58 protein-coding genes and 2 tRNA genes (1 of these 60 running past the window's edge) are annotated in these 57,671 nt (G+C 31.0%); 24 read left to right on the forward strand and 36 right to left on the reverse strand.

Going from position 1 to position 57,671, the window contains the following annotated elements; all coding sequences use genetic code 11:
• Positions 1 to 2,535 (reverse strand): choice-of-anchor L domain-containing protein (locus ABD771_RS05330; protein WP_345091700.1); only part of this gene is annotated, 2,535 nt, incomplete at its 3' end.
• A gap of 125 nt (positions 2,536 to 2,660) precedes the next feature.
• Here ABD771_RS05330 and ABD771_RS05335 point away from each other — a divergent pair.
• Both ABD771_RS05335 and ABD771_RS05340 read left to right on the forward strand, forming a co-directional pair.
• Positions 2,661 to 3,557: a NifU family protein gene (locus ABD771_RS05335; protein ID WP_345091703.1), complete on the forward strand. Its 897-nt coding sequence runs from the start codon at positions 2,661 to 2,663 to the stop codon at positions 3,555 to 3,557.
• Between the two features lie 164 nt (positions 3,558 to 3,721).
• Positions 3,722 to 5,488 carry a DUF885 domain-containing protein gene (locus tag ABD771_RS05340; protein WP_345091706.1) on the forward strand — a complete coding sequence of 589 codons (1,767 nt, stop codon included), beginning with the start codon at positions 3,722 to 3,724 and terminating at the stop codon, positions 5,486 to 5,488.
• A 32-nt stretch (positions 5,489 to 5,520) separates the two neighbouring features.
• On the opposite strand, the gene ABD771_RS05345 is transcribed toward ABD771_RS05340, so the two are convergent.
• Entirely contained in the window at positions 5,521 to 6,288 is a 768-nt protein-coding gene (locus tag ABD771_RS05345) for a hypothetical protein (protein ID WP_345091709.1), read from the reverse strand.
• 248 nt (positions 6,289 to 6,536) lie between these two features.
• Positions 6,537 to 6,618: transfer RNA gene (locus tag ABD771_RS05350), tRNA-Leu, on the reverse strand.
• 110 nt (positions 6,619 to 6,728) lie between these two features.
• Here ABD771_RS05350 and ABD771_RS05355 point away from each other — a divergent pair.
• The 4 genes from ABD771_RS05355 (at position 6,729) to ABD771_RS05370 (ending at position 11,789) form a co-directional block, all read left to right on the forward strand.
• Positions 6,729 to 8,117 (forward strand): dipeptidase, encoded by a 1,389-nt coding sequence (locus ABD771_RS05355; protein WP_345091712.1) that lies wholly within the window; start codon positions 6,729 to 6,731, stop codon positions 8,115 to 8,117.
• A gap of 148 nt (positions 8,118 to 8,265) precedes the next feature.
• A complete protein-coding gene (locus ABD771_RS05360) occupies positions 8,266 to 8,637 on the forward strand; it encodes a BlaI/MecI/CopY family transcriptional regulator (protein ID WP_345091714.1) in 372 nt (123 codons plus the stop codon).
• Positions 8,634 to 10,538, forward strand: a complete 1,905-nt coding sequence (locus ABD771_RS05365; protein WP_345091717.1) for a M56 family metallopeptidase — start codon at positions 8,634 to 8,636, stop codon at positions 10,536 to 10,538. Before ABD771_RS05360 ends, ABD771_RS05365 begins: the two co-directional genes overlap by 4 nt.
• A 150-nt stretch (positions 10,539 to 10,688) precedes the next feature.
• Entirely contained in the window at positions 10,689 to 11,789 is a 1,101-nt protein-coding gene (locus ABD771_RS05370) for a DUF4407 domain-containing protein (protein ID WP_345091719.1), read from the forward strand.
• Between the two features lie 180 nt (positions 11,790 to 11,969).
• On the opposite strand, the gene ABD771_RS05375 is transcribed toward ABD771_RS05370, so the two are convergent.
• The 13 genes from ABD771_RS05375 to ruvC form a co-directional block, all read right to left on the reverse strand.
• The gene (locus ABD771_RS05375) at positions 11,970 to 12,326 is read right to left on the reverse strand and encodes a hypothetical protein (RefSeq protein WP_345091723.1); all 357 of its coding nucleotides are present in this window, start codon (positions 12,324 to 12,326) and stop codon (positions 11,970 to 11,972) included.
• Positions 12,327 to 12,743: 417 nt separating this feature from the next.
• Positions 12,744 to 13,451, reverse strand: a complete 708-nt coding sequence (locus ABD771_RS05380; RefSeq protein WP_345091726.1) for a LytR/AlgR family response regulator transcription factor — start codon at positions 13,449 to 13,451, stop codon at positions 12,744 to 12,746.
• Between the two features lie 2 nt (positions 13,452 to 13,453).
• The gene (locus tag ABD771_RS05385) at positions 13,454 to 13,780 is read right to left on the reverse strand and encodes an Hpt domain-containing protein (RefSeq protein WP_345091729.1); all 327 of its coding nucleotides are present in this window, start codon (positions 13,778 to 13,780) and stop codon (positions 13,454 to 13,456) included.
• Positions 13,781 to 13,784: 4 nt separating this feature from the next.
• On the reverse strand, positions 13,785 to 16,103 hold the full coding sequence (locus tag ABD771_RS05390; RefSeq protein ID WP_345091732.1) for a PAS domain S-box protein: 2,319 nt from the start codon (positions 16,101 to 16,103) through the stop codon (positions 13,785 to 13,787).
• Positions 16,100 to 16,651 carry a heme NO-binding domain-containing protein gene (locus ABD771_RS05395; RefSeq protein ID WP_345091735.1) on the reverse strand — a complete coding sequence of 184 codons (552 nt, stop codon included), beginning with the start codon at positions 16,649 to 16,651 and terminating at the stop codon, positions 16,100 to 16,102. Before ABD771_RS05395 ends, ABD771_RS05390 begins: the two co-directional genes overlap by 4 nt.
• Positions 16,652 to 16,657: 6 nt before the next feature.
• Entirely contained in the window at positions 16,658 to 17,062 is a 405-nt protein-coding gene (locus ABD771_RS05400) for a response regulator (RefSeq protein ID WP_345091738.1), read from the reverse strand.
• 204 nt (positions 17,063 to 17,266) lie between these two features.
• Positions 17,267 to 17,974, reverse strand: a complete 708-nt coding sequence (locus ABD771_RS05405) for a PH domain-containing protein (protein ID WP_345091741.1) — start codon at positions 17,972 to 17,974, stop codon at positions 17,267 to 17,269.
• A 46-nt stretch (positions 17,975 to 18,020) separates the two neighbouring features.
• Positions 18,021 to 18,392: an MmcQ/YjbR family DNA-binding protein gene (locus tag ABD771_RS05410; protein ID WP_345091744.1), complete on the reverse strand. Its 372-nt coding sequence runs from the start codon at positions 18,390 to 18,392 to the stop codon at positions 18,021 to 18,023.
• Positions 18,393 to 18,412: 20 nt separating this feature from the next.
• The gene (locus ABD771_RS05415) at positions 18,413 to 18,820 is read right to left on the reverse strand and encodes a GNAT family N-acetyltransferase (protein WP_345091747.1); all 408 of its coding nucleotides are present in this window, start codon (positions 18,818 to 18,820) and stop codon (positions 18,413 to 18,415) included.
• The gene (locus tag ABD771_RS05420; RefSeq protein ID WP_345091750.1) at positions 18,817 to 19,566 is read right to left on the reverse strand and encodes a cyclase family protein; all 750 of its coding nucleotides are present in this window, start codon (positions 19,564 to 19,566) and stop codon (positions 18,817 to 18,819) included. Before ABD771_RS05420 ends, ABD771_RS05415 begins: the two co-directional genes overlap by 4 nt.
• Before the next feature lie 62 nt (positions 19,567 to 19,628).
• Positions 19,629 to 19,913 carry a GIY-YIG nuclease family protein gene (locus ABD771_RS05425; protein WP_345091753.1) on the reverse strand — a complete coding sequence of 95 codons (285 nt, stop codon included), beginning with the start codon at positions 19,911 to 19,913 and terminating at the stop codon, positions 19,629 to 19,631.
• Between the two features lie 33 nt (positions 19,914 to 19,946).
• Positions 19,947 to 21,074, reverse strand: a complete 1,128-nt coding sequence (hemW, locus tag ABD771_RS05430; protein WP_345091756.1) for a radical SAM family heme chaperone HemW — start codon at positions 21,072 to 21,074, stop codon at positions 19,947 to 19,949.
• A 1-nt stretch (position 21,075) separates the two neighbouring features.
• Positions 21,076 to 21,630 (reverse strand): crossover junction endodeoxyribonuclease RuvC, encoded by a 555-nt coding sequence (gene ruvC, locus ABD771_RS05435; protein ID WP_345091759.1) that lies wholly within the window; start codon positions 21,628 to 21,630, stop codon positions 21,076 to 21,078.
• Positions 21,631 to 21,712: 82 nt separating this feature from the next.
• On the opposite strand from ruvC, the gene ABD771_RS05440 reads away from it, so the two are divergent.
• Positions 21,713 to 22,642, forward strand: a complete 930-nt coding sequence (locus tag ABD771_RS05440) for a hypothetical protein (RefSeq protein ID WP_345092097.1) — start codon at positions 21,713 to 21,715, stop codon at positions 22,640 to 22,642.
• A 160-nt stretch (positions 22,643 to 22,802) separates the two neighbouring features.
• Complete coding sequence (locus tag ABD771_RS05445; protein WP_345091762.1) at positions 22,803 to 23,930, forward strand: glycosyltransferase family 2 protein; 1,128 nt, start codon at positions 22,803 to 22,805, stop codon at positions 23,928 to 23,930.
• Here ABD771_RS05445 and ABD771_RS05450 read toward each other — a convergent pair whose 3' ends face one another.
• Both ABD771_RS05450 and ABD771_RS05455 read right to left on the reverse strand, forming a co-directional pair.
• Positions 23,931 to 24,410, reverse strand: coding sequence for a hypothetical protein (locus tag ABD771_RS05450; RefSeq protein WP_425556450.1), 480 nt, complete (start codon positions 24,408 to 24,410; stop codon positions 23,931 to 23,933).
• A gap of 4 nt (positions 24,411 to 24,414) precedes the next feature.
• Positions 24,415 to 24,786: a hypothetical protein gene (locus ABD771_RS05455; protein ID WP_345091765.1), complete on the reverse strand. Its 372-nt coding sequence runs from the start codon at positions 24,784 to 24,786 to the stop codon at positions 24,415 to 24,417.
• Between the two features lie 33 nt (positions 24,787 to 24,819).
• Between ABD771_RS05455 and ABD771_RS05460 the strand changes: the two genes are divergently transcribed.
• Positions 24,820 to 25,314 (forward strand): DUF456 domain-containing protein, encoded by a 495-nt coding sequence (locus tag ABD771_RS05460; protein WP_345091768.1) that lies wholly within the window; start codon positions 24,820 to 24,822, stop codon positions 25,312 to 25,314.
• Between the two features lie 266 nt (positions 25,315 to 25,580).
• Here the strand turns inward: ABD771_RS05460 and ABD771_RS05465 are convergent.
• The 6 genes from ABD771_RS05465 to ABD771_RS05490 all read right to left on the reverse strand — a co-directional run bounded on the left by ABD771_RS05465 (position 25,581) and on the right by ABD771_RS05490 (position 33,193).
• Positions 25,581 to 25,654: transfer RNA gene (locus tag ABD771_RS05465), tRNA-Asp, on the reverse strand.
• A gap of 86 nt (positions 25,655 to 25,740) precedes the next feature.
• The gene (locus tag ABD771_RS05470; protein ID WP_345091772.1) at positions 25,741 to 26,667 is read right to left on the reverse strand and encodes a DUF58 domain-containing protein; all 927 of its coding nucleotides are present in this window, start codon (positions 26,665 to 26,667) and stop codon (positions 25,741 to 25,743) included.
• A gap of 105 nt (positions 26,668 to 26,772) precedes the next feature.
• A complete protein-coding gene (trxA, locus tag ABD771_RS05475; RefSeq protein ID WP_026717477.1) occupies positions 26,773 to 27,090 on the reverse strand; it encodes a thioredoxin in 318 nt (105 codons plus the stop codon).
• Between the two features lie 109 nt (positions 27,091 to 27,199).
• Positions 27,200 to 31,759, reverse strand: coding sequence for a DNA polymerase III subunit alpha (gene dnaE, locus ABD771_RS05480; protein ID WP_345091780.1), 4,560 nt, complete (start codon positions 31,757 to 31,759; stop codon positions 27,200 to 27,202).
• A gap of 177 nt (positions 31,760 to 31,936) precedes the next feature.
• Positions 31,937 to 32,311, reverse strand: coding sequence for an RNA-binding regulator (locus ABD771_RS05485; RefSeq protein ID WP_345091783.1), 375 nt, complete (start codon positions 32,309 to 32,311; stop codon positions 31,937 to 31,939).
• 132 nt (positions 32,312 to 32,443) lie between these two features.
• Positions 32,444 to 33,193 carry a DUF6252 domain-containing protein gene (locus ABD771_RS05490; protein ID WP_345091786.1) on the reverse strand — a complete coding sequence of 250 codons (750 nt, stop codon included), beginning with the start codon at positions 33,191 to 33,193 and terminating at the stop codon, positions 32,444 to 32,446.
• A 178-nt stretch (positions 33,194 to 33,371) separates the two neighbouring features.
• Here ABD771_RS05490 and ABD771_RS05495 point away from each other — a divergent pair, with 178 nt between their 5' ends.
• From ABD771_RS05495 to ABD771_RS05525, 7 genes are all read left to right on the forward strand, one after another.
• Positions 33,372 to 33,968, forward strand: coding sequence for a 30S ribosomal protein S16 (locus ABD771_RS05495; protein ID WP_345091788.1), 597 nt, complete (start codon positions 33,372 to 33,374; stop codon positions 33,966 to 33,968).
• Positions 33,969 to 33,980: 12 nt separating this feature from the next.
• Entirely contained in the window at positions 33,981 to 34,505 is a 525-nt protein-coding gene (gene rimM / locus ABD771_RS05500; protein WP_345091791.1) for a ribosome maturation factor RimM, read from the forward strand.
• Between the two features lie 57 nt (positions 34,506 to 34,562).
• Positions 34,563 to 35,276, forward strand: coding sequence for a tRNA1(Val) (adenine(37)-N6)-methyltransferase (locus ABD771_RS05505; RefSeq protein ID WP_345091794.1), 714 nt, complete (start codon positions 34,563 to 34,565; stop codon positions 35,274 to 35,276).
• Positions 35,277 to 35,404: 128 nt separating this feature from the next.
• Positions 35,405 to 36,583 (forward strand): acyl-CoA dehydrogenase family protein, encoded by a 1,179-nt coding sequence (locus ABD771_RS05510; RefSeq protein WP_345091797.1) that lies wholly within the window; start codon positions 35,405 to 35,407, stop codon positions 36,581 to 36,583.
• A gap of 126 nt (positions 36,584 to 36,709) precedes the next feature.
• On the forward strand, positions 36,710 to 37,492 hold the full coding sequence (locus tag ABD771_RS05515) for a DUF3050 domain-containing protein (protein WP_345091800.1): 783 nt from the start codon (positions 36,710 to 36,712) through the stop codon (positions 37,490 to 37,492).
• A gap of 31 nt (positions 37,493 to 37,523) precedes the next feature.
• Positions 37,524 to 38,426 carry a metallophosphoesterase gene (locus tag ABD771_RS05520; RefSeq protein ID WP_345091803.1) on the forward strand — a complete coding sequence of 301 codons (903 nt, stop codon included), beginning with the start codon at positions 37,524 to 37,526 and terminating at the stop codon, positions 38,424 to 38,426.
• Entirely contained in the window at positions 38,423 to 39,121 is a 699-nt protein-coding gene (locus ABD771_RS05525; RefSeq protein ID WP_345091806.1) for an SGNH/GDSL hydrolase family protein, read from the forward strand. Before ABD771_RS05520 ends, ABD771_RS05525 begins: the two co-directional genes overlap by 4 nt.
• 31 nt (positions 39,122 to 39,152) lie before the next feature.
• On the opposite strand, the gene ABD771_RS05530 is transcribed toward ABD771_RS05525, so the two are convergent.
• From ABD771_RS05530 to trmB, 8 genes are all read right to left on the reverse strand, one after another.
• Positions 39,153 to 39,485, reverse strand: coding sequence for a 2Fe-2S iron-sulfur cluster-binding family protein (locus ABD771_RS05530; RefSeq protein WP_345091809.1), 333 nt, complete (start codon positions 39,483 to 39,485; stop codon positions 39,153 to 39,155).
• Positions 39,485 to 40,537: an NAD(P)/FAD-dependent oxidoreductase gene (locus tag ABD771_RS05535; RefSeq protein ID WP_345091812.1), complete on the reverse strand. Its 1,053-nt coding sequence runs from the start codon at positions 40,535 to 40,537 to the stop codon at positions 39,485 to 39,487. Before ABD771_RS05535 ends, ABD771_RS05530 begins: the two co-directional genes overlap by 1 nt.
• A gap of 70 nt (positions 40,538 to 40,607) precedes the next feature.
• Positions 40,608 to 40,847, reverse strand: coding sequence for a NifU family protein (locus tag ABD771_RS05540; protein WP_345091815.1), 240 nt, complete (start codon positions 40,845 to 40,847; stop codon positions 40,608 to 40,610).
• 92 nt (positions 40,848 to 40,939) lie between these two features.
• Positions 40,940 to 42,070: an Mrp/NBP35 family ATP-binding protein gene (locus ABD771_RS05545; RefSeq protein ID WP_345091818.1), complete on the reverse strand. Its 1,131-nt coding sequence runs from the start codon at positions 42,068 to 42,070 to the stop codon at positions 40,940 to 40,942.
• Between the two features lie 136 nt (positions 42,071 to 42,206).
• The gene (locus tag ABD771_RS05550; protein ID WP_345091821.1) at positions 42,207 to 43,052 is read right to left on the reverse strand and encodes a hypothetical protein; all 846 of its coding nucleotides are present in this window, start codon (positions 43,050 to 43,052) and stop codon (positions 42,207 to 42,209) included.
• Between the two features lie 10 nt (positions 43,053 to 43,062).
• Complete coding sequence (locus tag ABD771_RS05555) at positions 43,063 to 43,389, reverse strand: MGMT family protein (protein WP_345091824.1); 327 nt, start codon at positions 43,387 to 43,389, stop codon at positions 43,063 to 43,065.
• Positions 43,389 to 44,024: a LysE family transporter gene (locus tag ABD771_RS05560; protein WP_345091828.1), complete on the reverse strand. Its 636-nt coding sequence runs from the start codon at positions 44,022 to 44,024 to the stop codon at positions 43,389 to 43,391. The genes ABD771_RS05555 and ABD771_RS05560 overlap by 1 nt, the downstream gene beginning before the upstream one ends.
• An 88-nt stretch (positions 44,025 to 44,112) precedes the next feature.
• Complete coding sequence (trmB, locus tag ABD771_RS05565; protein WP_345091831.1) at positions 44,113 to 44,787, reverse strand: tRNA (guanosine(46)-N7)-methyltransferase TrmB; 675 nt, start codon at positions 44,785 to 44,787, stop codon at positions 44,113 to 44,115.
• A 124-nt stretch (positions 44,788 to 44,911) separates the two neighbouring features.
• Here trmB and ABD771_RS05570 point away from each other — a divergent pair, with 124 nt between their 5' ends.
• Positions 44,912 to 45,730 carry a UDP-2,3-diacylglucosamine diphosphatase gene (locus ABD771_RS05570; protein ID WP_345091834.1) on the forward strand — a complete coding sequence of 273 codons (819 nt, stop codon included), beginning with the start codon at positions 44,912 to 44,914 and terminating at the stop codon, positions 45,728 to 45,730.
• Positions 45,731 to 45,732: 2 nt separating this feature from the next.
• The gene (locus ABD771_RS05575) at positions 45,733 to 46,797 is read left to right on the forward strand and encodes a glycosyltransferase (RefSeq protein ID WP_345091837.1); all 1,065 of its coding nucleotides are present in this window, start codon (positions 45,733 to 45,735) and stop codon (positions 46,795 to 46,797) included.
• Here the strand turns inward: ABD771_RS05575 and ABD771_RS05580 are convergent.
• Both ABD771_RS05580 and ABD771_RS05585 read right to left on the reverse strand, forming a co-directional pair.
• Complete coding sequence (locus ABD771_RS05580) at positions 46,762 to 47,805, reverse strand: sensor histidine kinase (RefSeq protein WP_345091840.1); 1,044 nt, start codon at positions 47,803 to 47,805, stop codon at positions 46,762 to 46,764. The genes ABD771_RS05575 and ABD771_RS05580 overlap by 36 nt on opposite strands.
• 65 nt (positions 47,806 to 47,870) lie before the next feature.
• Entirely contained in the window at positions 47,871 to 48,554 is a 684-nt protein-coding gene (locus ABD771_RS05585) for a response regulator transcription factor (protein ID WP_298304844.1), read from the reverse strand.
• Positions 48,555 to 48,750: 196 nt separating this feature from the next.
• On the opposite strand from ABD771_RS05585, the gene ABD771_RS05590 reads away from it, so the two are divergent.
• Positions 48,751 to 51,528, forward strand: coding sequence for a TonB-dependent receptor (locus ABD771_RS05590; RefSeq protein ID WP_345091844.1), 2,778 nt, complete (start codon positions 48,751 to 48,753; stop codon positions 51,526 to 51,528).
• Positions 51,529 to 51,656: 128 nt separating this feature from the next.
• Positions 51,657 to 52,859, forward strand: a complete 1,203-nt coding sequence (locus tag ABD771_RS05595; RefSeq protein ID WP_345091847.1) for a hypothetical protein — start codon at positions 51,657 to 51,659, stop codon at positions 52,857 to 52,859.
• A gap of 70 nt (positions 52,860 to 52,929) precedes the next feature.
• Here the strand turns inward: ABD771_RS05595 and ABD771_RS05600 are convergent, their stop codons facing one another.
• A complete protein-coding gene (locus tag ABD771_RS05600; protein ID WP_345091850.1) occupies positions 52,930 to 53,280 on the reverse strand; it encodes a toxin-antitoxin system YwqK family antitoxin in 351 nt (116 codons plus the stop codon).
• Between the two features lie 238 nt (positions 53,281 to 53,518).
• On the opposite strand from ABD771_RS05600, the gene ABD771_RS05605 reads away from it, so the two are divergent.
• The 4 genes from ABD771_RS05605 to ABD771_RS05620 all read left to right on the forward strand — a co-directional run bounded on the left by ABD771_RS05605 (position 53,519) and on the right by ABD771_RS05620 (position 56,801).
• A complete protein-coding gene (locus ABD771_RS05605) occupies positions 53,519 to 53,854 on the forward strand; it encodes a T9SS type A sorting domain-containing protein (protein ID WP_298304857.1) in 336 nt (111 codons plus the stop codon).
• Between the two features lie 95 nt (positions 53,855 to 53,949).
• A complete protein-coding gene (locus ABD771_RS05610) occupies positions 53,950 to 54,939 on the forward strand; it encodes a T9SS type A sorting domain-containing protein (RefSeq protein ID WP_345091853.1) in 990 nt (329 codons plus the stop codon).
• Between the two features lie 113 nt (positions 54,940 to 55,052).
• Positions 55,053 to 56,033 (forward strand): LuxE/PaaK family acyltransferase, encoded by a 981-nt coding sequence (locus ABD771_RS05615; RefSeq protein WP_345091857.1) that lies wholly within the window; start codon positions 55,053 to 55,055, stop codon positions 56,031 to 56,033.
• A 45-nt stretch (positions 56,034 to 56,078) separates the two neighbouring features.
• Positions 56,079 to 56,801, forward strand: coding sequence for a hypothetical protein (locus tag ABD771_RS05620; protein WP_345091860.1), 723 nt, complete (start codon positions 56,079 to 56,081; stop codon positions 56,799 to 56,801).
• Between the two features lie 29 nt (positions 56,802 to 56,830).
• Here the strand turns inward: ABD771_RS05620 and tyrS are convergent, their stop codons facing one another.
• Positions 56,831 to 57,671: the 3' portion of a tyrosine--tRNA ligase gene (gene tyrS / locus ABD771_RS05625; protein WP_345091863.1), read on the reverse strand. The gene runs 455 nt beyond the window's last position; the window shows 841 of its 1,296 coding nt (coding positions 456-1,296); its start codon lies beyond the right edge, outside the window; its stop codon occupies positions 56,831 to 56,833.

Here is a 57,671-nt window from a genome sequence, read left to right on the forward strand (position 1 = left end):
ACCTGATTGCTCTGCTGTAATTAATGTTGCTAAATTAATAGCAGTAGCTAATGTTTCACAAACTGTGGTAGCTCCATCTAATCCTGCAACTGGCTGTGCGTTGATAGTTACTGTAGCCACACTTGTATCATTAATACATGGTGCTGTGCCTAATAAAGTATATTCGAAAGTACTTGTTGTTGCTCCTAGAGCTGGAGTAAATGTTCCCGCTGCTGCATTAAAAGATCCTCCTGTTCCACCTGTTCTTGTCCAAGTTCCACCTATTTGCTCTCCTGTAATTAATGTAGCTAAAGTAATTGCTGTTGTTGATGTCTCACAAATCGTAATACCGCCATCTACTCCTGCAACTGGTTGTGCATTAATAGTAATTGTAGCTACACTTGAATCACTAATACATGGTGCGGTTCCTGATAATGTATAAAGGAAAGTACTTGTTGTTGATCCAACAGATGGTGTAAAAGTCCCATTTACGGAATCAAACGTTCCGCCTGTTCCACCTGTTCTTGTCCATGATCCACCAGATTGTTCGCTTGTAATAACACTATATAAATCTATAATACCTGATGTCTCACAAACAGTTAAAGNAGCGGTTAATGGCGCATTAATTATTACTTGAATTTCCTGAAATGGTCTACACGTTGGATCTGAAGGTAGTGGATTTGCAATTGCATAAACATAATAAGTACCTACAGCGTTAGGAAGAGAACCTATACTTCCTAATACTGGAGCATCATATACTGCTGTACTTGTTGCTGGAGTAGCATTTCCTAAAATTGTACCTCCAGTATACATATTGTCTCCTGTTTGTTGTGCATTGAAATATACATAACTTATAGCATCAGTCCCTGTAAAGGTTGTATTTACAGAGAATGGTGTTGGATCACCATTCAAACACAATACTTGATTTGAAGAAGGATTTGTAATTGAAGGACAAGACGTTAATACGGTACAAGTCAATGATGCAGAAACAAAACATGATCCTGACGCACCAATTGGAGTCAAAGTGAAATTTACATTATCTCCTGATGACAAACCACTTAAGCTGTAAGTTGATGTATTTCCAATTGAGCCTATAGTAATTGGTGTATTTGAATTTACTTGATACAAAACTGTATAATCTGTTGCTCCAGAAAGTGGTGTCCAATCAAAAGAGACTGAAGTAGGTGTGCTAGTACCACATGTTATAGCTGGAGCTATAGTTGTATTTAATTGATACAAGAAAAAAGATTTTATAGCGACACAATTAGAACCTGAAGCTAAATCTTGTATAGATACCCATATTTGCTCTCCATTTACTCCAGGATAAGTTGTTGTATTAGTTATTGGAGATGCTATATTTTGAGCATCTGTTAGTGAATTATGGTAATTAATTTCATAATCCGCTGCACTTTGTCCATTTAATATTATAGGATTATTGATTGATAAATTGAAAGTTGAACCAGCACAAACTGTTAAATCAATGGGTTCGTCAATTGGCATTGGTGATAAATATTCTACAATTACACAATCTGATATCGGACAACCTGGTCCATAAGGATAAGCGGTCGCGCAATAAGTCCCGGCTTGATTGACTGTAATTGTTGGACCTGTCTCACCAGGAATTGGGTTTCCGTTCCAAGTCCAAGTATGAGGAATAGTTGATGCTAATCCCGTATTCAGAGTAGTAGGAGTACCAGGACATGGTGCAAAACCATTTGAAACTAAATAATCTTGAGGAAAATTTAGCTGAGTTGTATTAAAACTTTGTGCTTGTAAAAAAACTGCTGAATCCAAAGAGTTATCACCAACGTTGGCAATAGCTAACTTAATGTGATATGGTTGACCACATTGCACTGTGGCTGTTGCAGCTATAACAGTTGTAAAACCATCATATTGAATAGTAGCATTAACTACAGGTGTTGTTCCTGTTCCATTATTTACATAAAAAGCAGAATTTGAAACGTTATTTACATTATCAATTGAAATTGGAGTAGTAGTAGCTGGCACTAATGCAATATTTGTTGCACCTCCAATATAAGGTCCAATAATACCAGGACCACTCAAAAAGAAACCAAAAACATCATTAAAACCTCCGTTTACAAACTCTAAATACTCTTCTGAACCAAAAACAAAATTGAAACTCAAATTTTGACCTATTGGAACAAAATCAAACTCTAAAACTGCTTTATTTCTGATAGTTGCAGATGCCAAAGCTGCTAAATCTGCATCGCCCTGTACTGGATTTGCTGTTGCATTAGTTGCTCCTGATTGATTATTTGGCCCAACTGCTATTTGAGCGTCACCTGTCGCTAATATAATCCCATTGTTAATACCAATATTCGTTGTATTACCCCCAGTAAAACTACCAACCTGATCACGAACTAGATTAGCATTTAAAGCAGATCCATTGAAAGTAACATTCGAGACAGTAATACCCGCACCAAGTAAAACGTTTTGAACTAATTGATTTGGAGTTTGAGTTGTATTATTTACTACAAGCTGAGCAAAAGATGTATTAAAAAAAACAAAAAAAAGTATGAGTAGAATTTTTTTCATATATTGAATAAACTAAAACGTTAATAAAAAACGCTATAAATGTTAATTAATTGTTTAAAAACTTCAAATATAAACATTCCCACAAAATAACTTTGTTAAATTTGTTGAAAATTACACGAATCGCTATGAAAATTACTATAAAAGAAACACAAAATCCAACAATTCTAAAATTTGAATTCCCTGATTTTATAACTCAAAATGAAAACTTTGAATTCAAAAACATTGACGAAGCTAAAAACTCACCTTTAGCACAACAACTATTTTACCTTCCATTTGTAAAAACCGTTTACATTTCAGGAAATTTCATTGCCATCGAACGTTTCAGCATTGTAGATTGGAATGACGTTAAAGATGATGTAGCTGAACAAATTGAAGAATATGTAAAAAATGGAGGGAAAATAATAATTGAAGATCCGCTTAGACCAAAAAAATCAGCAATTACTGTCTATGGTGAAACTACTCCTAATCCTGCAACATTAAAATTTGTTGTCAACAAAAGAGTCACTAAAACTGCTGTTGAATTTAAAAATATTGACCAAACATTTGCATCACCTTTGGCTAAAGAACTTTTTGGTTTTCCGTTTGTAAAAGAAATTTTTATCGACGAAAATTACATTTCAGTTACCAAATTCGACATCGCATCTTGGGAAGAAATTACCCTTGAAATTCGCACTTTTATTAAACAATTCATTGAAAATGGTGGCATAGTTGTCGATGAAACTATGATTGTTCAAGACACCAAACAAGAAAAACAACAAATCAATAATTTCGATAATCTTGATACCACATCACAACAAATTATCAACATTCTTGAAGAATATGTAAAACCAGCAGTTGCAGCCGATGGCGGAAATATTTTATTTGACTCATTCGACCAAGATACAAAACGAGTAAAAGTTGTACTTCAAGGTTCGTGCAATGGTTGTCCATCGTCAACATTTACTTTGAAAAATGGAATCGAAAACATGCTAAAAGATATGCTAAACGACCAAGACATTATCGTTGAAGCATTAAACGCATAATTTCGAACTGAGCTAGTCGAAGTTTAGGAGCGAATGGCTCGGGAATTTTTTGTAATCCCTATTCCTGCTTTCCGCACCACACGGTGGATTGATCCAATCAGGGCTAGATAGCAATTGTATGGAATAAATTTAGTAGTTTTAACCAACGAATAACCAAAATACCAATGAAAAATTTGAAAACAATTTCTTCTTTCATTTTACTTTCACTGTTGTTAGTAAATTGTAAATCGGAAGAAAAATCAGTAGATTTCAAAAAATTAACCGAAAGTTATTTTGACGAAAAAAACACCCTAAATCCTTTAGATGCAACACTCAATGGTCAAAACAAATACAACGACCAATTGCAGTTTGAAATGACTGATTCTTTCAGAAAAAAACAATCCGAATTTTTCAAAAAATACGAAACAGAACTTTCAAAAATCGATTTTGAATCACTTTCTGATGAAGAAAAAAACAGTTTCGACATCATAAAATGGGAAGTTGCTGTTGGAAAAGATTTGCTTCAACAAAATGCTAATCTTACACCAATTCATCAATTTTGGGGAACGCATTTAACCATGGCGCAATTTGCAGCAGGTGAAAGTGCACAACCTTTCAAAACCGAGAACGATTACAAAAACTTCTTAAAAAGAATGGATTTATATGCTGTTTGGTTAGATTCTGCAATGGTTTATATGAAAAAAGGAATGGATAAAAATGTGGTTTTACCAAAAGTTCTATCCAACAAAGTAATGCAACAATTTGATGAAATGATTACTGAAAAAGCTGAAGACAATATTTTTTTCACCACAATAAAATCAATGCCTTCTGAAATTACAGACTCTCAAAAAGAAACGCTAAAAAAAGAATACGCTTCAACAATCAACGATAAATTACTTCCTAGATTCAAGAAAATGGTTGCTTTTATAAAATCAGAATATCTTCCAAAATCTAGAACGACAAGCGGAATTGGTTCACTTCCAAACGGCAGTAATTTATACAAAGCCTATGTAAAACAATGGACTACAACCGAAATGACTCCAGAAGATATTCACACTTTAGGATTACAAGAAGTAGCTCGATTGAAATCGGAAATGGAAAAAGTAAAAAGCGAAGTTGGATTTAAAGGAACCATAAAAGAATTTTTCGACTACGTAAGAAATAAAGCAGAATTAAAACCTTTTGAAAAACCAGAAGAAGTAATTGCCAATTTTAAAAAATACCACGCCACTATAAAACCAAACGTTGATAAATTATTTTCATTGCAACCCAAAACAGCTTTTCAAATAAAAAGAACCGAAGCTTTTAGAGAAAAAACGGCAAGTGCAGAATATGTTCAAGGTGCAGCAGATGGTTCTCGCCCAGGAACTTTCTATGTTCCAATTCCTGATGTAAAAAACTATAATTATTATGCTGACGAAGATTTATTTCTTCATGAAGCGATTCCGGGACATCATTTTCAAATTTCTTTACAACAAGAAAATGAAGCATTGCCCAATTTTAGAAAATTCAATTGGTTTGGAGCTTATGGTGAAGGTTGGGCTTTATACACGGAAAGTTTAGGTAAAGAATTAGGTTTATACAAAGATCCATATCAATATTTTGGGATGTTAGGAAGTGAAATGCATCGTGCCATTCGTCTAGTGGTGGACACTGGAATTCATTCTAAAGGTTGGACGCGCGAGCAAGCCATTCAATATTCTTTAGACAATGAAGCCGAAAGTGAAGCAAGTATTATATCTGAAATTGAGCGTTATATGGCAGTTCCAGGTCAGGCTTTATCTTATAAAATTGGTCAGTTAAAAATAATTGAACTTCGCAAAAAAGCTGAAAAAGAATTAGGTTCAAAATTTGACATCAAAAAATACCACCAAATAGTTTTAGAATCAGGTGTAATGCCATTGGCTCTTTTAGAGAAAAAAGTAGATAATTGGATTAAAATAAGTAAATAAAAAAAAGCCTTTCGTAACTGAAAGGCTTTTTTTTATGCAGTAACTTCTTCCGAAGATTTTAAGTTTATTGGTTTTCCGTCAACGTCATAAAATTGGTATCGGTATTTCAATTTTCCATTTACTTCTTCTATATCAACATGCATTTGATAGAAACCATTATTCCATTCAACAATAATATCAAAATAGTAATCTCCTACTCCAAAGCTTGTAGGCAAATTACTCACGTAAACCAACTTTTTAGATTTTAAATTTAAAGTATTTACCTCTATATTATTATACGCTCCAACATCTTCGCTATCGAAAATTCTTCCCATATAACTATATTCTTTGGACTTCTTCTTGCCTTTTCCTTCTTTCGGATCATTATAAATATCTTTCACGGAAAATATTACATCTTTCAACGAAAATCTATCAACATTTACTAAAGAGAATTTCAATTGATGAATGTAGGTAATACGTTGTCCTTTTTTTCGTGGTTCATCATCAGTTAAATCAGAACTTTCGCCTAAATCAATATCTTTAATTTCAATGATTGGAATATTCTGACCAGCAATTTGAGTCATTACTTCTGGTTTCGATTCGTCTTTATAATCTGCATCGACAAATTGCTCTTTGGTCTCTTGAATTTCGTCACTTAAAACATCAATTTTTTTATTTGCAATATCAATTTCAGCTTCACTTTTTTCTTCAATAAAAATCGCTTCGTTACTTGAACGATACAACGAAAACAATGCACCGGTTATCAATGCAAAACCAATAAAAGCTAAAATAAGTGCTGTCATAGACGGATTCTTTTTCATTCCAATAAATTGGTTAAAACTCAGACTTAGAGATTATACAAAAATACTCATTGAAAAGGAATCAATTTTGGTTAAAAAAAATAAGTTCTTAACATAGAAATTAACCGATTTCGTAGAAATAAAAAAAGTCCAAACTTATCGTTTGGACTTTTTGTGCGGATAATAGGACTTACTTCGACTTCGCTCAACATAAACTTCTCATCCTTTTTGCCCACAAAAAAAGTCCAAACTTTCATTTGGACTTTTTGTGCGGATAATAGGACTCGAACCTACACGCCTTGCGGCACCAGATCCTAAGTCTGGCATGTCTACCAATTTCACCATATCCGCGAAAATTGTGAGTGCAAATATAAGAATAATTCTTAATTACAAATTATGAAATAGGAATTTTTTTTAAAACTCTTTTTCGTACTTTTGAATTTCAAAATAAACCATTAAAAATGAATAATATAAAACAATACGTTCAAGAAAACAAAGAGCGTTTTCTAAACGAATTAATCGAATTATTAAAAATTCCTTCTGTAAGTGCTGATACGGCTTACTCTCAAGATGTGATTGACACTGCCAATGCTGTGAAAGTTTCATTAGAAAAAGCAGGTTGTAATCATGTTGAAATTTGTGAAACTCCTGGTTACCCAATTGTCTTTGGTGAACATATTATTGATAAAAATCTTCCAACAGTTTTGGTTTATGGACATTACGATGTGCAACCACCAGATCCAATGGAATTATGGACTTCTCCTCCATTTGAACCTGTTATTAAAACTACAGAAATTCATCCAGAAGGTGCAATTTTCGCTCGTGGTGCATGCGATGATAAAGGTCAAATGTACATGCACGTGAAAGCTTTTGAATACATGATCCAAAACAATTGCCTACCTTGTAACGTAAAATTCATGATTGAAGGTGAAGAAGAAGTTGGATCAAAAAGTTTATCATGGTTTGTTACTCAAAATCAAGAAAAACTAGCTAATGATGTAATTTTGATTTCAGATACTGGAATGATTTCAAACCAACAACCGTCAATTACAACAGGATTACGTGGTTTAAGTTACGTTGAAGTTGAAGTTACTGGACCAAACCGCGATTTACATTCAGGACTTTATGGTGGCGCAGTTGCAAATCCTATAAATGTTTTGGCAAAAATGATTGCTTCGCTTCATGACGAAAACAATCACATAACTATTCCAGGATTTTATGATAATGTAGAAGAATTATCGTTAGAAGAAAGAGCCGAAATGGCAAAAGCACCTTTCAATTTAGATAATTATAAAAAAGCATTGAACCTTAACGACATTTATGGCGAAAAAGGATATGTTACCAACGAAAGAAACTCGATTCGTCCAACTCTAGACGTTAACGGAATTTGGGGTGGATATATTGGCGAAGGTGCAAAAACTGTAATTGCAAGTCAGGCATTTGCTAAAATTTCGATGCGTTTGGTACCAAATCAAGATTGGGAACAAATTACTGAATTGTTCACTAAACACTTTGAAAGCATTGCTCCTTCTGGCGTAACAGTAAAAGTAAAACCACATCATGGCGGACAAGGTTATGTAACTCCAATAGATAGTATTGGATACAAAGCTGCAAACAAAGCGTACACTGAAACCTTTGGCGTTCCAGCAATTCCAGTACGTTCAGGAGGAAGTATTCCAATTGTAGCTTTATTCGAAAAAGAATTAAAATCTAAAACTATTTTGATGGGATTCGGATTGGATTCTGATGCTATTCACTCACCAAACGAACATTTTGGAATTTTCAATTACTTAAAAGGTATTGAAACTATTCCTTTATTTTATAAGTATTTTGTGGAAATGAGTAAATAATTCAACCGCAAACTCAAAATTTTAAATCCGTTCATTCTTAATTGAGTGAACGGATTTTTTTATACGAAAATGTTAAATTTTCATTCTACACTTGTAGAAGTGAAATTTTATTCTACATTTGTAGAGTTAATTCTAAAAATGTAGAACGATGCAATTATCCAACTCTGAAGAACAATTAATGGAACATTTATGGAAACTTGAAAAAGCTTTCATGAAAGATTTACTAGAAGCTTTCCCTAAACCAAAACCTGCCACTACAACAGTTGCAACATTACTTAAAAGAATGATTGACAAAAAATTTGTGGCTTACAACGAATTTGGAAATTCAAGAGAATATTATCCGTTAGTAAAAAAAGAAGATTATTTTTCCAAACATGTTAATGGATTAATTAAAAACTTCTTTAACGATTCGGCTTCGCAGTTTGCTTCCTTCTTTACAAGAGAAACTAATCTAACCGAAAAAGAATTAGAAGATTTAAAGAAAATCATCGATGTTGAACTTCAAAAAAAGAAAAAATGATCGACTTTCTATTAAAATCAACCTTGAGTTTAACTATTTTTCTTGGCTTCTATCATTTGGTTTTAGAACGAGAAAAAATACATCAATTCAATAGATTCTATCTTTTGTTTTCTATTGTAATTTCATTTATTATTCAGTTTCTAACATTTGAAATCATTAAAATTGTTCCTGTTGTTCAGAATTTTGAACCTTTAAATACGGTAATAACTTCGTCAGCAATTCCTGAAAATGAAATTCAAGGAAATAGTTTACCAATAGAAGAAAAAATCAATTTCATCCCATACATTTTATGGAGTTTGTATGGAATAATTTGTTTCTTATTGTTATTACGATTCGGAAAAAATATTTGGAAATTAATTTCAAAATCTAAATCAAATCCGATTGTAAAATACAAAAATGCTAATTTGATTTTGGTTGAAGAAAAGACGCTTCCGCATACTTTTTTGAACTTTATATTTATCAATTTTGAAGATTACAATAATAGAAATATTGAAGATGAATTGTACACACACGAATTAGTTCATGTAACACAAAAACACACTTTAGATATATTATTTATTGAGTTTTTAAAAGTCATCTTTTGGTTCAATCCACTTTTTATTTTTTACAAAAAAGCTATTCAACTTAACCACGAATTTCTTGCTGACGAAGAAATTGTGAAAACTTATAATAATGTTCCGTTTTATCAAAATTTACTTTTGCAAAAAGGAAACGGAAACCAAACAATTTACTTGGCCAGTAATTTAAACTATTTAGTAACCAAAAAACGATTAATTATGATGACAAAAAGCACATCAAAAAAAATAGCGCTACTCAAAAAAGTAGCTGTTGTTCCTATCATTGCTGGATTAATTTACTTTTTCTGTATTGAAGTTGTGGCAAAAGAAAAGACAGTTTCCGTAAATCAAGACGCTGATAGTGCTGAAGCTGTAAATGGCGTAGAACTCGATAATTCAGCAATAAGCGATAAAAGAAGAGACACTTATTATAGTGGTATTTATGTGAAAATTAAAGATGTTAGAAAAGATACCACAATTAGAATTAACAAAATGTATGAAAACCTTACCCTTAAGGAAAAAAGATATTACTTAAGTTGGGTTCCAAATAAAATTAATCCAAAAAAAGTAAGCGAAGAATTATTTAACAAACTTAGCAATAAAAACAAAGAAGCAGTTTGGATTGATGGAAAAGCTGTAAAAAATTCGGAGTTAAAAAAATACAAACCATCTGATTTCAAATATTATACAAATAGATTTATTGATAAAAGAGTAAGATTAAAACAATTTCCTCAAGAGTATCAATTTACGTTATACACTAATGATTATTTTGATAAAAATTTAAAAAACAGTCATTTAAAATTTGAACGTGATACTTTAAAAATGGGTATGATTGAATATCAAGAAGCCATTAAAAGAAATTCTACTAAATTAATAACAAATTTACAAGAAAATAATACAGTAACAGAAGCAACTTACTTTAAAGGCGTACGATTCATTTATAGAGATGGAGGAAAAAATGGAAAAGTAATTATAGACAAGTTATATGAAGAATTAACAAAAGAAGATAAACAAAAATTGGGAAAATTTATGTTTTTAATACCAAAACCGTTTCAAAAAATGTCTCCAACTCAAAAAGAAATGGAGGAATTCAAAAACAGTAAAAAATATGCAATTTGGATTGATGGAAAACATGTTCCAAATGAAAATTTAAGCAAATACAAACCCAATGAAATAGCTCATTTTAGTGGAAGTGTAATTTTAAAAAATGCTAGAAGTAAAAAATTTCCACAACCTTTTCAATATTGGTTCTCAACTCATAAATATTTTGAAGAAACTAAAATGGGTGTTCAACAAACTAAATATGGAGGAGATAAAATTGAAGGTTGGCTAGAAAAAAAATAAAATTATGTAATCCGCTCTAATCAAGCGGATTTTTAATTAAAACAATCTGTAAATCAATAGCTAACCAAACTAATTTTCAATATTTCACAACAATATAAAATTTTTGGCGTTAAATTTGTATATCATCACTCATCATAAAATCAATCAATCATGTTAAAACGTTTTTTTATTCTTTGTTCTGGTGTCGATACTGACATTGTGAACGGTTGTTCCAACGGCGAACAAAACAAATATGCTGGCATTGGAGCTACAGTTTTCTCCACAGCAATTATGGCTTTTGTAGCTAGTAGTTATGCGCTTTTTACAGTTTTTGACAATGTCTATACCGCAGTTTTCTTTGGATTAGTTTGGGGATTTTTAATCTTCAATCTCGATAGATTTATTGTTTCGACAATTAAAAAACGCGATAACTTTTTAGATGAATTTATTCAAGCAACACCTCGTATTGCTTTGGCTATTATTATTGCAATTGTAATTTCAAAACCATTGGAAATCAAAATTTTTCAGAAAGAAATTGAAACCGTTTTGTTGAAAGAGAAAAACGAAATGGCAATGGCAAACAAAAAGCAAGTTGCAAATTATTTTCAAACCGATGTTGAAAAAAACAAAGCCGAAATAGATGCTCTAAAAGGCGATATCGCCAAAAAAGAAAAAGAAGTAAACGATTTGTATGCAACTTACATAACTGAGGCAGAAGGAACTGCAGGTACTAAAAAGCTAGGAAAAGGTCCGGTTTATGCTGAAAAGAGATTGAAACACGATGCTCAATTAAAACAATTGGATTCACTAAAAGCAATTAACGCAGTAAAAATTACCGAAAAAGAAACTAAAGCAAAAACGCTTCAAGCTGATTTAGACAAAAAAGTAACCGAAACACAACCAATTATTGATGGTTTTGATGGATTGATGGCTCGAATAAACGCTTTGAATAAATTGCCTTGGCTACCATCATTTTTTATAATGCTTTTATTTTTAGCAATTGAAACTTCACCAATCATTGCCAAATTACTTTCTCCAAGAGGCGAATACGATTTCAAACAAGAAGATGCCGAAATGGGAATTAAAAATGTACTCGCACAAAATCGTTATCAAAGTGATTTGCAACGAAAAACAGATGCAGAAATTTACGATAAAGTCTATGCGGATATCAAAGATGATAAAGAATTATACAATTACAAGAAAAAAAGCGCATTGGAATTATTAAAGTTACAAGCTGATGGATTTGTTGAGAAGCAGAAAAAATCAATGTAATTTTAAACTAAAATCGATTTGTTTTTAATTAAAACTCAATACTGTAATTAGTTTTTGTTTCAAGTAAAAATATGTTTTCACTGGCAGTAAATAACAGACACCCTAAAATCTATAATTTTTAAACTTTAAAAAAGTAAACTGCCAGTGAAAACAGATTTTGTTTGTAGTTTTAAAAAAAAACTATAATATACTTTTTGATAATAACTCTATATTTATAAACTGAAGAATATTATATTTACTATCATAAAAATCTAAAATCATTAAGTCATCATATTTTAAATCTTCAATTTTTTTTAAAATAAGTTTATTAGGACTACCTACAAAAAAAAACTCTATATCAAAATATATTCTTTTCAAATTGAAAAAATCTTCCATATCATTAACAACAAAAAAACAAACATTATAATCAGTTATTTTTTCTACTGAAAAATTTTTTTTCTTTGTACACGAAAAAATATTCAGTTTTGACGAATAATTATATTTTATAAATGCAGAAAAACCCTTTGATGTATCATAAACATAAGCCTTTTTATTCATATTTTTTTATATATTTTATTGGCTTAAGTATAATTTATAATTCTAAAAAATAAAGAAATTTATATTCTTATATTCTTTTGCTTTATTGGAAATACATAAACTAATACATCAATAATCTTAATCTCAAAAAAATAATTGTATTTTAAATTACGCATCAAAGATTAAATTGCTTTTATATTTTACTTTTATTTTAGATTTAAATAAAATTTAAATAATACAATTTCATCTGAACTAAATAACTTAATAACATATCAAAATTCAACAATAAAATTGATTTTTGATTTCACTACAAAGTTATTGGATCTCTATCGATGCGCTTTATTTATTCGTTGAGATTGACTTAAGTATAGACGAATGTTGACTAATCTTCGAAAAAAGAATTGGTTGTAAATATTAACAAAGTAAATGTTAATGATTTTAAACAAGGGTTAATCTAAACATAAGATTAGAACGATTATTTTTACTGACTGGAATTAATTTTGACCCTACTAATACTGTTGAATCTTGTATATCAATAATTTTATTTAAATTAATGATATAAGAACGATGTACTTTTAGAAAAAATGAATTACTTAATTTATCTTCAATTTTCTTTAATGTTGTGTGTACAGTATAATTTTGAGAGTCAGTTTTTATAAAGACATAGTCACCATTCGCTTTAATAAAATTAATAGTTGAAACTTCAACTTTCACCAATCGTTTGTCTATGTTCAAATAAATTTCTTTAATTTCTGAATCAATATTACTTACTGATTTTTTGCTATTCTCAAATTTCTGTTCTACACGCTCAATTGCTCTATTAAAACGATTTTCTTGTATTGGTTTTACTAGGTAATCTATAATGCATTCATAATTAAAAGCTTCCAACGCAAAATTCTGATCAGTTGTAACCAATATAATATGAGGTGGGTTTTTTATGGTTTTGATAAAATCAAAGCCAGAAAAATTGGGCATGTGAATATCTAAAAAGATTACATCAATTGTATTATTTTCATCATTAAGATATTTAATGGCGTCAATTGCATTTGAAAAATCTGCTTCTAAGAAAAGATGCATGGATTTTAATATCATAATTGACAAAATTTCTCTTGACATTTTTTCGTCGTCGATAATTATACATTTCATAATTATTCTTGTATTTTTATTATATAATCAGATATTTTTTTTAAAATAATTTCAAAATCTTCTTTGAAAAATATATTGTTTTCTTTTAAGCTTAGCTCATGTTTTATTGACAGATTATAATCTTCCACCAATCCTAATATCATTATTTTATGCTTTATTTTGTGCACATTTTGAGAGGCTTCAATTAATTCGTTATTGTTTATTTTTCTATGATAGTTTATTACATCTTGAGGAAATTCTTCTTTAAGAATGTTTATCAGTTTGTTTTTTATTGTAACATTACCCGCAGACAATTTACATATATAATCTAAATTTGGTACCTCATCCATACTATTACTTTTGCATTGTAAAATAAAAAACTGATCCTATACTTTTTTCACTTTCAAACCATACTTTTTCGTTTGCATTTTCAATAATTCTCCTAACAATTGAAAGGCCAATTCCTGATGAAATATCATTTGAATCAAACGATTGAAACATTTGAAATAATTTTTCCTTGTTCTCATTTTCTATACCAACTCCATTGTCTTTTATTGAAAAAACATAATGATTTTGATAATCTTGAAAATCAATTACAACAATACCTCTTGGCTTGTCATTATAGTTAACTGCATTACTAATTAAATTTTGAAATAATTGTTGTGTTCTAAATCTGTCAGAGAAAACAACTGGTAATTTATTTTTAAAAACAATTTCAATATTTGGAGGAATAAAAATAGTAGCTAATATATTATTGATTAATTCCATCAAATCAATTTCTTCTTTGTGAATAGAAGTGCTTTCAATTTTCGAATAGGTTAATATGCCATGAATGAGGGCGTCCATTTTTTCAGTTTTCTCTTGAATTAAATTAAAATATTTTAAAGTTTTCGAATTAAAAACGACCTCGGTGTCCTCTTTTATAAAAGTTATTAAGGAATGAATGCTTCTTAAAGGCGATTTTAAATCATGAGAGACTATGTGAGCGTAGTCATGTAATTGTTCATTTTGTTTTTCTAATTTTTTCAATAATTGTTCTCGTTGACTTTCTAATTTTTTAAAATTTGTGATATCAAAATGTAAACCTATAGAACCAATAATTTCTCCATTTAAATTATAATTTGGAGCACTACTTACTAACCATTCTTTCATTTCACCTTTTTGATTTTTTACAACAATTTCATATGAATCAGATTCTCCATCTCTTCGTTTCAATTCCTTTTCTTTTAGGATTTTTTTGGCATTATTGTCTAGAAAAACCTCCGAACCTTTTTTGCCAATAAGGAAATCTATAGGATAACCACTCATTTCAGAGAACCTTTGATTGGCTAATAAAATTTCATCATTATTGTTAACTTCAATCAAACCAATATTCATGTTTTCAATAATGCTTCTGTACTTTTCTTTTTCATAAGAAAGACTTTCATTATAATTCTTTTTTAAAGTTATATCATCATAAGACCATAGATTACCTTTATATTTACCATCTATAACTATAGGAATATAATGTCTTTCAAAATATCTTCCGTCTATTAAAGCTAATTCTTCATTGATAACAACTTCCTTATTCTCTAATATTTCGTGAATTCTATTAACAAAGGATTCACTATCTTTAAACATCATTTTTGTTTCTTTAGCAGAATTTGAACAATCAAATCCAATCATTTGTTCAGGCTCACTTTTAATCGAAAACATATTACAAAATTGCTTGTTTGTTAAAAGTATTTTTCTGTTTTCGTCTTCTAACAAAATTCCTGATTGAAGATTTATAATTAAAGAGGCGAGCATATTCTCTGATTCTTTTAATTTATTATTTACTTGCCTTTCTTTAGTTATATCCTCTATTATAACAAAATACTGAACAAACTTATTGTTAGAATCTAATACCGGTTGACCTTTCATTCTTGCCCAAAAACAATCTCCGCTCTTCTTTTTATGATATATCTCGCAATCAAACGTTCTTACATTCCTAAATGAAGTTATTACTTCGGAAAGGTCGTCTTTGTTAGTCAATTGAGAAACGCCTAATTCAAGTACTGTCTTTTCAATTACATCATACCTTGAGTATCCTGTAAGTTCAAGATAAGCGTCATTTGTCCAAAACAACTTACCATCCAAATTAGTTAATATAACACCATTTCTATTTGCGCTAGCTACTAAAGATAGTTTATCTATTTCAAGCTTGTCGTGAATTAGTATTTTCTTTTGGTCATTAATTTTTAAAATTAATTCTTTAAGATCTTGATTGCTAATTTCATAAGCTTTCAAAAAATGAAGTAAATCAATTAGTGGATCGTGAATTGCAAAATCTTGAAGTTTAAGATTTCTATTTGTAACATCATCCATAGAAATAAACCATGGAGAACCGACAAAAAGGAAAAAATCTTTATATTGCTGAAACTGTCCTCTCAACATAATAGGATTTTCTTGTAAGGACTCGATAACTATAAGTTGAGTAAACAACCCTAAAAAATTAATTAAATTTAGTTCCTCGCAATGTGGTCTTTTTATAAAAAAGAAGTCTAAAAATGAGCTATCCTCTTTTAAATCTGGTATGATTTTAAAAATACTTTGACCACACCTTTTTATATTAAAATTTTTATCGATTAAAATATAAAAAGGGAAGAGTTTGTTGAATTCATCAAGATTAAATTCAAATTGAAAATCTTTCATATCTTTTCCCAAGTAATTTTAAAAATTTCGTGAGAGTGGCCACTATTTCGTGACTGAACTAGTTCAATTAATACATTTGTATCAAACATTTTTGCTAAACCTTGAATCAAACCTCTTACAAATTCCTGAAATCCGATTCTAGTTGAAAGATAATGAAGATTTACACTGTTCTCTGTAATATCAGTAACTTTGAATTCAGGAGGAGTAAGTTTAGGATAAATAAGCATAACTCTATTATGAAATACTGGTAAATTCAAAATAAATTCTTTTAGATTAGAGCCTCCAGACTCCATTAAACCACTGTATTTTTCTTTGGTAGTTTTCATAACCCACCATTCACCAAATGCCACAAGTACTTCTTCAATACTCATTCCCATTTCTTCTGAGACAGCTATTGCTAATTTAAATGTTATATCATCATCATATGGTTCATTACTAATAAAAAAGTCTACGTCAATACCGCTTCTTTCTCTGATAATCTCCCATTTATCTTTTCCAAAATTGGCAATAACCAACTCTTGTATAGCTTTATTTACAATTCCGTACATACCAATTTATATTAATTCATTAGTAGACCAATAATCAAGTACCTTTTTTACTACAATTTGGTAATCTTCATATTTAAGTGGCTTTAAAATGTAACCTGCTATTCCAACTTTATAACATTCCGTAATGTCTTTACCATTATTGGAGGTTGTAAAAACAATGGTTGGAATTATTTTTAAAAATTGATCAGTTTTTAAAATTTTTAAAAATTCTAATCCATTAAGCTTTGGCATATTCAAATCCAAGAGTATAATGTCTGGGAGATTATTCTCGCTTTTTAAATAATTTAAAGCCTCCAAACCATTAGAAACTTCAATCAATCGATGTTTTTGATTTAATGACACTAATGCTCTATTCAATCTAATTCCTTCTATTGCATCGTCTTCGATAAATAGAATGTTTAAAAATTTCATCTTTTATAGGGTTTAAAAGTTACTCAAATATTATAAATTTTTACTAAATAATAATGAATTTTAATCAACAATCGTTTAATATCAATTTGCTGTAGACGAAATCAAGACAAAATCAAGACGAAATCAAGACAAAATGATTGTTTTAATAATAAAAAAAGGCACAGAAGTAAATCTTGTGCCTTTTTAATAACTATTTTTTCATGATTACATGTAACCTAAAATCTCTTTTTTGTAATTATCATATTCACCTTGCATAATCAATCCGTTGTCAAGGAGCTTTTTGTAATTCTGAAGTTTTTCAAACAATTCATCTTGCGACAATTCACTTAACTTTCTATCAGTCGAAGTTGTTGAAGTTTCCACTTTTGTTTCTTCAAATGAAGTGTAATTTGAAATAGGAACAATTTCGGCAAAATTAGTTACTTCTTCCGTTTCCATTTCTTCAACTTCAACGATCTCTTCAAAAGGTGTTTCTTCTGCAATTACAGGATTACTTGTAGTTGTATTTACAACTGGATTCTTCAATAAATCCAATTGTTCTTTCGCATAAGTATACAATTTTCGAGCCTGATTCTTTGGTAAATAATCAACCGTATGCGTCAAATCTGATTTGGTATTGAACGTAAAATCGGCACCTAAAATACCTTCTTTTACAAAACTACCTGCAATATCATCCCAATCATAATCTACAAATTCCATTGATAAACCAAGATTTTTTGGCTTACAAAGGATTATTCTTTTATTAGTAACTACAATACTATCTGGCAAAATTGTTACCGCTGGTTTTTTTTGTACAGCAATGTATCCAATCTCTTCATTTGACATTAATAAATTACTCAATTTAGAAGTTATTTTCTCAATCGCTTTTGGATCTTGGTCTTCGTTTAATATTTTCTTTAAATTATCAATCATGATAGTTGTTTTGAATTTTATTATAATTGTCTCACAAAAGTAATGCCTAATTTTCTAAATTTAGAATTTCGTTCTGAATTTTTTTAGTCAAACTTTTGAAAACCAAATCGTAAGAGTGATTTATTAATTCGCACATCAATTTATTAGAAACATCACCATTAAAATCGACTGTATTCCAATGAATTTTACTCATGTGAAAACCTGGATTTATGGCTTCATATTCGGCACGAAGTTCTAATGCTTTTTCAGGATCACATTTTAAATTTAATGATGGCGTTCCTTTTTCCCATTCTTTTAAAGAAGTTAGACAAAACATTTTACCACCAACTTTAAATACTAAAGTATCTTCATCAAACGGGAAATGTTCGGTTACGCCTTTTTTAGATAAGCAAAATTCGTAAAGTTGTTGTATATTCATATTGATTAACGATTTTTGAATTATGAAGTTTTAATTACCTTTTCCATCATTTTTTCAGGATAAGCTAATGAATTGAATCCAAATTTTTTATATAAAAAATGTGCATCTGATGTTGCTAATCGCCAAATTTTAACTTCTTGCAATTTGGGTTCAGTCATCATCGCATTTATTAAAATAGAAGAATAGCCTTTTCCGCGATGATTTTCATCAATAAAAACATCCATTACATAAGCAAAAACTACATAATCAGTAATTACTCGGCAAAAGCCAATTTGGTTATCATCTAAATAAATTCCGAAGCAAAACGAACTATCAATTGTGGTTTGAACTTCTTCAATTGTTCTTCCTGCTGCCCAATAAACGTCTTTCAAAAAGTTTTGAATGAATGGAATATCGAGTTTGGTTTTATCTGTTGAAACTGAAATCATATCTTATACAAAATAGGTTTTGATGGCGAAGCATCATTTTCAAACGAAGCAATTTGTAGATTTAGTATATAACTTCCATCTTGAATTTTATCTTCCACAAAAATCATTTCGGTTATGGTACAATTCAATCGGGCATCTTCGTTTAAATCATTTACGTCTTTTACATTCCAAAACGCTTTGTGAGCCAGCAATTTTCCTTCATCTTCTTCTCTATCAACACTTGGTAAATCAATTAGTAAATGCTGAATTCCGATTTCTCTAGTGTAATTTGCGGCTTCTTCAGATAAATAAGGAGGATTGGTTTTGGAATAATTTTTATGTTTTTTCGATTCTAAATTTGGTAATGTTCTGATTATAATTGCATCTGAATTTTTTCCATCTAATGCTTTTTCTATTTGATTTTTGGTAATCACCAAATCTCCGTTTATATTTTCTGGTGCAATCGAAATCAATTCGGCTGTAAAGAAAAATTGTTTCAAACATTGATTTATTGAATAAAATTCTCGCGTAATGTGTCCGAGACATTCAGTGTGAGTTCCGTGTCCGTGTGGATTGAAAAAAATATTGTTGAAATTGGTCGAACTTCCTTCGGAAACTTTTCCAATCCAATCGCCAAATTTTACTGGTTCAATTTCGGGTTTTTCAATGTACCACGCAATTGGGTTTTTATCAGTATTGGATAATGGAATGGAAATATCAATTGGTTTTGATAGGTCGATTTTGAAATTTTGGATTTTTGCTATCATTTATGCTGAACTTGTTTCAGCATCTTTTCAACTTTACGTAAACCTGTTAAAAAGACGCTAATTTATAACTCCAAATATAAATCTTTTAATTCAGGATTTGAAAGTTTTGCTAAATTCCATTTCCAATCTTTATGCCAATTCTTTAATTGTTTTTCTCTTGCAAATGCATCTCTATAATCATCAAACTCCTCAAAATATATTAAAATAGAAGCGCTATATTTTTTTGTAAAAATAGCTCCAGTTCCATCTTTATGACATTCTACCCTATATTTCAAATCTTTTGTAGCACCAATGTATAAAACCGAAAAGTTTTTGTTTGTCGTTATATATGTATATCCTTTGATCATATTTAGTTTTCTTACGTTCAACAGATGCTGAAACTAGTTCAGCATAAATAAGTCGGAAGCAATTCCGTCACTTAAAAATTTACCTTTTTTGGTAGTTCGTAAAATATTTTCATCAACAAAAAGCAAATGATCTTCAATATATTTCGCTGCTTGTTGGTTGAGATAATCTAAATAAGTTGTGCCAAATTCAGTTTGAATTCTATCTAAAGAAATTCCCCAAATCGTTCGCAAACCTGTCATAACATATTCATTATATCTATCAGTTTTAGATAAAGTTTCGGTTTCTGATGGTAGTTTATTTTCTTGAATGGATTTCAAATACAAAGTATTATTTGACACATTCCAACTACGTTTTTCTCCGTCAAAACTATGAGCTGAAGGACCAATTCCAATGTATTTTTTTCCCAACCAATAACTTGAATTGTTTTTAGAAAAATAATTTTCCTTTCCGAAATTGGACAATTCGTAGTGAATAAAATCATTCTCGGATAGTTTATCTACCAAAATCTGAAAATGTTCTTGAGCCACTTCATCGTCAGGTTGCGGAATAATTCCTTTTTGAATAAATTTGTGCAAAGCAGTTTTTGGTTCAACCGTCAAAGCATAACTTGAAATATGCGGAATATTAAACGACAAAGCAGTTTCGATATTCTGAAGCCATTTTTCGTTACTCATTTCTGGAATTCCGTAAATTAAATCGACTGAAATATTATCGAAATATTGTGTTGCAATTTCTAAACATTCTTTAGCTTCTTCCGAATTATGTGCACGATTCATAATTTTTAAATCGTCTTCAAAAAACGATTGAATTCCTATCGAAAGTCGATTTACTCCTGCTTTTTTAAGTTCAATTAAATAATTTTTAGATAAATCGTCTGGATTAGCTTCTAGCGTAATTTCAGGATATTCAGTTACTTCATAATTCTTATAAACTTTATCAATCAACAATCGTAAATCTTCAATCGTTAATCTGCTCGGCGTTCCACCACCAAAATAAATGGTTTCCACAACTTCGTCTTGAAACTCACTTTTACGCATTTCAATTTCTTTAGCCAAAGCCAAAACCATCTCGCCCTTTTTCTTCAATGAAGTCGAAAAATGAAAATCGCAATAGTGACAAGCTTGTTTGCAAAATGGTATGTGAATGTAAATTCCTGACATGCTATTTTTTTACTCTATCTTCATTATTTTTCACAAAAGCATCCCAACCTGTATAGCTTTTTTCACCAATTACTTTTCCGGAGTTGAAAAAATGACAAACTGCTGCTGCTAATCCATCGGTTGAATCTAGGTTTTTTGGTAATGTTTTCAATCCTAAAAGTTGTTGTAGCATTTTAGCAACTTGTTCTTTACTGGCGTTTCCATTTCCGGTGATAGCCATTTTTATTTTTTTAGGTTCATATTCTGTAATTGGAATATCTCTTGAAAGTCCGGCTGCCATTGCTACTCCTTGCGCTCGTCCTAATTTTAACATGGATTGAACGTTTTTACCGAAGAATGGCGCTTCAATGGCTATTTCGTCTGGATTGTGTGTGTCGATTAATTCGATTGTTCGCTCAAAAATGACTTTTAACTTCTGGTAATGGTTGTCGTATTTACTCAATATCAACTCGTTCAACTGCAGAAATTCCATTTTCTTGTTGACTACTTTTATCAATCCGAAACCCATGATGGTTGTTCCTGGGTCGATTCCTAAAATTATTCTTTCGTTTGCCATTTTCAGTCGTCAGTGTTCAGTTGAAAGTTATCAGTTGCCTAAAGTGATAATTATTCACTATCAAAATGGTACATTTGCAGCAATGATTACAATTCCTCACAAAGCTAAACAATTCTTGGTTTTTTCAGTCAAACTTTTGATTGTTGTTGGTGCATTTTATTTTATATACAATCAATTGGCTACAAATGACAAATTGGAATGGGATAAATTTTTAGTATTATTTCATAAAAATCAATCGGTTGCAGGAATTTCGTTCATTTTGTTTTTTAGTTTTTTGAATCGATTTTTTGAAATTCTGAAATGGCAAAATCTGGCCCAAGTTGTAAAACCTATTTCTGTAAATGAAGCTACGAAACAAGTTCTCGCAGCTTTAACTTTGGGCGTTTTTACTCCGGTTGGCGTTGGTGAATATGCTGGAAAAGCATTGTATTTTGACAAAAAAGACACTAAAAAAATTATTTTTCTGAACTTAATTTGCAATGGCGTTCAAATTGTTGCTACAGGAATTTTTGGTATTCTGGGAATGTTGATTTTAGGATATTGGCTTTGGAGTTTTGGAATAATAGCTTTTACAATTGCATTCTTTCTGTTTTCTTATTTCACAAAAAAAATCAAAATTAAAAGTTATTCTATTGAAGATTTAATTGAAAAAATTAATGAAATTCCGAAGAAAATTCATCGCAAGAATTTAATTTTAGGATTTTGTCGTTACTTGGTTTTTTCGCATCAATATTATTTCTTGTTTTTGGCATTTGATGTCGATTTGCCTTATTCAACTTTAATGGCAACTATTACAACAGTCTATTTTTTAGCTTCAGTTGTTCCGAGTTTTCAGTTTTTGGACTTTGCATTAAAAGGAAGTTTAGCGATTTATTTCTTTGGATTACTTGGCGTTAACGAATGGATTGTGGTTTTTGTTACGATGCTGATGTGGTTTTTAAATGTGGTTTTACCAGTAGTTTTTGGAAGTTATTATGTTATGATTTTTAAGGTTTTGCCTCAAAGACGCTAAATCACAAAGATTTTAAAAGTTAAAGTTGATTAATTTTGTATTGTATTCTCGCAAAGACGCTAAGGCGCAAAGATTTTAAACCATTAAGAAATTAAGATTCATTAAGATTAATATTCGTGAAATCTTATAATTTGTGTAAATTCGTGTAAAATAGTCACTTATGATTGAAATAGTATTATTCGTTGTTTTAGTAATTTATGTTGTGTTTATTTTGCAACTGATATTTGGCTTTGATAAGGTCAAAACTTTTGTTAGAACCGATGAAAAACCCATAACTAAATTCTCGATAATTGTTCCTTTTAGGAATGAAGAAAAGAATTTACCGAAACTTTTAAAATCAATTTCTAAGCTAAATTATCCAAAGGATTTATTTGAAATTATTCTCGTTGATGATTTTTCTACCGATGCTTCTGAACGCGTTTACATCAAATGGCGTATGGAAAATGGCTTGATTGAAACAACGCTTTTAGAAAACTTACGATTATCCAATTCACCAAAAAAAGATGCGATTTCTAGAGCTATTCCGATTTTGAAACACGAATGGGTTGTCACTACTGATGCAGATTGCACAGTAAATAAAAACTGGCTATTTACTTTAGATAATTTTATTCAAAAAAATACTGCCGAAATGGTTGTTGGTGCTGTGGTTTACAAAACTAAAAATAATTGGTTCCATCAGTTTCAGCAATTGGATTTATTGAGTTTACAAGGAACTACGATTGGAAGTTTTGGAATTGGAAAACCGTTTATGTGCAACGGAGCTAATTTTGCTTATAGCAAAAAACTTTTTAATGAAATTGGAGGTTTTGGAGGAAACAACAAAATGGCAAGCGGCGACGATGTTTTTTTATTGCAAAAAGCATTGAAAAATCATGCTGATAAAGTACATTATTTAAGGAATACCGATACCATTGTAAAAACAAAACCCGAAAATGATTTGTATAAATTGTTTATGCAACGTGTTCGATGGGCAAGTAAAACAACTGGATATTCTGGATATTATTCTAAAACTTTAGCAGTAGTTGTTTTGGCAATGAACTTGAGTTTGGTAATAGGTTTTGGATTATGGCTATCTGGAAATTATAATGGAAAAACACTTCCTATGGTATTTATTTTAAAATATAATTGTGATTATCTTTTACTTTATAAATCTCACAAATTTTTGAAAAACAATACGTTTTATCCGCCAATTGCCAGTAGTTTGTTATATCCATTCTTTTGCAGTTTAGTTGGACTTTATTCGCTTGTTGGAGGTTTTACTTGGAAAGGTAGAAGCTTTTCCAAATAATTATTTTTCAGTTTTGATTATAACTGGTAAAACAAATTGGGTTTTTACAGGAATTCCGCGTTTTATGGCTGGATTTACTTTTGGAAAATCAACTAATTTTACTCTTAGAATACTATCAATTTTAATGGTATCATAAGCAACCGTATCTTTTGGAAATTGTGGCTCAAATTGCATTGACGCATCAGGATTAATAGTAACTCTAACCTCTATAGTGTCTAATTCTGGATACAAAACAGACAAGGTGTCTACACTTAGCTTTTGTTGAATAGTACTCGCTAAAAACTCAAAAAAACATTGTTTACGTAGTGTTTCATCAGAAATTGCTTCACAATCTGCAACAGATGGATACTCATCTACTTCTTTCCAATTGATTTCCTTCATTTGTTTTTCCATCAACTCTTGTTCAGAAGGTACTTCCTTCTCAAAATATTGACAAGAAACTACTGAAATTAAAAAGATATAGGGAATAATTTTTTTCAAAAGATTATGGTTTGGATTTTAAATACTCAACATAGTTTTTATCAAACCATTCTTGCTTTGCTTTATCAGATTCTTCTTTTTGGTCTTTGTACAAAAGTCCTAATTTTTCTGAATAAATAGCAATTTTAATGGTGTAAGTATAATACTCTTCTTTAGTCATAGTAATTTTACTATCCGATTGCTTCTGAAAAAACACAAAAAACAAAGTGTCAAAATCTTTTTTATCAAAAGAAAGTACTTCTTTATTGTATTTAGTATAAAGTGTTTCTTTTATTGCAATATCTGGATCTATAGATGCTATCTGCTGCCCAAAAGATTGACTTGTGGCACAAAAAATTAGACTAAAAAAAACCGCTATTTGAATTATTTTTCTCATATTCGTTTTCAAAAATACTAAAAATTTATTTCAATGGATATTATATTAGTTGTTCTTGGGTTACTATGTTGTATTCTTGGCATATTTGGAAGCTTTCTTCCTGCTTTACCAGGACCACCGATGAGCTGGATTGGCCTTTTTTTACTATACTTAACAAGCTATGTAGAAAATAATTATTGGGTTCTTGGAATTACACTTGTGCTAACTATAATTATTTCTGTTTTAGATTATGTTATTCCATCTAAAGGCGCGAAAAAATTTGGAGGGACTAAATATGGTATTTGGGGGACGAATATTGGATTAATCATTGGATTATTTTTCCCACCAATTGGTTTTATAATTGGACTATTTGTTGGAGCATTTATAGGTGAATTAATTTACAATTTTGAAGATAAAAAAGGAGCTTTGAAAGCCGCAACAGGAGCATTTATTGGGTTTTTAGTATCTACTTTTATGAAATTTATGGTTTGTTTGTGTTTTCTTGTTTTGTTTATTTATGTTGCTATTAGCAATTATATACAAAACTAACCTCAAGTAAACAAAAATCCTTAATATCAATTTTTAGCAATAACATCAAACCCAAAATTTCAAAAAAAACAAAAAAGCCATCCACAAAAGTGGAAAGCTTTTCATTGGTCTAACTACTAAACCATGCTACGAGTTACAAAGTCGTAGCGAAACAACACAACTAATTTTGAATGATTTTAAGAACTTGAACTATTGTTCTACTATTCATTTCATTTGCTTTTTGGGCAAAAAAGCACTTCATTTCTGAAGTGCTTTTCCCAATTTAGCGGTCTGGACGGGACTCGAACCCGCGACCCCATGCGTGACAGGCATGTATTCTAACCAACTGAACTACCAAACCATCGCTTTATTGCGGTTGCAAATATACATACGTTTTTTATTTCTGCAACTATTTTTTAAATTTTTTTTCAATTAATTTCAATGAAATCAACCAAAGTTTTGTTTTTCAACCAAGTATGTAGTAAGAATTTTTTCAAAACTTGCTCCCACATTTACTGGAACATACTTAATTTTGTTCTGAGCACAAGTTAATGACAACTTTTTGAAGTACTCTGAGACGTTTTTTTCATACTCTTCTTTAATATTTTCAGCATATAAATTGATAATTTCACCCGATTCCACATCAATAAACTTCCTTGGAGTGTTGTCAAAATTGAAATTTAACTCGGTTTTCTCATCAATTACATGAAAAACTACTACTTTATGTTTGTTGTGTTTTAGATGCTGTAGCGCATTAAAAAGCTGCTCTTGATTTCCGTCTTGAAACATATCTGTAAAAAGCACAATCATTGAACGACGGTGCATCTTTTCGGCTATTAAATGGAGATAAGTAATAGTGTCAGTGTTCTTAGGAGTCTTAGAATTTTCAAGCAAATTTTCTAATTGATTTAATAACATTCTATGATGTCTATCACTTCCTTTTTCTGGTGCGTAGTATTCGTACGTATCAGAGAACACACTTAATCCAACAGCATCTCTTTGCTTCTTTAATAAATTCATCAAAACTGCAGAAGCTAGAACAGAAAAACCAATTTTACTTTCATAAAAAGGTTGATTACTTTTCAATTTTGGAAAATGCATCGAAGACGAATTATCAATAATCAAATGACAACGAAGATTGGTTTCTTCTTCAAAACGTTTAGTGTATAGTCTATCCGTTTTAGCAAAAAGCTTCCAATCAATATGCTTCGTGCTTTCTCCTGAATTGTAAATTTTGTGTTCAGCAAACTCAGCAGAAAACCCATGAAATGGTGACTTATGCATCCCTGAAATAAATCCTTCGACTACTTGATTAGCAAGTAATTCAAGATGTTTGAAACCTGATATTATTTCCTTTTGTTCTTCTATCCTCATAGTTCAAAGATAAATTGAAATATTTAAATTATTCTAATTTTAACAATTAAAAAACCCTTCAAAAATTTCTTTTCAAAGGGTTTCAAAACAATTATTATTAATTTATTATAGTAATGCGTCTATAGCATCTGTATAAGTTTTCTTTGGAGCAACACCAACTTGGCGACCAACAACTTCTCCATTTTGGAAAATTAAAACGGTTGGGATGTTTCTAACTCCGTATTTTGCAGCAAATTCTTGATTGGCGTCTACATCGACTTTTCCTACTACAGCTTTACCTTCGTATTCTGAAGAAACCTCATCAATAACCGGTCCAACCATTCTACATGGTCCACACCAAGCTGCCCAAAAATCTACTACTACTGGTTTGTCTGATTTTAATACTACTTCGTCAAAAGTAGCATCTGTTATTGCTAATGCCATATTTTTTTATATTTAGTTTATTAATTTTGAAGTACAAAGATAAAGAAACATTTCGCTTCTGAATTGTAACTTACATTACTTTTAACTATTTTTTTATTGAAAGAATTGATTAATTCAATTTAAAATTCACCTGCAACTTCTCTAATTGTTCCAATAATTCTTTTGAAATTTTCACTTTTAGCTTTCTACTTTTCATTTCCAAAGAAGTTATTTTACGTATTTCTTCAATTTCTGTTTTTGTTGTTGTCATTGGAAGTTCTTCTTCGTTTTCGGATTCTACTTCAATTATTTCATCTTCTCCTTCTGATTCATCATCTGTTAATTCAGCTGATGGAATTGGCATTGGAGCAGTAACTGTTTCAATCGTTCTTTTTACAATTTCAGTTTCTACTACTTCAAAATCTACTTGCTTATCACCTTCATTTTCTTGAAAAATAGCACTCAATTGTTGAATTAAATCTTGTCTTATATCTTTAATATTGATTTGAACTACTAATTTTTTTGCAAAAGTTGGTAAAACATCAGCTAATAATTTGGCATCAAGAAAAGTTATTCTCGGATCAGATTTCTTTCCTGTTTCACGGTTTACCCAACCATCTTTTACATTGATTTTAAAATAAATAAACTGATTATTCACTAAGAAATGACGGAATTTTAAATATTCTTCGTCAAAAATTCTAAAGTCATAACTTTCGTCATATCCTTCTAGAGTGAACATCGCCCAATCTTTTCCATTTTTACCTGTACGATATTGCACGTTGGTTACAATGCCTCCAAAAGTTAGATTTTTACCAATTAGGTTCCCTAAACTCTTTAAATGTGTCAACTTAACATTGCAGAAATAATTCATTTCAAATCGATAATCGTCAAGCGGATGTCCCGAAATGTAAATTCCGACAACCTCTTTTTCTTTGGCTAATTTTTCCATTGTACTCCATTCTTCACATGGTGGCACAACTGGTTCGGCAATTTGAACATCACTAGCTTCACCAAATAAACTCACTTGTGATGAATTTTCATTTTCTTGAAATTTGGAACCAAAACGCATGGCTTTTTCTAAAAATGTAATTCCTTCGCCTTCAATGTGGAAATATTGTGCACGATGTGTATCAGTAAAACAGTCAAATCCTCCGGCATAAGCCAAACTTTCAAAAGCTTTTTTATTGGCAGAACGCAAATCAATTTTTTTAGCCAAATCAAATATCGACTTGTAAGGAGCATCTTTTCTACTTTGAACAATAGTATCCACAGCATTGGCTCCAACGCCTTTAACAGCGCCCATTCCAAAACGTACGGCATTGTTTTCGTTTACCGTAAATTTATAAAATGATTCATTTACATCTGGACCAAGAACTTGCAATCCCATGCGCTTACATTCTTCCATAAAGAACGAAACTTGCTTGATATCATTCATGTTATTAGAAAGAACAGCTGCCATATATTCTGCTGGATAATGTGCTTTTAGATAAGCCGTTTGATATGCAATCCATGCGTAACAAGTGGAGTGCGATTTATTAAATGCATAACTTGCAAAGGCTTCCCAATCCTTCCAGATTTTTTCCAAAATTTTAGCATCATGACCTTTTGCTGCAGCTTGCTCGACAAATTTTGGTTTCATTTTATCCAAAGTTGGTCGATCTTTTTTCCCCATCGCCTTACGCAAAACGTCGGCATCACCTTTAGAGAAATCGGCTAACGATTGTGACAAAAGCATAACTTGCTCTTGATAAACTGTAATTCCGTAGGTTTCGCCTAAGTATTCTTCGCAAGCATCCAAATCGTATTTTATTTCCTCTTCCCCATTTTTTCTGCGAACGAAAGAAGGAATATATTCCAATGGCCCGGGACGATAAAGTGCGTTCATGGCAATTAAATCTCCGAAAACAGTTGGCTTTAAATCACGAAGGTATTTTTGCATTCCAGGAGATTCGTATTGGAAAATACCAACGGTTTCACCTCTTTGGAATAATTCATAAGTTTTAACATCATCAATTGGAAAAGTATCTGGATCTAATTGAATTCCGGTTCTGTATTTCACTAATTTGACCGTGTCCTTTATTAAGGTTAGGGTTTTCAAACCCAAGAAGTCCATTTTTAATAATCCAGCACTTTCAGCAACTGAGTTATCAAACTGAGTTACATATAATTCAGAATCTTTAGCTGTGGTAACTGGAACGAAATTCGTAATATCACTTGGCGTAATAATTACACCACAGGCGTGAATTCCAGTATTTCGTAACGAACCTTCCAAAACTTTAGCTTGTTGAATGGTTTCACCAGATAATTCACCGTCGTTAGCAATCGCGATTAATTCTTTTACTCTATCAAATTCATCCGAACGTAATGCTTTTTTGACGTCTTCTTCTTTTTCAGAAATAAAACGCGCCAAATTCCATTTAGAAGGCATCATTCCTGGAATTAATTTGGCAATTCTATCGGCTTCAAATAATGGCAAATCTAATACACGAGCGGTATCACGAATAGCTGATTTGGTTGCCATTTTACCATAAGTGATAATCTGAGCCACTTGATTTGAACCATATTTATTGATTACATAATCCATTACACGACCACGACCTTCATCGTCGAAATCAATATCAATATCGGGCATCGAAACCCTATCTGGATTTAAGAATCTCTCAAAAAGCAAATCATACTTAATAGGATCAATATTGGTAATTCCCAAACAATAGGCAACCGCAGAACCTGCAGCAGAACCACGACCTGGACCAACCGAAACATCCATTTTTCTGGCTTCGGCAATGAAATCTTGTACAATCAAGAAATAACCTGGATATCCTGAATTAGAAATTGTTAGTAATTCAAAATCCAATCGTTCTTGAATTTCTGGTGTGATTTCGCCATAACGTTTTTGAGCGCCATTCATTGTTAAATGTCGTAAATAAGCATTTTCTCCTCTTACTCCGCCATCGGCTTCGTCTTCTGGATTTGTAAATTCTTCTGGAATTGTAAATTTTGGAAGTAATACATCGCGATATAGTGAATACGTTTCAACTTTATCAATAATTTCTTGAACATTGATAATGGCTTCAGGTAAATCAGTAAATAGTTTTTTCATCTCATCTTCTGATTTGAAATAGTATTCCTGATTTGGCAATCCATAACGATAACCTCTACCTCTACCTATTGGTGTGGCTTGTTTTTCACCATCTTTAACACATAACAAAATATCATGCGCGTTTGCATCTTCTTTGTTTACGTAATACGTATTATTGGTAGCAACTAATTTTACTTTGTACTTTTGTGAAAACTCTATCAAGGTTTTGTTAACTCGATTTTCGTCCTCTTGATTGTGGCGCATGATTTCTAAATAAAAATCATCTCCAAATTGTTCTTTCCACCAAATTAGGGCTTCTTCAGCTTGGTTTTCTCCAACATTTAAAATTTTACTCGGAATTTCACCATATAAATTTCCTGATAAAACAATGATATCTTCTCTGTATTGCTCTACTACTGATTTATCAATTCTAGGAACGTAATAAAAACCATCGATGTATGCAATAGAAGACATTTTGGCTAAATTATGATAGCCTTTTTTATTCTTAGCTAGAAAAACTACTTGGTAGCCGTTATCTTTTTTGGTTTTGTCTTTATGATTGTCGCAAATATTGAACTCGCAACCAACGATTGGAATAATCTCATTGTCAGATGGTTCTTCTCCGTTTTCAATTGCTGCTTCAATTTTTGGTTTTACTGATTTATTGTGATTCATTACAGCGCTTACAAAATGAAATGCGCCCATCATATTTCCTGTGTCAGTCATCGCAACAGCATGCATTTTTGTTTTTGCAGCAGCAGCAACTAATGAAGGAATTCCTATAGTAGATTGTAAAACAGAAAACTGGGAATGATTGTGTAAATGAGCAAATCGAGATTGTTTAAAATCTTTTTTATCAGCATCAGAAATTGAAGTTTGAACAGTTTCTTCTTCACTTTTTTGAAGTTTTTTCCTAATTTGCTCAGATGCTTCTTTTAGGTTTATGTGTTTCAATCCAATTAATTGAACTGATCTTGGATTTTTTAATTGAAAATCTTCAAAATATTCTGGTTCAACATCCAGTTCTTCTTTTGTAAAAATTTCTGTACGAATTAGTTCTAAGAAACAACGTGTTGTAGCTTCAACGTCGGCAGTTGCGTTATGTGCTTCTGCAAATGGTTCGTTAAAAAGATATTGATGTAATTCGGTTAATGTAGGCAATTTGAATTTTCCGCCACGTCCACCTGGAAGTTTCAATAAAGATGCTGTAATTTCGGTACAAGTATCCAAAATAGGCATTTGCGACATGGGAGAACTAATTCCCATTCGATAGAATTCGCAACCCATGATATTGATATCAAACCCAACGTTTTGTCCGACTATAAATTTAGCTTTAGATAACGCTATGTTGAATTTCTCCAACATTTCTTTAAGTTGGATTCCTTGTTGTTGTGCTAATTCGGTTGAAATTCCGTGAATTCTTTCGGCATCGTAAGGAATATTGAAACCTTCTGGATTGATAAGATAATCTTGATGTTCAACAAGATTTCCCATATCATCGTGCAATTGCCATGCAATTTGAATACATCTTGGCCAATTGTCTGTATCAGAAATTGGTGCTGCCCAACTTTTTGGTAATCCTGTGGTTTCGGTGTCGAATATTAAATACATAGCTTTCAAAAATCAATGTCAATTGCAAAAATCAATAACAAATTCCGATATTAATTTGTGAATTTGTTATTTATCAAAAGTACATTTTAAGGAAGAGATTGTCAATTTTAGTTATTAACAATAAAAAAAACCATCCGAATTCTCGAATGGTTTTTGTAGTATAATAAGTTTGAAAAACTAGTATCTTCCTCTGTTACCGCCACCACTGTTTCTATCGTTGTAGCTTGAACCACCACCACGAGAATTACCACCACCATTGTAACCACCACCACTTGGACGGTTGTTAGAAAAAGATTTTCTTTCTCCTTCTGGTTTTGGTTCTGATTTGTTTACTACAATTGTACGACCTTCCACAGTAGCACCGTTCAATTCAGTAATTGCTTTTTCAGCTTCTTCATCGCTTTCCATTTCAACAAAACCGAAACCTTTACTTCTCCCAGTAAATTTATCAGTAATAATTTTAACAGAACTAACCGATCCGTACACTTCAAAAGACTCTCTTAAATCTGCTTCCTCAATACTCCAAGGAAGACTTCCAACAAAAATGTTCATAATTTTATTTTAAAATTCCTGTCAAAGGTAGGTTAAATAAAATGTAATCTACTATTAATTAGGTATTAATTATAATTTTAACAAAAAAACCGTTCCAAAATTGAGAACGGCTTTTTTATTATCTTTTATAATTTATGGTGCAGGAATAACAGGAATTTTATAAAAAGTTCCATATTGGAAGTTTACCATTTCTGGTCCAAGTGGATTATTGTTTGCATTTATAGCATTAAATTTAAAAGTACCTGTAACCGTATCACCAGTATTTTCAGTTATAACAACTTCTCCATTACTACCTTCTACATTTAAAACTCTCACTTTTGCATTATTTCCTCCACCAATAATAGTTATTAAATCTCCTGCTTTATAACCATTACCAGGAGAGGCAACTTTAACCGATGTTACAACACCACTAGTGTTTGTAATAACACTTAATGTTAATCCAGAACCTGAACCACCTGTAGTTGCATGTGAACTATTGCACGCATAACCACCATCCAATAAAACACAATCTGAAGTATATCCAGTACCGCCTGCAAACATTTGAGTATTCATTTTAGCAACCGGTCCATTTATAATTTTAGTTTCATAATACAAATTAATATCATCAAATGATGAAGAATATGAGGCTAAAGTATTTAAATTTGTTGTTCCAAGGTAATAAGTACCTTTTGCTCCACTAGCAATGTCAATTTCTACTTCTTCATCTTGTGCAAGAGCCACAAGTGTTAAAGCTCCATTTGATGATCTGTATGCTTTTACATCAATACCATTAAAAAAAACATCATCGCGATAAGCCTGAAAAGCAGGATTACTAAATTTAACTTCTTCACTACATGATGCCAAAGCAAGAGCAATTACTAATATAGAAACTATTTTTTTCATTTTAAATATATATTACAACCACAAAAATAGTTTTTTTCATGAATTAAGCTATTTTTTTTAACGAAAAATCGATGAAAAAGTATTTTTTAGGAATGTATTAGTTTGAATGAAAAACTTTTATATCTTTGCACCCTTAATTAATCGAGGTCGAGTACCTCAAAATTTAATCAAAAAGATTATGTCAGTAAAAATTAGATTACAAAGACACGGTAAAAAACAAAAACCATTTTACTGGATCGTAGCGGCTGATGCTCGCGCAAAAAGAGATGGTAGATTCCTTGAAAAAATAGGAACATACAATCCAAACACAAATCCTGCAACTATTGATTTAAACCTTGACCAAGCGGTACAATGGTTACACAATGGTGCTCAACCAACAGATACTGCAAGAGCAATTCTTTCTTACAAAGGTGCTTTATTGAAACACCACCTTGATGGAGGAGTTCGTAAAGGTGCTTTAACTCAAGAACAAGCTGATGCAAAATTAACTGCTTGGATTGATGAAAAAGCTGGAAAAGTTGATGCTAAAAAAGACGGATTGTCTAAAAAACAAGCTGAAGCTAAAGCTAAAGCACTGAAAGCTGAAACTGCTGCTAACGAAAAACGTGCAAATGCTGCTGCTGAAGCCTTGAAAGCAGCTGAAGCACCGGAAGTTGTTGAAGAAGAAGTTGCTGAAGTTACTGAAGAGGTTGTTGCTGAAGTTGCGGTAGAGGAAACTCCTGCAGTAGAAGAAGCACCAGCTACTGAAGAAGCTAGCGAAGAAACTGAAGCTTAATTTGTTGCGATAATGCGTAAAGAAGATTGTTTCTACTTAGGCAAAATCGCTAAAAAATTTAGTTTCAAAGGTGAAGTCCTTATCTATCTAGATACTGATGAACCAGAATTATACCAAGAAATGGAATCGATTTTTGTTGAATTCAACAAAAATTTGATTCCATTTTTTATTGAAAACTCCAATCTTCACAAAGGAGATTTTCTTAGAGTTAAATTTGAAGATGTAGATAATGAAGAGCAAGCTGATGAAATTATCAATTGTGAAGTTTATATGCCTTTAAATATGTTGCCAAAACTTGAAGGCAACAAATTCTACTTTCACGAAGTTATTGGTTTTGAAATTGAAGACCAACGTATAGGAGTTTTTGGAAAAATTGTTTCTATTAACGATACTTCTGCACAACCACTTTTTGAGGTTATAAATGGTAATGTCGAAATACTTGTTCCAATGATAGACCAATTCTTGGTTAAAATCGACAGAGAGAATAAGAAAGTAATTATGAATCTACCCGAAGGATTGGTAGAAATGTATCTTTAATTAGATTTTTAGATAGTTGGATTTTTAGACTCCTTAGATTTTATCTTTTACAAAAAAATGTCAACATTCAATTTCAAACAATTTACTGTTCAACAAGACAAATGTGCTATGAAAATTGGTACAGATGGGGTTTTACTTGGCGCTTGGTGTCCGATTGATAACAACCCTTTTTCGGTTTTGGATATCGGAGCTGGAACAGGAATTCTTTCTTTAATGTTGGCACAAAGGAGTAATGCTGAACAAATTGATTCTTTAGAAATTGATGAGGAAGCCTACGAACAATGTATGGAAAACTTCGAAAATTCTCCTTGGTCTGATAGATTATTTTGTTTTCACGCAGGTTTGGATGAATTTGTTGATGAACCCGAAGATGAATATGATATTATAATTTCAAATCCTCCATTTTATTCAGAAGATTATAAAACTGACAGTTCTCAACGTGATTTAGCAAGATTTCAAGATGCTTTACCATTTGAAGATTTGATTGAGGCTGCCGATTTATTACTTTCTGAAAATGGCATTTTTGCAGTAATTATTCCTTATAAAGAGGAAGAACGATTTATAGATTTATGTGCCGAAGTAGAACTTTTCCCTGTGAAAGTTACTCGCGTAAAAGGTTCACATACTACACCTATTGTAAGGAGTTTATTAGCTTTTAAACGATATGAACTTTCTGCTTTAACAGCTGACGAATTGGTTATTGAAATCAGTCGTCATGAATACACTGATGATTACATTAATCTTACAAAAGATTTCTACTTGAAGATGTAATTTCACTTTTAATAATATTCTTTCTTTTTTTCGTAAAAAAATTAACAAATTCTGAAAATTTATAACATTCGTTGAATGATATAATAAATTAGTTTATGTAATTTTGCCATCATTAAAATTTCAATCAAATGAAACCAGATTTATTTCAAGCTCCAGATTATTACTTGTTAGACGATTTGCTAACAGAAGAACATAAATTAGTTAGAGATTCTGCTCGTGCGTGGGTAAAAAGAGAAGTATCTCCAATAATTGAAGATTATGCACAACGTGCTGAATTTCCTAAACAAATCATTAAAGGTTTGGGAGAAATTGGTGGTTTTGGACCTTATATTCCAGAAGAATATGGCGGTGCAGGGTTAGACCAAATTTCGTACGGATTAATAATGCAAGAAATTGAAAGAGGTGACTCTGGAGTTCGCTCTACATCGTCAGTTCAATCATCTTTAGTAATGTATCCTATTTGGAAATTTGGAACAGAAGAGCAAAGAATGAAATATTTGCCAAAATTAGCAACAGGAGAATTCATGGGTTGTTTTGGATTGACAGAACCTGATCATGGTTCAAATCCAAGCGGTATGACTACAAACTTTAAAGACATGGGCGACCATTATTTATTGAACGGAGCTAAAATGTGGATATCTAATGCTCCTTTTGCAGATGTTGCAGTAGTTTGGGCAAAAGATGAATCAGGAAGAATTCACGGATTAATTGTTGAACGTGGCATGGAAGGTTTTACAACTCCAGAAACTCACAACAAATGGTCACTTCGTGCAAGTGCAACTGGTGAATTGATTTTTGATAATGTAAAAGTTCCGAAAGAAAATTTATTACCAGGAAAATCAGGTCTTGGAGCTCCAATGATGTGCTTGGATTCAGCAAGATACGGAATTGCTTGGGGAGCAATTGGTGCTGCAATGGATTGTTATGACACTGCTTTGCGTTATGCAAAAGAGAGAATTCAGTTTGACAAACCTATTGCTGGAACTCAATTACAACAAAAAAAATTAGCTGAAATGATTACCGAAATCACTAAAGCACAATTACTTACATGGAGATTAGGAGTTTTGCGTAATGAAGGAAAAGCTACAACAGCTCAAATTTCAATGGCAAAAAGAAATAATGTTGATATGGCAATAAATATTGCTCGTGAAGCACGTCAAATTCTTGGTGGAATGGGAATTACAGGAGAATATTCTATCATGCGTCATAGCATGAATTTAGAATCTGTGATTACTTATGAAGGAACACACGATATTCACTTGTTAATTACTGGTGCTGATATTACTGGCATTCCTGCTTTTAAATAATTGATTAAACAATAAATAAAATTGATATAAAAAGCTTCTCACATTCGAGGAGCTTTTTTACATTTGTATAGAATTTGTTACATGCAATAGTTACATTAAATCCGTATATAATTAAAAAAAACCACCATGAATATTGAAAAAATAAATACTAGTATTCAATCTCAAAAAAATCAATTATTACAACATTCGTTATACGAAAAAGTAAAAACAATTGATGATTTGCATACTTTCTTAGAAAATCATGTCTTTGCTGTTTGGGATTTTATGTCTTTATTAAAAGCTTTGCAAAACAAATTAACTTGCACAACCACGCCTTGGTTACCGATAGGAAATCCACAAATTCGTTACCTAATAAATGAAATTGTGGTAGCGGAAGAAACAGACTTAACTTTAGATGGGTTTCGTCAAAGTCATTTTGAAATGTATATTGATGCTATGGAACAATGTGGCGCAAATACTTCTCAAATTCATGATTTTTTAATCAATGTAAAAGCAACACAAAATATTTTTGTGTCTATCAAAAAAAGTGATTTGCATCCAAATGTGAAAGCTTTTTTAGATTTCACTTTTCGTGTAATTGAAGAAGGAAAACCGCACAAAATTGCCGCAGCATTTACCTTTGGAAGAGAAGATTTAATTCCGAACATGTTTACTGAAATTTTGAAAAACTTTCAGAACAATTTCCCAAAAACCGATTTATCAAAACTAATTTACTATTTTGAACGTCATATCGAACTCGATGCTGACGAGCATGGACCAATGGCAATGCAAATGGTTACAGAACTTTGCAGTAATTCAGAACAAAAATGGAAAGAAGTTGAACAGGTTTCTATTCAAGCATTAGAAAAACGTATTGGCCTTTGGGATGCTATTGAAGAACAAATGGAAGTAAGACTTGAAATGGTATAAAATATATATCTTTATCAAGTAATTTTTTATCATGTCATCTCAAATAAGACTAACACGCGCCTACAATCAAGCCAAACGAATCCAATTTACCAATCAAGATAAATTTATTTTGTTTAGCGATTGTCATCGCGGCGATGGGAGTTTTGCTGATGATTTTGCGAATAATCGTAATATTTATGTCCATGCTTTAAATCAATATTACAAAAATGGTTTTCAGTACATAGAACTTGGTGATGGTGATGAACTTTGGGAGAATTTATTTTTTAAAGATATATTAGAAGCTAATAAAAATGTTTTTTTGTTACTAAGGAAATTCTATTTGCAAAATAAATTACACATGATTTGGGGTAATCACGATATGGTTTACCAAAATCCAAATTTTGTAAAGAAGAATTTTGCAGAATATTTTGATACAACTGCAGGTAAAAAATTGCCTTTAATGCCTGATTTAAAATTTAACGAAGCCATTGTTTTAGAAAATAGCGAAACTGGTCAGGAATTATTTTTAACCCACGGACATCAAGCTGATTTTTTTAATTATGTAGGATGGAAATTCAATCGTTTTTTTGTGAGAATTCTTTGGAAACCTTTGCAAGTTTGGGGAATAAAAGACCCAACTAGTCCTGCAAAAAATTATCTTGAATCCATAAAAGTAGAAAGAAGAATAAAAAAGTGGATAGCTGATAATGGAAATAAAATCACAATTGTAGGACACACTCACCGACCACATTTTCCAAAACCTAATGAAAATTTGTTGAACTTTTTCAATGATGGAAGTTGTGTCCATCCAAGAAATATTACCGGAATTGAAATAGAAAACGGCAAAATTTCTTTAGTGAAATGGCTAATTGATACTAATAATGATGGTGTTTTACAAATTGTAAAAGAATATATTGAAACCCCTGTGGATTTAATTTCGTATAAATCATTATGAAACATTTACTAAAAATAAGTTGTTTACTATTATTTACTTTACTTGTTAGTTGTTCAGTAAATGATACTGTACAAACATCATCAAGTGGAAAAACTATTAAATATTTAGCTCTTGGCGATAGTTACACAATAGGACAAAGTGTATGTGAGACTTGTCGCTTTCCAATTCAATTGCAAACCGAAATTAAAAATAATCTAACCTCAAAAGATGTATTTGTTACCAATATTATAGCTCAAACTGGTTGGACAACTACCAATTTAAAATCAGCAGTTGCTACTCAAAATCCAACAAATGATTATGATTTGGTAACTTTGTTAATTGGCGTTAACAATCAATATCAAAACAGACCTTTCAGTCTATATGAACAAGAATTTCCTGAATTGGTAAACATTGCCATTGATAAGGCGAAAGGAATAAAAGCAAATGTAATTGTAGTTTCAATACCAGACTATGCCTACACACCTTTTGGAAATGGAAACACAACTATTTCTACACAAATTGATACTTACAATACTTTTGCAGAAAATTATTGTATTCAAAACAATATCACTTTTGTGAACATTACTGATATTACTAGACAAGGATTAGTACAACCTAATTTGGTTGCCAGTGATGGTTTGCATCCGTCTGAAATCGCTTACTCTAAATTTGTGGAAAGAATTTTTCCTAAAGCAAAAATTATTTTGGGGTTGTAAAAAAAGCGAAAATTTCTTTTCACTTTTTTTATTATTGTTCTGGTGCAATTTCGAGTTCTAATCCGTCGATGGCTTCTGTAATTGGAATTTGACAGCCTAAACGAGAATTGTCTTTTACGTGATAAGCTTCCCAAAGCATGGCTTCCTCATCAGGATTTCTTTCAAGTGAAATTACATCATTTAAAACATAACATTGACAAGAAGCACACATTGCCATTCCACCGCAAACACCAACGGTTCCTTCTTCGGCTAGTTCATAGGCACGAATCAATTCCATGATGTTCATATTCATGTCAGTTGGAGCTTGAACTTCGTGTCGTTCTCCATTTCTATCGGTTATGTATACTGTTACGTCTTGTGGCATTAGTCAATCGATTTTACAACTGCTTTTTCAGCTTCTTTTCTCGTTCCATCAAATCCATCTACTCCTGAAACTGTTGTATATTTTAATACATATCGTTTTCCTGGATTAATTCTTTGGTAAACACTTTGACACATTAAAGTTGCCTCGTGAAAACCACACAAAATCAATTTCAATTTTCCTGGATAAATATTTACGTCACCAATGGCATAAATTCCGTCGATATTGGTTTGGTAATCTAAAGCGTTGTTTACTTTGATAGCATTTTTCTCAATTTCTAATCCCCAATTGGCAATCGCTCCTAATTTTGGGGTCAATCCGAAAAGCGGAATAAAGTAATCCGTTTCAAAAACTTGTTGCACACCTTCGTTTTCTAAAACAATACTTTCAACATGGTCTTTTCCGTTAATGGCAACAACTTCTGCTGGTGTAATCAAGTTGATTTTTCCAAGTTTTTTCAATTCTTGTACTTTTTCAACTGAATCTAAAGCACCACGGAATTCGTTTCTTCTATGTACCAAAGTAACTTCGGAAGCCACATTGGAAAGGAAAATACTCCAATCTAAAGCAGAATCGCCACCACCAGCGATTACAATTCGTTTATCACGGAATAATTCTGGATCTTTAACAAAATACTCTACCCCTTTTTCTTCGTAGAAAGCAATGTTTTCTAATTGCGGTTTTCTTGGTTCGAAAGTTCCTAAACCTCCAGCAATTGCAACTGCTTTTGCATGATGTTTTGTTCCTTTATTTGTAGTAACAATAAACGTTCCGTCTTCTAATTTATCAATCGTTTCAGCGGTTTCTGCCAAGGTAAATCCTGGTTGAAATTGCTTGATTTGTTCCATTAAATTCGTCACTAAATCACCTGCTAAAACTTCAGGATACCCTGGAATATCAAAAATTGGTTTTTTTGGATATAACTCCGCCAATTGTCCTCCTGGTTGTGGAAGTGCGTCAATAATGTGACATTTTAATTGTAAAAGTCCTGCTTCAAAAACGGTGAAAAGTCCTGTTGGACCCGCGCCTATAATAAGTATATCAGTTTCGATCATTTTTTAAGTTTCAAAGTCGCAAAGTAACAAAGTGAAAAGGTCTTTAAATATGATTTTTATCATACAAGAATTATGCAATGTTTTCAACTGTTTCAATTTGAGGAGCATACTTTTTTATTGTAGTTTCAACTCCTGCTTTTAAAGTCATTTGATTTACACTGCAACCAGTACAAGCACCTTCAAAACGTACTTTTACATGCTTTGAATCATCAATAGAAACCAATGAAATATCACCACCATCAGAATTCAAAAAAGGTCTGATTTCTTCTAATGCTTTTTCGATATTTAAAGTCAATTCTTCGTGTGTCATTTTTTGGACATTTTAGATTGTTAGATAGTTAGACTTTTTAGATTAATAGACACTAATTTAATTAATCTAAAATCTAATAAGTCTAAGTAAGTCTATTTTTTCACAGCAGAACATCCTGCCATTGTTGTTATTTTGATTGCTTCGGTTGGCGCAAGATTTTCGTTTCTGTTTACTGTTTCTTGAACCACATTTCTTGCTATTTCTTCGTATATCTTTTCTAAAGGTGATGCCGTTTGTAATGCTGCTGGACGTCCATAATCGCCTGCTTCTCGGATGCTTTGCACCAATGGAACTTCTCCTAAAAATGGCACTTGTAAATCTTCTGCAAGATTTTTGGCACCTTCTTTTCCGAAGATGTAATATTTGTTATTTGGCAATTCTTCTGGCGTGAAATACGCCATATTTTCTATAATTCCTAAAACTGGAACATTTATAGCATCGCTTTGAAACATTGAAACTCCTTTTCGAGCATCGGCTAAAGCCACATTTTGAGGCGTACTTACTACAACAGCACCTGTAATTGGTAGGGCTTGCATAATTGATAAGTGAATATCGCCTGTACCTGGAGGTAAATCGATTAACATGAAGTCTAATTGTCCCCAATCGGCATCAAAAATCATTTGGTTTAATGCTTTAGAAGCCATTGGTCCACGCCAAATAACGGCTTGACTTGGAGAAGTAAAAAATCCGATGGAAAGTAATTTTATTTCATAACTTTCAATTGGTTTCATTTTAGACTTCCCATCAACTTCAATAGAAATTGGTTTTTCGTTTTCTACATCAAACATTATTGGTATACTTGGCCCATATATATCGGCATCAAGAACTCCAACTTTGAATCCCATTTTAGCTAAAGTAACGGCTAAATTTGCTGTTGTTGTAGATTTTCCAACACCACCTTTTCCTGAAGCTACAGCAATAATATTGCTGATTCCTGGAATTGATTTTCCTTTTATTTCGTTTGGATTTTCTTTAGCTTCAACTTTGATATTTACTTTCACAACTGCATCTGGAGAGAATTGTTCGTGAATTAGTTTTTTAATATCGTCTTCAGCTCTTTTTTTGATATGCATTGCTGGAGTTGAAATCAATAAATCAACTACAACCTCATCGCCAAAAGTGATTACATTTTGAACCGCACCACTTTCAACCATATTTTTTCCTTCGCCAGCAATAGTAATTGTTTCTAAAGCTTTTAGGATTTCTTTTCTATCTAACTTCATTTTTATTTAAACTGAATATGAATTGCAAAGATAGTAAGAAGTTTAAAAGTTTGATAGTAACAAGCTTTAAAGTTTTGTTATAATGAGATAGTTTGATTCTATTGTTTTGTAAATTTTTAAAAATGAGAAAATAGTATTAATTATTTAAAAATATACTTTTTTTAAAACCTTCATAGTAACGAGGATATGAACCATTATGAGAGTCTCTATAAAAATCTAATAAATATACTTGGTTAAATTGAGAACGATTTATAGTTCCACAGATTTCATTAGAATAATAAGTGTTCTTATTATCAAAATATTTCACTCTGATTTTAGTCTTAAAACTTCCTTTATATTTAATAATAGTTGTTGCAGTATAATGCATTGGCTCTAGCAAAAGATTCAATGGTTGAAAACACATTCCGTCTCCATAAAAAAACTCAATCGGCTTCCACTTCCCATCAATATCTTTAGCCTCTTGAATAATTTCAATTTTCAAATCGCTTGTTCCAAGAGGTATTTTCTTTGTGGAATTGTTAAAAAACAATACCGGATAAGCAGCGACAGATTTGTTTTCTAAAGTACTAATTCTGCTAAAAGGAAGTTTATTCTTGTAAAATGGTTTATTGATACTATCGCTTAAAATACTATCATTTACTGAATACAGTAAATTTTTAAAAGCTATACCTTTTGATGTAAAAGAATAGGAAGTGTCAATTATAATTTTTAAATCGTATCTGTTTTTAATTACTTTTTCAGCTAAACCATTGTAAGTTTTATAATTATTACATTGAAATACTCCATCAATATTTTTCAGAATAGCTTTATCATTTAGAAAGTTTAAGGCGATTAATGGAGAACGATTTTGTAACATCTCCCTACTATTAACCTCAACAACATTTTCCTTTTCAGGAACAAGCAATCGTGGCAAATTATTTTCGTTTTTTTTTGAACAAGAGAAAAATAAAATGATAAAAAATATTGAAAGGAGTTTTTTCATTATCAAAAGATTACTCTTTAGTAACGTCAGGACTCCAAAAATATTTTTCGAAATCTACAATTTGATTATCAACAACTTCTATTCCTTCATTTTCTAAAAGTTGTTGCATTAAATTGGTTCCGTCAAAATGATGTTTCCCTGAAAGTAATCCTTTTCTATTCACAACACGATGAGCTGGAATATCGTCACGATTATGACTGGCGTTCATTGCCCAACCTACCATTCTTGCTGAACGAGCTGTTCCTAATGCTTTGGCAATGGCGCTATAAGAAGTTACTTTACCTTCTGGAATTTGTTTTGCAATTGCATAAACACGTTCAAAGAAATTTTCTTCCATTACAAATGATACTTTACAACATTGTATAAGGTAAATAATGCTACAATTCCAGTAATGATTCCGATGATTTTGTTCATGTTTTGCATAAAATAATCGGTTTTAGATTTCATTTTATTGAAAAACAAGACATACAAATAGAACACTAAAAACGAACCTAAAACAACACCAAAAACCAAACTATAAATCGATATCGGATTGAAGGTAAAAATATTAAAGGAAGCTAAAGTAACACTAACAAAAACGTAATATGGAATTGGAAAAAAGTTTATCGCAGAAATCAACATTCCCATAAAAAAGCGACTTCTTTTACTTTTTAAATGTAGTGAATCTTGCGATTTTAGCTTGGGTTTCTTAGCAAAGAATAAAAAGTAAACAGATAAAATTGAAAAGATAACCAAACCAATCTCACGTAATAAAACAACAATTTCTTGATGATTATTAATGTATTGAGCAAAAATTACAGAAATATAGGTTTGAAAAAATATTACAATTAAAGCTCCAAGAACAAAAACCATTGCACGCTTTCTTCCATCGGTAAAATCTACTTTGGCTGCTGTCATATTAATTAATCCTGGAGGAAGAATTCCTATTACAGCAGCGATAAATCCCGAAAAAAGTGGAAGGATTACATTCATTGTATATTGTAAAAATGTATTTTGTATGTTGTAAAAACTGGATAAATACATTATACAATTTTACAGTTTACAATATACAATTTAAAAACTATTTAATTTTAAAACGAATATACGTAATTGCTTTGTTAATTTCCAAATATTGTTTTTCGTAAAACGTTTGAATTTCAGTTACTTCACTTGGAGCACCTTCATTTTTGTATACATTATGATTAGCATATAAAACTTCGTGACCTTCACCATGAAGTAATCCTAAAGTATAGCCATGCATAAACTCAGAATCGGTTTTTAGATTGACAACACCATCCGATTTCAAAATTCTTTTGTATAATTTCAAGAATTCTGAATTGGTCATTCTGTGTTTGGTACGCTTATATTTTATTTGTGGATCTGGAAATGTTATCCAAATTTCAGACACTTCACCATCAGCAAAAATATGATTGATAAGTTCTATTTGAGTTCTAACAAAAGCCACATTATGCATTCCGTCATCTACAGCCGTTTTCGCACCGCGCCAAAATCTGGCACCTTTGATATCAATACCTACAAAATTTTTCTCCGGATAACGTTCTGCTAAACCAACCGAATATTCGCCTTTTCCGCAACCTAATTCAATGATTATTGGATTATCATTTTTGAAGAAATCGGAATTCCATTTTCCTCTCAAAGGAAATTCATTTTCTACAACTTCTTCTCTTGTTGGCTGAAAAACATTGTTGAATGTTTCGTTTTCCTTGAATCTTTTTAACTTATTTTTACTTCCCACTATTGCTTTCTATTTTCTGTTGGCAAAATTAAGCAAATAATATCCAACACAAATAAAGTTTTGATAATGTTTATGTAACCTTAACAATACAGCTGTTCGCCTATTTTTGTAGAAACTATTTATTTTGAAGAAAAGAAAAGTTGAAGTGGTTGTTATTTCCGATGTTCATTTGGGAACTTTTGGTTGTCATGCCAAAGAATTATTACAGTATTTATCTGAAATTAAACCAAAAATACTCATTCTAAATGGCGATATTATTGATATTTGGCAATTCAGAAAGTCTTATTTTCCGGCAAGTCATTTGAAAGTGATTAAGAAAATAATTTCGTTAAGTTCAAAAGGCACCAAAGTGTATTATTTGACAGGAAATCATGACGAATTCTTAAGGAAATTTACCGATTTACATTTAGGAAATTTAAGCTTGCTAAATAAACTAGTGCTAAATTTAGATGGAAAAAAAGCTTGGATTTTTCATGGAGATGTATTTGATGCTTCAATAAATCATGCAAAATGGTTAGCAAAATTGGGAGGTTGGGGTTATGATATTCTAATTTTGATAAATCGTTTTCTGAATTGGATTTTGGCTCAAATGAATAAAGAACCTTATTCACTTTCAAAGAAAATTAAAAACAATGTGAAATCAGCTGTGAAATTTATCACTAACTTTGAAAATGTTTGCACTGATTTGGCCATTGAAAACAACTATGATTACGTAATTTGTGGACACATTCACGAGCCAAAAATTGAATATATTACAAATGAAAAAGGAAAGACAATCTATTTGAATTCAGGTGATTGGATTGAAAATTTAACAGCTTTAGAATACAATAATAAAAAGTGGAAATTATACAAGCATGCTCCGAGTGAAATTGTTACAGAAGAAGAACAATTTGAATATGAAAACCAACTTGCAGAACAATTTATCACTTTATTAAAAAACTAAAAATGACTAAAAATATTCTCGTTGCGCCACTAAATTGGGGTTTAGGTCATGCTACTCGATGTATTCCTATTATTCGTGAATTAGAAAAAAATAGTTTTACACCAATCATTGCTTCAGATGGTGTTGCTTTAGCTTTATTGAAAAAAGAATTTCCGCACTTGACTGCTTTAGAATTGCCATCATATCAAATTGAATATGCCAAAAAAGGTGAGAATTTTAAATGGAAATTGATAAAAAATAGTCCAAAAACGATTAGTGCTATATTGTCTGAAAAGAAATTAGTAAAAAAATGGGGTAAAGAATATGATTTAAAAGGAATTATTTCCGACAATCGACTGGGTGTTCATTCTAAGAAAGTTCCATCTGTTTTTATGACACACCAATTAACCGTTCTATCAGGAAAAACAACCTGGATTTCTAGTAAATTACATCAATTTTTTATTAGAAAATTTGATGAATGTTGGGTTCCTGACATTGAAAGAGCTCCAAATCTAACAGGAAAATTAGGACACTTAAAAAACTCAAATTTAAACATAAAATATATTGGCGTTTTAAGCAGATTAGAAAAAAAAGAACTTGAAATAAAATATGATATCATGATTTTACTTTCTGGTCCTGAGCCTCAACGAACTATACTAGAAGAAAAACTAATTGAAGAACTAAAAGACAACAAAGAAAAAGTAGTTTTTATAAAAGGGAAAGTAGAAAAAGAGCAAAAAACGAATCAAATTGGCAACGTTACTTTTTATAATTTTATGCAATCTGAAGAATTGGAAAAAACTTTTAACGAAAGTGAAATGGTGCTATGTCGTTCGGGTTATACTACTGTTATGGATTTGTGTAAATTACAAAAAAAAGCTTTTTTTATACCAACTCCAGGTCAATTTGAGCAAGAATATTTGGCAAAAAAATATAAGAGAGAAGGCTTAGTTCCTTATAACAAACAAGATAGATTTGTTATTGATGATATTCTTTCAGTTCCTTTATACAAAGGTTTGCCTTTGATACCCTCGGAAATCAATTGGAAGCAACTATTTTTGCTTTTCGAGCGTGAAGGAGAATTCTGATCCTTTACCAAATTCACTTTCAATGTAGATTTTTTCATTGTGTCCTTCAATAATGTGTTTCACAATTGAAAGCCCTAGACCTGAGCCACCTTCACTTCTTGCACCACTTTTATCTACTCTGAAAAAGCGTTCAAAAAGTCTTGGAATATGTTGTTGTTCAATTCCTTCGCCGTTGTCTCTTACACGAACAATAATTTTATTTTTAACCAAATCTTCAATGGATACTTCAGTTGTACCATTTTCTTTTCCATATTTTATGGAATTCATTATCAGATTTGTAAGCACTTGTTGAATTTTTTCTTGATCTGCAAAAACGTTTATTGGTTTATTATATTTTCTGTCAAACATTAGAATAATGTTCTTTTTATCGGCTTGCATTTCAAGTAAATCAAATACATTTTGAATCAACTCAATGATATTAAAATCAGAAAATTCTAAATTTAGATCACCCATTTCAAGTTTCGAAATCATGTCTAAATCTTCTACAATATAAATCAGTCGTTCAACACCTTTTTCTGCTCTTTCAAGATATTTTTTTCTCAAATCTTTATCTTTCATAGCGCCATCAAGCAAAGTAGAAAGATATCCTTGCACTGTAAATAAAGGCGTTTTCAATTCATGAGATACATTACCCATAAACTCTCGACGATATTCTTCACGAACTTTTAGATTTTCAATTTCGATTTTTTTGTCGGTAGCAAATTTCTTTACTTCTTTAGTTAAAGTCGCCATATCTGTAGTAATCGATTGACTTCTTAGAGTTGTTGAATCTAGTAAAGAAACATCATCGTAGATTTTTTTTACACGACGATAGATAAAATGTTCTACACGATATTGTAATACAAAAAAGGAAAAAACAGCAATACCAAATGCAAATGCAAAACAAAATTGTAAAGAAAATGTACCAAAGAAAATCAGCAATACAGCAACTAAACTAGTTGAAAAAAGAGTAATATATAAAGTTGATATTACGGCGAATCGGTATGTTTTTTTAAAGTTTAATCCCATAATTTGTAACCTTTCCTCTAAGCATAGTAAATACATTTGCTACTATGTCCTTACAAAGATATTAATTAAGCTTCAAATTTGTATCCGACACCTTTAATGGTTTTGAATAAATCTTCTCCAATTTTTTCACGGAGTTTTCTAATGTGAACATCAATAGTTCTTCCGCCAACAATAACTTCGTTACCCCAAACTTTATCAAGAATTTCTTCACGCTTGAATACTTTTCCTGGTTTTGAAGCCAACAAATAGAACAATTCAAATTCTTTTCTAGGAAGAACAATTTCTCTTCCATCCATAACAATTTTATATTCTTCACGATTAATTTCAATTCCACCAACATTTAGGTTTTCACTTGAAGTTGTTTCGTCTTTAAGTCTTCTTAATAAAGCTTTTACTTTACTTACCAATAATTTTGGTTTTATTGGTTTAGCTATATAATCATCTGCACCTGCATCAAAACCTGCTACTTGAGAATAGTCTTCGCTTCTTGCCGTTAAAAATGTTATAATGATATTACTCAATTCAGGAATTTTTCTAATGTTTTCACAAGCTTCCATTCCATCCATTTCTGGCATCATTACATCCATAATGATAAGTTGCGGACGTTCCTTTTTTGCAACTGCAATTGCTTCTTTACCATTTGAAGCTGTTACAATTTTATAACCTTCTTGAGTCAAGTTATAACCTACAATTTCTAGGATGTCTTGTTCGTCATCAACTAATAAAATCTTAATGTCTTTTTTCTTCATAATGCAAAAGATTATGCTGTTTTGCGATGTAAATATACTATTTTATCAGTAATTAATTCTTATTAAAAATGAGTTAACGGTAATTTAATTTGTTAACATTATGGTAATAATTACAAAACCTAATGATAAATTGCAAGTAACCTCAACTTTACATTGCATGTCGTTCTTTGCATCAAAATTTAACAATTAGGAAATAATGAAATTCAAGTTACTTATTTTAACTATTCTATTTAGTATCAATGCATTAGCTCAAAACAAAGGAATTATTACAGGTGTTCTTACAGATAAAGACATGAACAATGCACCTTTAACTTTTGCAAATGCTGTAATCAAAGGCACTAGTATAGGAGCTACTACTGACGATAAAGGTAGATATTCTTTAAAAGTTGAGCCAGGAAATTATACTTTAATTTTCAGTTTTATTGGATACGAAACAATTGAAGTTCCAGTGACTGTAAAAGAAGGTGAAACATTAACAATTGATAAAGCTCTTGGTGCCGGTGGCTATAAACTAGACGATGTTGTTATTCAAAAAGTAACAAACAGAGAAAAAGAAACCGTGTTACTTCAAGAACAGAAAAAAGCAGTTGAAATTAAACAAAGTATAGGCGCTCAAGAAATGTCTAGAAAAGGCATTAGTGATGTTGAAGAGGGTTTGACAAAAATTACTGGTATTTCTAAAGTAGACGGAAGAGGTCTTTTTGTGAGAGGGTTAGAAGATAGATATAATAGTTTATTGATAAATGATTTAGCTGTTCCTTCAAACAATCCGTTCAAAAAAATTATTCCACTTGATTTATTTCCAACAGATATTGTTAGTGTTATTGAAACATACAAAACTTTCAATACAAATCTTTATGGAGATTTTGCTGGTGGTACTTTTAATATTGTTACAACAAGAGGTGGTAAAGGACAGACAAAGGTAAACTTTGGAACAAGTTTTACAACTAACAATAATTTAAGTAAATTCTTAATTTCTAAAGACGCTACTTCTACAGGAGATTTCTTTGGTTTCTCAGGAAATGAAAGAGACATTCCAAAAGTTTTAGGAAAAGTTCCAAGTAACAAAATGTTAACTGCTACCGAATCATTAAATCAATTTGGATCTGGATATGATGTTGAAGATGAAAAATCTCCGCTTAATACAAATTTTGGAATATTACACACTGAAAAATTTCTAGTTGGAAAAAATCAAAATTCATTACAATACTTTTTATCATTGAATTATGATAATAAGTATCAAGTAAGAGAAGGTGTTGATCGTTTTTTTAATGTTGCCCAAGGAAATTACGATAATAATCTTTTAAATAAACAATACAAATTCATTACCAGCTCATCTTTATTAGGAGCTTTAAACTATAAAACAAAAAAATTGAATCTGACTTCAAATACGTTTTATCTTAAAACGACTGAAAATATGATTCAAGACCAATTAGGATACACGAATTCAGCTACAATAAACTCAAATGGTTTTATAAGATTAAATCAATTGATGCAAACATCTTTACTTAATTCTCAATTACTAGCAACATACAAAGTGTCAAATGATGAAAGAAAAAATTTAAAAGCTGGTGTTTCATTTACAAAAACTATGTTTGAATTACCTGATAGAAAATCATTTAAGGGAGTTAAATTAGACGATAATACAACTTCAATAAGTTACACTGGTAATAGTTTGTACAGACAATACTTTGATGTTGATGGAAAATATCATCTTTCAGGATTGTTGGAATACAGTTGGAAATTTGGAAATGAAGATATAACTAAAGCAAACAAATTAACTGTTGGATATAACGGTTATATGAATAACATGGAATCTACTTTTAGATTTTTAATTTCACAAGATTTAGCATCAAATGCAGTCAACTTAAATACAAATAGCCCAGACGCAACTTTATCTTCAGAAATTAAAAGTGGTAACTTTACATATAGAGAAGGAACTAACTCTACATATAAAGCAAAATTATTAGAATTTATTAATGCTGGTTATGCAGATATTGCTTTCAAATTTGGTGAATCTTATGAACTAAATTTAGGAGCTAGAGTTGAACAAACTAATAGAGAAACAAAATATAGAGAACCTGGATCATTTGACGACCCTTTTAAGAAAAAGAAACAAGAATCTGTTGATTTTCTACCATCTCTTAATATGAAATACAAATTAAATGATAAATCTAATTTAAGATTTGCTTCATCAAAAACAATTACTCGTCCAGTAATTATGGAAGCATATCCATTAGAGTTTGTGAATCTTGATGGAACAATTGAAAATGGAAATCCAGATTTATTCAATAGTGATAATTACAATTTTGATCTAAAATATGAATTATTCCCAACTAATAAAGAATTATTAGCTGTTACAGGATTTTCAAAAATAATTCAAAATCCAATTGAAAGGGTCTTTGTTCAATCAGCTGGTAGTGGTGGACAAGTAATAACATATGATAACTCGAAAAAAGCAATTCTTTTTGGGGCAGAATTAGAATTTTTACTTCAATTAGACAGAATATCTAAAACATTAAAAGATTTTTCTTTCGGATTTAATACATCGTTAATGTACACTAAAGTTACAATTGACCCAAAAAACACAATTGAAACAAATCCTGATAGACAGTTACAAGGAGCTTCTCCATGGTTAATAAATGCCGATTTAAAATATGAATTTGAATTTAACCCTGAGTGGAAAAACACAATGACATTGGTTTATAACGTTTACGGAAAAAGAATTTTTGCAGTAGGTACAAATGGATTAGATCATTATTATGAACAACCATTCAATAAATTAGATTTTGTATGGTCAAATAATATTTCTAAAAAATGGGATGTTAAATTCTCTGTTGATAATATCTTAAATCCTAAATATAGCATCAAATTAGGAGAAGAAAACAAAGTGTTAATTACAGAATCAGATTTAACAGTTAAAAGTTTTAAAAGAGGAGTTGGATTTTCATTAAACCTTGCATACACATTCTAAACAAATTAACATTAATATAACGTTTTGTTCTATTTAAAATTACGATTTAATAACTTTAAAAAAAGGATGTTTTCTTTTTTTGAACTTAAATTTGAACTTTCAAAATAACACAAATAAAAAATAAAATCATGAAAAAATTAGTTTTAGGTTTAGCCATTTTAGCAACAACTTTTACAGGTTGTTCTAGCGATGACGATGGTGATACAACAAGAGTACCAGCAACTGGTGAAATTACAGGTGATATTACGTCAAATATAGTTTATGGTTATGGAAACTATACTTTAAAAGGAATTGTAAAAATTCAAAGTGGTGTAACTGTTACTTTCGAAGCTGGATCAACAATCACTGCTGATAAAGCAAATGGAGATGACGCACTAGTTGTCTTAAATGGTGGTAAATTAATAGCTGCAGGAACTGCTTCTGAGCCAATTGTTTTCACTGAAGCTTCAAAAGTTCCTGGTTCTTGGGCAGGTATCATTATGTATGGCGATGCGCCAATTGTTAACTCTGCAAGTGCTCCAGCTCCTCAAACAGCAGCTTCTGAAGACGGTTTAACTCTTACTTACGGAGGTTCTAATAGCGCTCACAATGGTGGTACTTTAAAATATGTAAGAGTTGAGTATGCTGGTCAAGTTATTACTCAAAATAACAAAGAACATAATGGTTTTTCTTTCTACTCTGTTGGTTCAGGAACTACATTAGAAAATCTTGTATCATATATGGGTAACGATGATGGATTTGAATTTTATGGAGGTACAGTAAGTGCTAAAAATTTGATCTCTTATGGTAATAAAGATGATTCTTTTGATTGGCAAGACGGATGGAGAGGTCAAGCTAATACAAATTGGTATGCTTATCAAACTGGAACTGCTAACTATGGAATAGAGGTTGAAGCAAAGAGTGTTAACAATGCATTTTGGCCAATAATAAATGGTATTACATTAAAAAGAGCTGCTGGAACTGTAACTGAAGCACAAAGTGAAGTACAATTAGATGCATTTCAATTTAAAAAAGAGGGTAATGGAGAATATAACAACATTATTATTGATGGATTCAAAAATCAAACATCTCCTACTGCTAAAAATGGTGGTGCAATTCAGATTTTAGATTTAGCTACATATAACAATCAAGTTGCTGCAGGTAAAATTAAATTGACAAATGTAAAAATTACAAATACTGATAATGACTTTATTTCAGGTGCTGGAACATTTACAATGTCTGCTTCAAGCTTTAATCCAACTGCAAACTGGACAACTAGTACTACTGCAACTGGAGCTAATTTAACTACTGGAGCTTGGTGTACAGTTAACGGAGTAAACTTATTTCAATAAATAAAGCATTTTTATAAAAAAAAGCTCATCGGTTTCGATGAGCTTTTTTTATTTAAGTCTTGAACTAAAATTAATCTTTATCAGCAATTGCGTTGTGATTGAATTTTTTTACATCAACAATACGATTGTCAACAAAACTTACTTCGCTTACGCAAATGCTATTTGAATAATACATCCATTTTCCTGTTTTCACTCCATTTGTATATTCAGCAGTAGCTTTTAGATTTCCATTTTCATCATATGAAGTCCATTTTCCATCTAGCTTTCCGTCTTTAAAATATCCTACTTGTTGTACAGCACCATTTTCATAGTGGTAAGTAGCTTTAACCAATCCATTTTCTGCTTCTAAAACTGGCTCAATTGCTTGACCAAATGATAAACCAGAAATCAAAATTACAAGTGTTAAAAGAAGATTTTTCATGATATTTGGGTTTTTGAATTAATAATTAGATAACAAATATATAACTATTTTTACAATAACCAAACTTTTTCTTAACAATTTGGTAACATTAGAAATTTAAAGTGAAAACTTTTGAAATTTATTTACTATATGTATTTACCTAAGCATTAAACAATCAATATAAAATTTGTTAAAATTGTGGTTTTTGGCATTGTATTTGAAAACTTATTTATATATTTGCTTTAACCAAGTTGAACTAATGACAAAAAACTACTTTTATATTATTCTTTTTTTCCTAATGCTAAGCACTACAAGTGTGATGGCACAAGATGGAAAACCAGCATCAAAAGTGCAAGAGAACACTATTGAAGGCTTGAGTTTTTACCCAAATCCTGCAACTGGTGGAAAGATTTACATATCAACAAAATCTAATGAAGATAAGCAAATCACCATCTTTGACGTTCTTGGAAAAAAAGTACTTCAAACTACGCTTTCTTCTAGAGAACTTAACATTTCTTCGCTTTCACCAGGAATTTATCTTATTAAGATAGAAGAAGGTGACGCAAGCGCTACTAGAAAATTAATTGTCAGATAGTTAAATATCTATATTGTTAACTATTTTTTTACTTAGATTATTTTTATTTAAAAAAATAGTCTTTATCTTTGTATCCTAAAATTATATTTAAAATTATGAAAAAACTTTACATTTTATCTTTTGCATTAATATCGTCTTTAAGTTTTGCACAGATATCTACATCATTTTCTGGAACTGGTGCATTAAACGCAAATGGATGGACAACTCACAGTGGTACTATTCCTGGACAATTAACATTGTCAACTGGATCATTGTCATATACTGGTTTAACTACATCTGCAAATAGAGCAACTCTTGTAGCTGGAAATACTGAAGATGTTAATAAAGCATCTACAGCTCCATTAACAGGAGTAGTTTACTATTCGGCTGTTTTGAATGTCATAAACACAACAGGTTTAAACCTAAATACAGCAAATGGAGATTATTTTTTATCTGCCGCAACTACTTCTGGTACAACTGGAGTAACTGGTTTACCAGCTAGATTGTATGTAAGAAGTGGAGCAACTGCTGATACTTTTAATATAGGTTTATTAAATAATAGTGGAGGTACTGTAACGCCAACTTATGTAGCAACTGATTTTCCAGTTAATGCATCAATCTTTGTGGTTGTTAAATATGATACTGCTGGAAACACTTCAAGTCTATTTGTTAATCCTGTAATAGGTAGCACAGAAGGAACTCCTACTGTAACAAATGCTACTGGAACTAATACAGCTGCACAAATTGCTGCAATGGCAATTCGTCAAGGCGGAAACGCTACTGCTGGAACAGGAAATGTTGAAATCGACGAATTAAGATTAAACACAACTTGGGCTGACGTAACTTCTGCTGCACTTAAAGTTAACCAAAACGCTATCGCTGGTTTATCAATTTTCCCAAATCCAGTGAAAAATGGTGTTTTCTACATCAATACTGATGCAAATGCTGAAAGAACAATTACTGTTTTTGACGTATTAGGAAAACAAGTTTTAAACACTACAACTTCTGAATCTGCAATCAATGTAAGTAACCTTACTTCTGGTGTATACATGGTTCAAATTTCTGAAGAAGGAAATACAGCTACTAAAAAATTAGTTATCGAATAACTAGATTTAAAATTATATTAGAAAGCTCCAATTTATGTTGGAGCTTTTTTATTTTCATTACTTTTGCCATTCTTCTGAACTTGTTTCAGAATTAAACAAAAAGCATCTTAACTTTGATTTCATCTCACGAAATATTCACCATTCAAAACCAAAAGCAGTTTGAAAAAATAGCTTTAAAGGTTTTTCGTTTTCAATACGACAATAACAAAGTGTATCGTGAATTTTGTGAGTTATTAAAAGTTGAAAAAGGAAGTGTAAAATCTTTGCAACAAATTCCGTTTTTACCCATTCAGTTTTTTAAAAGTCACAATGTTTTATCTTCAAATGATGCTATTCAAGAGACCTTCACAAGCAGTGGGACCACCGGAATGATTACAAGCAAACATCTAATAACCGATGTAACCTTATATGAACAAAGTTATCGCAATGCTTTTTCAGAATTTTATGGAAACATAGAAGATTACGCTATTTTGGCTTTGCTTCCGTCCTATTTAGAACGTTCTGGTTCATCTTTAATCTATATGGTTAAAGATTTGATTGGACTTTCAAATAATGAAAATAGCGATTTTTATCTACACAATTACGACGAACTAATTTCAAAATTAATTGAGTTGGATGAATCGGGACAAAATGTACTTTTAATTGGTGTAACTTATGCTCTATTGGATTTAATTGAACAACGAAAATTTCAATTAAAAAACACCATCATCATGGAAACTGGCGGAATGAAAGGCAAACGTAAAGAAATTATCCGTGAAGAATTACATGAAATTTTATGCAAAGGTTTTGGAGTTTCAAGCATTCATTCAGAATATGGCATGACCGAATTGTTATCGCAAGCCTATTCCTTAGGTAACGGAATTTTTGAATGTCCAAACTGGATGACCGTTTTAATTCGTGATACCGAAGATGCTTTGTCTTATGTAGAAAGCGGTAAAACAGGAGGAATAAACGTTATTGATTTAGCCAACATCAATTCGTGTTCTTTCATAGCAACACAAGATCTAGGAAAAAAATATCCCAACAATTCGTTTGAAGTATTGGGACGTTTTGATAATTCTGATATTCGAGGTTGTAATTTAATGGTGTTGTAATTTTTTTTATTTTTATGCGTTATTTAACTAACTGAAAATAAATTTATGCGCCTTCTACAATACTTACTTTTCTTCATAACTTTTACAGTTTCAAGCCAAATTGAAGTAACAATTGACTCAATTATTTCCGTTGATATTAGTTCCAAAAAGAGAGCATTTTCTATCAATTACCACATCACAAACACTACAGATAGAGAACTATCCTTTTTTTTAATTCCAAATACATTGATTGCAAATTCTGCAGGTTCATTGACATTATTTCCGGTTTATAAAATATACCAAAATGGAATTTTTGAAGATGTTGATGGTCCATTTTACGAAAAAATTTATAAAGAACAAGAGGAAATTGAAGAGACAGATGATGTAGAAAAAAGAAAAAAACTGATAGAAGAAATTACAAAAAAATACACTTTAGAATACAATAACATAATTGAAGCTTACAAAAAAAATGGTGGAACTAATACTGATGAAGCATGGATTTATAAAAATCAAAAGCTACTTCAGTCTATTATAATTCTAAAACCAAATGAAACTAAAAATTACATTATAAAGACTAATTGGAATAAAGAACGTTATTATAAAATAGATGACAAAGAATTTTATTTGAATGAAAATGATAAATTCGAAATAGAACTTTCATTAAGTTTAGACAAGCTGAATAGAAAGACTTCACTTTCAATGGAAGAATACTCTAAATTTGAAAAGGACAATAACTTTCTTCATGGAACTTTTACTTCCAACAAAATGGAAATTAATTTTGGAGAATAAAAAAAGGAGCCGTTAAGCTCCTTTCCTAATTATATTACTTTTATCAAATAATAATTTTTCTTTCCTTTTTGAAGGACTAAAAATTTACCTTTTACCAAATCTTTTTCGGTAATGATATAATCTTCAGCGACTTTTTCTTTGTTTAAAGAAACTGCATTTTGTTTCAATTCGCGTCGAGCATCACTATTGGAAGCTAAGAAACCTGTTTTTGCAGCAAGTGCAGCAATCATATCCAATCCGGCAATGATATCTTCTTTAGCAATTTCGGCATTTGGCACACCATCAAAAACTTCTACAAAAGTAGCATCATCCAACTGGGCTAAATCGTCCATAGTTGGACTAAAAAAAGCATTCGAAGCAAAAATCGCTCTTTCCAACTCTTCTTTTCCGTGAACAAAAGTAGTTACTTCTTCTGCTAAACGTTTTTGTAAAACACGTAAATGTGGTGCTTCATGATGTTCTGCGATTAAAGCATCTACTGTGTTTTTATCTAAAAATGTGAAAATCTTAATATACTTTTCAGCATCAACGTCGGTTGTATTCAACCAAAATTGGTAAAATTTATATACTGATGTTTTATCGGCTGTCAACCAAACATTTCCTCCTTCTGATTTACCAAATTTAGAACCATCAGCTTTAGTAATTAATGGACAAGTCATTGCATATGCTTTGGCACCTTCTCCGTTCATTCTTCTCACTAATTCTGTTCCTGTAGTAATATTACCCCATTGGTCAGAACCACCCATTTGCAACAAACAATTGTGCGATTTGTACAAATGATGAAAATCATAACCTTGAATTAATTGGTAAGTGAACTCTGTAAAACTCATTCCTTCACCAGTTTCTCCACTCAAACGTTTCTTTACAGAA

It is taken from the genome of Flavobacterium chungnamense (assembly GCF_039539165.1).
GTDB lineage: Bacteria > Bacteroidota > Bacteroidia > Flavobacteriales > Flavobacteriaceae > Flavobacterium > Flavobacterium chungnamense.

Coding starts and splice junctions, on each gene's coding strand:
- ABD771_RS05485 (WP_345091783.1), bottom strand. CDS start 32,311: ATGAACATTTTTGTTGGAAGTCTTCCTTGGAGTATTGAGGAAGCAGAT.
- ABD771_RS05600 (WP_345091850.1), bottom strand. CDS start 53,280: ATGAAAAATCTTCTTTTAACACTTGTAATTTTGATTTCTGGTTTATCA.
- ABD771_RS05580 (WP_345091840.1), bottom strand. CDS start 47,805: ATGGGATTAAACTTTAAAAAAACATACCGATTCGCCGTAATATCAACT.
- ABD771_RS05595 (WP_345091847.1), top strand. CDS start 51,657: ATGAAAAAATTAGTTTTAGGTTTAGCCATTTTAGCAACAACTTTTACA.
- ABD771_RS05425 (WP_345091753.1), bottom strand. CDS start 19,913: ATGATCAAAGGATATACATATATAACGACAAACAAAAACTTTTCGGTT.
- ABD771_RS05375 (WP_345091723.1), bottom strand. CDS start 12,326: ATGAATAAAAAGGCTTATGTTTATGATACATCAAAGGGTTTTTCTGCA.
- ABD771_RS05440 (WP_345092097.1), top strand. CDS start 21,713: ATGATTACAATTCCTCACAAAGCTAAACAATTCTTGGTTTTTTCAGTC.
- ABD771_RS05495 (WP_345091788.1), top strand. CDS start 33,372: ATGTCAGTAAAAATTAGATTACAAAGACACGGTAAAAAACAAAAACCA.
- ABD771_RS05505 (WP_345091794.1), top strand. CDS start 34,563: ATGTCAACATTCAATTTCAAACAATTTACTGTTCAACAAGACAAATGT.
- ABD771_RS05365 (WP_345091717.1), top strand. CDS start 8,634: ATGATCGACTTTCTATTAAAATCAACCTTGAGTTTAACTATTTTTCTT.
- ABD771_RS05510 (WP_345091797.1), top strand. CDS start 35,405: ATGAAACCAGATTTATTTCAAGCTCCAGATTATTACTTGTTAGACGAT.
- ABD771_RS05415 (WP_345091747.1), bottom strand. CDS start 18,820: ATGATTTCAGTTTCAACAGATAAAACCAAACTCGATATTCCATTCATT.
- ruvC (WP_345091759.1), bottom strand. CDS start 21,630: ATGGCAAACGAAAGAATAATTTTAGGAATCGACCCAGGAACAACCATC.
- trxA (WP_026717477.1), bottom strand. CDS start 27,090: ATGGCATTAGCAATAACAGATGCTACTTTTGACGAAGTAGTATTAAAA.
- ABD771_RS05560 (WP_345091828.1), bottom strand. CDS start 44,024: ATGAATGTAATCCTTCCACTTTTTTCGGGATTTATCGCTGCTGTAATA.
- ABD771_RS05535 (WP_345091812.1), bottom strand. CDS start 40,537: ATGATCGAAACTGATATACTTATTATAGGCGCGGGTCCAACAGGACTT.
- ABD771_RS05555 (WP_345091824.1), bottom strand. CDS start 43,389: ATGGAAGAAAATTTCTTTGAACGTGTTTATGCAATTGCAAAACAAATT.
- ABD771_RS05515 (WP_345091800.1), top strand. CDS start 36,710: ATGAATATTGAAAAAATAAATACTAGTATTCAATCTCAAAAAAATCAA.
- ABD771_RS05400 (WP_345091738.1), bottom strand. CDS start 17,062: ATGAAATTTTTAAACATTCTATTTATCGAAGACGATGCAATAGAAGGA.
- ABD771_RS05585 (WP_298304844.1), bottom strand. CDS start 48,554: ATGAAGAAAAAAGACATTAAGATTTTATTAGTTGATGACGAACAAGAC.
- ABD771_RS05610 (WP_345091853.1), top strand. CDS start 53,950: ATGAAAAAACTTTACATTTTATCTTTTGCATTAATATCGTCTTTAAGT.
- ABD771_RS05445 (WP_345091762.1), top strand. CDS start 22,803: ATGATTGAAATAGTATTATTCGTTGTTTTAGTAATTTATGTTGTGTTT.
- ABD771_RS05390 (WP_345091732.1), bottom strand. CDS start 16,103: ATGAAAGATTTTCAATTTGAATTTAATCTTGATGAATTCAACAAACTC.
- ABD771_RS05620 (WP_345091860.1), top strand. CDS start 56,079: ATGCGCCTTCTACAATACTTACTTTTCTTCATAACTTTTACAGTTTCA.
- ABD771_RS05550 (WP_345091821.1), bottom strand. CDS start 43,052: ATGAAAAAACTCCTTTCAATATTTTTTATCATTTTATTTTTCTCTTGT.
- ABD771_RS05525 (WP_345091806.1), top strand. CDS start 38,423: ATGAAACATTTACTAAAAATAAGTTGTTTACTATTATTTACTTTACTT.
- ABD771_RS05545 (WP_345091818.1), bottom strand. CDS start 42,070: ATGAAGTTAGATAGAAAAGAAATCCTAAAAGCTTTAGAAACAATTACT.
- ABD771_RS05410 (WP_345091744.1), bottom strand. CDS start 18,392: ATGAATATACAACAACTTTACGAATTTTGCTTATCTAAAAAAGGCGTA.
- dnaE (WP_345091780.1), bottom strand. CDS start 31,759: ATGTATTTAATATTCGACACCGAAACCACAGGATTACCAAAAAGTTGG.
- ABD771_RS05345 (WP_345091709.1), bottom strand. CDS start 6,288: ATGAAAAAGAATCCGTCTATGACAGCACTTATTTTAGCTTTTATTGGT.
- ABD771_RS05455 (WP_345091765.1), bottom strand. CDS start 24,786: ATGAGAAAAATAATTCAAATAGCGGTTTTTTTTAGTCTAATTTTTTGT.
- ABD771_RS05395 (WP_345091735.1), bottom strand. CDS start 16,651: ATGTACGGAATTGTAAATAAAGCTATACAAGAGTTGGTTATTGCCAAT.
- ABD771_RS05380 (WP_345091726.1), bottom strand. CDS start 13,451: ATGAAATGTATAATTATCGACGACGAAAAAATGTCAAGAGAAATTTTG.
- ABD771_RS05370 (WP_345091719.1), top strand. CDS start 10,689: ATGTTAAAACGTTTTTTTATTCTTTGTTCTGGTGTCGATACTGACATT.
- ABD771_RS05340 (WP_345091706.1), top strand. CDS start 3,722: ATGAAAAATTTGAAAACAATTTCTTCTTTCATTTTACTTTCACTGTTG.
- rimM (WP_345091791.1), top strand. CDS start 33,981: ATGCGTAAAGAAGATTGTTTCTACTTAGGCAAAATCGCTAAAAAATTT.
- ABD771_RS05575 (WP_345091837.1), top strand. CDS start 45,733: ATGACTAAAAATATTCTCGTTGCGCCACTAAATTGGGGTTTAGGTCAT.
- ABD771_RS05540 (WP_345091815.1), bottom strand. CDS start 40,847: ATGACACACGAAGAATTGACTTTAAATATCGAAAAAGCATTAGAAGAA.
- ABD771_RS05420 (WP_345091750.1), bottom strand. CDS start 19,566: ATGATAGCAAAAATCCAAAATTTCAAAATCGACCTATCAAAACCAATT.
- ABD771_RS05355 (WP_345091712.1), top strand. CDS start 6,729: ATGAATAATATAAAACAATACGTTCAAGAAAACAAAGAGCGTTTTCTA.
- hemW (WP_345091756.1), bottom strand. CDS start 21,074: ATGTCAGGAATTTACATTCACATACCATTTTGCAAACAAGCTTGTCAC.
- ABD771_RS05405 (WP_345091741.1), bottom strand. CDS start 17,974: ATGATTGATAATTTAAAGAAAATATTAAACGAAGACCAAGATCCAAAA.
- ABD771_RS05605 (WP_298304857.1), top strand. CDS start 53,519: ATGACAAAAAACTACTTTTATATTATTCTTTTTTTCCTAATGCTAAGC.
- ABD771_RS05385 (WP_345091729.1), bottom strand. CDS start 13,780: ATGGATGAGGTACCAAATTTAGATTATATATGTAAATTGTCTGCGGGT.
- ABD771_RS05490 (WP_345091786.1), bottom strand. CDS start 33,193: ATGAAAAAAATAGTTTCTATATTAGTAATTGCTCTTGCTTTGGCATCA.
- ABD771_RS05360 (WP_345091714.1), top strand. CDS start 8,266: ATGCAATTATCCAACTCTGAAGAACAATTAATGGAACATTTATGGAAA.
- ABD771_RS05520 (WP_345091803.1), top strand. CDS start 37,524: ATGTCATCTCAAATAAGACTAACACGCGCCTACAATCAAGCCAAACGA.
- ABD771_RS05470 (WP_345091772.1), bottom strand. CDS start 26,667: ATGAGGATAGAAGAACAAAAGGAAATAATATCAGGTTTCAAACATCTT.
- ABD771_RS05335 (WP_345091703.1), top strand. CDS start 2,661: ATGAAAATTACTATAAAAGAAACACAAAATCCAACAATTCTAAAATTT.
- ABD771_RS05530 (WP_345091809.1), bottom strand. CDS start 39,485: ATGCCACAAGACGTAACAGTATACATAACCGATAGAAATGGAGAACGA.
- ABD771_RS05590 (WP_345091844.1), top strand. CDS start 48,751: ATGAAATTCAAGTTACTTATTTTAACTATTCTATTTAGTATCAATGCA.
- ABD771_RS05460 (WP_345091768.1), top strand. CDS start 24,820: ATGGATATTATATTAGTTGTTCTTGGGTTACTATGTTGTATTCTTGGC.